This window comes from Corynebacterium sp. HMSC034H07, assembly GCF_001815175.1.
Lineage (GTDB): Bacteria > Actinomycetota > Actinomycetes > Mycobacteriales > Mycobacteriaceae > Corynebacterium > Corynebacterium hiratae.
In genome coordinates, this window is record NZ_KV819524.1 from 1 (window position 1) to 56033 (window position 56033).

General features: G+C 61.1%; 53 protein-coding genes and 1 tRNA gene (1 of these 54 running past the window's edge). 24 read left to right on the forward strand and 30 right to left on the reverse strand.

What is annotated here, in order from left to right; genetic code table 11:
- The 5 genes from HMPREF3009_RS05740 to HMPREF3009_RS05760 all read left to right on the forward strand — a co-directional run.
- Nucleotides 1-949: FecCD family ABC transporter permease (locus HMPREF3009_RS05740; RefSeq protein WP_070680625.1), on the forward strand; the 949-nt coding region annotated here is incomplete at its 5' end.
- Between the two features lie 6 nt (nt 950-955).
- A complete protein-coding gene (locus HMPREF3009_RS05745; RefSeq protein WP_070680628.1) occupies nt 956-1867 on the forward strand; it encodes an ABC transporter substrate-binding protein in 912 nt (303 codons plus the stop codon).
- Complete coding sequence (locus HMPREF3009_RS05750; RefSeq protein WP_010189119.1) at nt 1867-2649, forward strand: ABC transporter ATP-binding protein; 783 nt, start codon at nt 1867-1869, stop codon at nt 2647-2649. The genes HMPREF3009_RS05745 and HMPREF3009_RS05750 overlap by 1 nt, the downstream gene beginning before the upstream one ends.
- Before the next feature lie 196 nt (nt 2650-2845).
- Entirely contained in the window at nt 2846-3286 is a 441-nt protein-coding gene (locus tag HMPREF3009_RS05755; protein WP_070680631.1) for a hypothetical protein, read from the forward strand.
- Nucleotides 3287-3387: 101 nt separating this feature from the next.
- Nucleotides 3388-4566: a hypothetical protein gene (locus HMPREF3009_RS05760; RefSeq protein ID WP_070680634.1), complete on the forward strand. Its 1179-nt coding sequence runs from the start codon at nt 3388-3390 to the stop codon at nt 4564-4566.
- On the opposite strand, the gene HMPREF3009_RS05765 is transcribed toward HMPREF3009_RS05760, so the two are convergent.
- The 3 genes from HMPREF3009_RS05765 to HMPREF3009_RS05775 form a co-directional block, all read right to left on the reverse strand.
- Nucleotides 4563-4949 carry a hypothetical protein gene (locus HMPREF3009_RS05765; RefSeq protein WP_070680637.1) on the reverse strand — a complete coding sequence of 129 codons (387 nt, stop codon included), beginning with the start codon at nt 4947-4949 and terminating at the stop codon, nt 4563-4565. The two genes, HMPREF3009_RS05760 and HMPREF3009_RS05765, sit on opposite strands and share 4 nt — an antisense overlap.
- Before the next feature lie 363 nt (nt 4950-5312).
- Nucleotides 5313-7409 carry a siderophore-interacting protein gene (locus HMPREF3009_RS05770; protein WP_070680639.1) on the reverse strand — a complete coding sequence of 699 codons (2097 nt, stop codon included), beginning with the start codon at nt 7407-7409 and terminating at the stop codon, nt 5313-5315.
- A 399-nt stretch (nt 7410-7808) separates the two neighbouring features.
- Complete coding sequence (locus HMPREF3009_RS05775; protein WP_070680641.1) at nt 7809-8816, reverse strand: ABC transporter substrate-binding protein; 1008 nt, start codon at nt 8814-8816, stop codon at nt 7809-7811.
- 312 nt (nt 8817-9128) lie between these two features.
- Between HMPREF3009_RS05775 and HMPREF3009_RS05780 the strand changes: the two genes are divergently transcribed.
- Nucleotides 9129-9437: a hypothetical protein gene (locus HMPREF3009_RS05780; protein ID WP_046647481.1), complete on the forward strand. Its 309-nt coding sequence runs from the start codon at nt 9129-9131 to the stop codon at nt 9435-9437.
- Nucleotides 9438-9444: 7 nt separating this feature from the next.
- Here HMPREF3009_RS05780 and HMPREF3009_RS05785 read toward each other — a convergent pair whose 3' ends face one another.
- A complete protein-coding gene (locus HMPREF3009_RS05785; protein WP_232760993.1) occupies nt 9445-10581 on the reverse strand; it encodes a DUF418 domain-containing protein in 1137 nt (378 codons plus the stop codon).
- Between the two features lie 128 nt (nt 10582-10709).
- On the opposite strand from HMPREF3009_RS05785, the gene HMPREF3009_RS05790 reads away from it, so the two are divergent.
- The gene (locus HMPREF3009_RS05790; RefSeq protein WP_046647479.1) at nt 10710-11159 is read left to right on the forward strand and encodes a DUF1990 family protein; all 450 of its coding nucleotides are present in this window, start codon (nt 10710-10712) and stop codon (nt 11157-11159) included.
- A gap of 14 nt (nt 11160-11173) precedes the next feature.
- Here the strand turns inward: HMPREF3009_RS05790 and HMPREF3009_RS05795 are convergent, their stop codons facing one another.
- Complete coding sequence (locus HMPREF3009_RS05795) at nt 11174-12136, reverse strand: YwqG family protein (RefSeq protein ID WP_070680644.1); 963 nt, start codon at nt 12134-12136, stop codon at nt 11174-11176.
- Between the two features lie 252 nt (nt 12137-12388).
- Between HMPREF3009_RS05795 and HMPREF3009_RS05800 the strand changes: the two genes are divergently transcribed.
- Nucleotides 12389-14215, forward strand: coding sequence for a vWA domain-containing protein (locus HMPREF3009_RS05800; protein WP_232760995.1), 1827 nt, complete (start codon nt 12389-12391; stop codon nt 14213-14215).
- A 117-nt stretch (nt 14216-14332) separates the two neighbouring features.
- On the opposite strand, the gene HMPREF3009_RS05805 is transcribed toward HMPREF3009_RS05800, so the two are convergent.
- Nucleotides 14333-15163, reverse strand: coding sequence for an aspartate dehydrogenase domain-containing protein (locus tag HMPREF3009_RS05805; protein ID WP_070547127.1), 831 nt, complete (start codon nt 15161-15163; stop codon nt 14333-14335).
- Between the two features lie 336 nt (nt 15164-15499).
- The gene (locus HMPREF3009_RS13720) at nt 15500-16399 is read right to left on the reverse strand and encodes a site-specific integrase (RefSeq protein WP_232760996.1); all 900 of its coding nucleotides are present in this window, start codon (nt 16397-16399) and stop codon (nt 15500-15502) included.
- Nucleotides 16400-16899: 500 nt separating this feature from the next.
- Here HMPREF3009_RS13720 and HMPREF3009_RS05815 point away from each other — a divergent pair, with 500 nt between their 5' ends.
- From HMPREF3009_RS05815 to HMPREF3009_RS05820, 3 genes are read left to right on the forward strand one after another with little or no spacing between them, the layout of a single operon-like run.
- Nucleotides 16900-17262, forward strand: coding sequence for a MobC family plasmid mobilization relaxosome protein (locus HMPREF3009_RS05815; RefSeq protein ID WP_005293765.1), 363 nt, complete (start codon nt 16900-16902; stop codon nt 17260-17262).
- Nucleotides 17243-18853: a relaxase/mobilization nuclease domain-containing protein gene (locus HMPREF3009_RS13045; protein WP_005322338.1), complete on the forward strand. Its 1611-nt coding sequence runs from the start codon at nt 17243-17245 to the stop codon at nt 18851-18853. The genes HMPREF3009_RS05815 and HMPREF3009_RS13045 overlap by 20 nt, the downstream gene beginning before the upstream one ends.
- Nucleotides 18854-18890: 37 nt before the next feature.
- Nucleotides 18891-19367 carry a hypothetical protein gene (locus HMPREF3009_RS05820; RefSeq protein ID WP_012359769.1) on the forward strand — a complete coding sequence of 159 codons (477 nt, stop codon included), beginning with the start codon at nt 18891-18893 and terminating at the stop codon, nt 19365-19367.
- Nucleotides 19368-19536: 169 nt separating this feature from the next.
- Here HMPREF3009_RS05820 and HMPREF3009_RS05825 read toward each other — a convergent pair whose 3' ends face one another.
- The gene (locus HMPREF3009_RS05825; RefSeq protein WP_034664651.1) at nt 19537-21096 is read right to left on the reverse strand and encodes a SulP family inorganic anion transporter; all 1560 of its coding nucleotides are present in this window, start codon (nt 21094-21096) and stop codon (nt 19537-19539) included.
- Nucleotides 21097-21265: 169 nt separating this feature from the next.
- Between HMPREF3009_RS05825 and HMPREF3009_RS05830 the strand changes: the two genes are divergently transcribed.
- Nucleotides 21266-21670, forward strand: a complete 405-nt coding sequence (locus HMPREF3009_RS05830; protein WP_005293770.1) for a MerR family transcriptional regulator — start codon at nt 21266-21268, stop codon at nt 21668-21670.
- Between the two features lie 332 nt (nt 21671-22002).
- Here HMPREF3009_RS05830 and HMPREF3009_RS05835 read toward each other — a convergent pair.
- Nucleotides 22003-22079 (reverse strand) — tRNA-Met (locus HMPREF3009_RS05835).
- Between the two features lie 156 nt (nt 22080-22235).
- Entirely contained in the window at nt 22236-25217 is a 2982-nt protein-coding gene (locus HMPREF3009_RS05840; RefSeq protein WP_070680646.1) for a UPF0182 family protein, read from the reverse strand.
- Between the two features lie 123 nt (nt 25218-25340).
- Between HMPREF3009_RS05840 and HMPREF3009_RS05845 the strand changes: the two genes are divergently transcribed.
- Complete coding sequence (locus HMPREF3009_RS05845) at nt 25341-25931, forward strand: PPA1309 family protein (RefSeq protein ID WP_070680648.1); 591 nt, start codon at nt 25341-25343, stop codon at nt 25929-25931.
- A 77-nt stretch (nt 25932-26008) separates the two neighbouring features.
- A complete protein-coding gene (locus tag HMPREF3009_RS05850) occupies nt 26009-26689 on the forward strand; it encodes a hypothetical protein (protein WP_049156211.1) in 681 nt (226 codons plus the stop codon).
- 20 nt (nt 26690-26709) lie between these two features.
- Here the strand turns inward: HMPREF3009_RS05850 and HMPREF3009_RS05855 are convergent, their stop codons facing one another.
- The gene (locus tag HMPREF3009_RS05855) at nt 26710-27786 is read right to left on the reverse strand and encodes a YlbL family protein (RefSeq protein ID WP_070680651.1); all 1077 of its coding nucleotides are present in this window, start codon (nt 27784-27786) and stop codon (nt 26710-26712) included.
- A gap of 93 nt (nt 27787-27879) precedes the next feature.
- Between HMPREF3009_RS05855 and HMPREF3009_RS05860 the strand changes: the two genes are divergently transcribed.
- Entirely contained in the window at nt 27880-29295 is a 1416-nt protein-coding gene (locus HMPREF3009_RS05860; RefSeq protein ID WP_070545179.1) for a zinc-dependent metalloprotease, read from the forward strand.
- On the opposite strand, the gene HMPREF3009_RS05865 is transcribed toward HMPREF3009_RS05860, so the two are convergent.
- Entirely contained in the window at nt 29292-29789 is a 498-nt protein-coding gene (locus tag HMPREF3009_RS05865) for a M48 metallopeptidase family protein (protein ID WP_070680654.1), read from the reverse strand. The genes HMPREF3009_RS05860 and HMPREF3009_RS05865 overlap by 4 nt on opposite strands.
- Nucleotides 29790-29861: 72 nt before the next feature.
- Here HMPREF3009_RS05865 and HMPREF3009_RS05870 point away from each other — a divergent pair, with 72 nt between their 5' ends.
- Nucleotides 29862-30692: a hypothetical protein gene (locus HMPREF3009_RS05870; RefSeq protein WP_046647470.1), complete on the forward strand. Its 831-nt coding sequence runs from the start codon at nt 29862-29864 to the stop codon at nt 30690-30692.
- Here HMPREF3009_RS05870 and HMPREF3009_RS05875 read toward each other — a convergent pair.
- Genes HMPREF3009_RS05875 through HMPREF3009_RS05910 form a run of 8 tightly spaced genes read right to left on the reverse strand, consistent with a single transcriptional unit; the run spans nt 30689 to nt 42984 of the window.
- Entirely contained in the window at nt 30689-32740 is a 2052-nt protein-coding gene (locus tag HMPREF3009_RS05875; RefSeq protein WP_158397690.1) for an ATP-dependent DNA helicase UvrD2, read from the reverse strand. The two genes, HMPREF3009_RS05870 and HMPREF3009_RS05875, sit on opposite strands and share 4 nt — an antisense overlap.
- A complete protein-coding gene (locus HMPREF3009_RS05880; protein ID WP_070680655.1) occupies nt 32712-33446 on the reverse strand; it encodes an NAD(+) diphosphatase in 735 nt (244 codons plus the stop codon). The genes HMPREF3009_RS05875 and HMPREF3009_RS05880 overlap by 29 nt, the downstream gene beginning before the upstream one ends.
- Nucleotides 33446-34558: a potassium channel family protein gene (locus HMPREF3009_RS05885; RefSeq protein WP_049156104.1), complete on the reverse strand. Its 1113-nt coding sequence runs from the start codon at nt 34556-34558 to the stop codon at nt 33446-33448. Before HMPREF3009_RS05885 ends, HMPREF3009_RS05880 begins: the two co-directional genes overlap by 1 nt.
- Before the next feature lie 42 nt (nt 34559-34600).
- Nucleotides 34601-37813 (reverse strand): ATP-dependent helicase, encoded by a 3213-nt coding sequence (locus HMPREF3009_RS05890; protein ID WP_070680658.1) that lies wholly within the window; start codon nt 37811-37813, stop codon nt 34601-34603.
- Nucleotides 37806-40982, reverse strand: coding sequence for an ATP-dependent DNA helicase (locus HMPREF3009_RS05895; RefSeq protein WP_083312717.1), 3177 nt, complete (start codon nt 40980-40982; stop codon nt 37806-37808). Before HMPREF3009_RS05895 ends, HMPREF3009_RS05890 begins: the two co-directional genes overlap by 8 nt.
- A gap of 3 nt (nt 40983-40985) precedes the next feature.
- Entirely contained in the window at nt 40986-41759 is a 774-nt protein-coding gene (locus HMPREF3009_RS05900; RefSeq protein WP_070680661.1) for a hypothetical protein, read from the reverse strand.
- Between the two features lie 29 nt (nt 41760-41788).
- Complete coding sequence (locus HMPREF3009_RS05905; protein ID WP_070680665.1) at nt 41789-42730, reverse strand: DUF3152 domain-containing protein; 942 nt, start codon at nt 42728-42730, stop codon at nt 41789-41791.
- 32 nt (nt 42731-42762) lie between these two features.
- A complete protein-coding gene (locus tag HMPREF3009_RS05910) occupies nt 42763-42984 on the reverse strand; it encodes a DUF3107 domain-containing protein (RefSeq protein WP_046647465.1) in 222 nt (73 codons plus the stop codon).
- Between the two features lie 103 nt (nt 42985-43087).
- Between HMPREF3009_RS05910 and HMPREF3009_RS05915 the strand changes: the two genes are divergently transcribed.
- Nucleotides 43088-44482: a DEAD/DEAH box helicase gene (locus HMPREF3009_RS05915; RefSeq protein WP_070680667.1), complete on the forward strand. Its 1395-nt coding sequence runs from the start codon at nt 43088-43090 to the stop codon at nt 44480-44482.
- Nucleotides 44479-45765: an Rv3212 family protein gene (locus HMPREF3009_RS05920; protein ID WP_070517848.1), complete on the forward strand. Its 1287-nt coding sequence runs from the start codon at nt 44479-44481 to the stop codon at nt 45763-45765. The genes HMPREF3009_RS05915 and HMPREF3009_RS05920 overlap by 4 nt, the downstream gene beginning before the upstream one ends.
- Here HMPREF3009_RS05920 and HMPREF3009_RS05925 read toward each other — a convergent pair.
- Nucleotides 45762-46220, reverse strand: a complete 459-nt coding sequence (locus tag HMPREF3009_RS05925; protein ID WP_070680670.1) for a hypothetical protein — start codon at nt 46218-46220, stop codon at nt 45762-45764. The two genes, HMPREF3009_RS05920 and HMPREF3009_RS05925, sit on opposite strands and share 4 nt — an antisense overlap.
- 562 nt (nt 46221-46782) lie before the next feature.
- Between HMPREF3009_RS05925 and HMPREF3009_RS05930 the strand changes: the two genes are divergently transcribed.
- On the forward strand, nt 46783-47040 hold the full coding sequence (locus tag HMPREF3009_RS05930; RefSeq protein WP_042529827.1) for a WhiB family transcriptional regulator: 258 nt from the start codon (nt 46783-46785) through the stop codon (nt 47038-47040).
- Between the two features lie 95 nt (nt 47041-47135).
- On the forward strand, nt 47136-47210 hold the full coding sequence (locus HMPREF3009_RS13965) for a 50S ribosomal protein bL37 (protein ID WP_012714902.1): 75 nt from the start codon (nt 47136-47138) through the stop codon (nt 47208-47210).
- A 113-nt stretch (nt 47211-47323) separates the two neighbouring features.
- Here the strand turns inward: HMPREF3009_RS13965 and rsrA are convergent, their stop codons facing one another.
- Entirely contained in the window at nt 47324-47596 is a 273-nt protein-coding gene (gene rsrA, locus HMPREF3009_RS13050) for a mycothiol system anti-sigma-R factor (protein ID WP_080975102.1), read from the reverse strand.
- Entirely contained in the window at nt 47596-48201 is a 606-nt protein-coding gene (locus HMPREF3009_RS05935; RefSeq protein WP_046647460.1) for a sigma-70 family RNA polymerase sigma factor, read from the reverse strand. The genes rsrA and HMPREF3009_RS05935 overlap by 1 nt, the downstream gene beginning before the upstream one ends.
- Nucleotides 48202-48238: 37 nt before the next feature.
- On the opposite strand from HMPREF3009_RS05935, the gene ybaK reads away from it, so the two are divergent.
- The gene (ybaK, locus tag HMPREF3009_RS05940) at nt 48239-48742 is read left to right on the forward strand and encodes a Cys-tRNA(Pro) deacylase (RefSeq protein WP_070545190.1); all 504 of its coding nucleotides are present in this window, start codon (nt 48239-48241) and stop codon (nt 48740-48742) included.
- Nucleotides 48743-48752: 10 nt separating this feature from the next.
- On the opposite strand, the gene HMPREF3009_RS05945 is transcribed toward ybaK, so the two are convergent.
- Nucleotides 48753-49415: an SOS response-associated peptidase gene (locus tag HMPREF3009_RS05945; protein WP_070680673.1), complete on the reverse strand. Its 663-nt coding sequence runs from the start codon at nt 49413-49415 to the stop codon at nt 48753-48755.
- Between HMPREF3009_RS05945 and aroA the strand changes: the two genes are divergently transcribed.
- Nucleotides 49414-50718 (forward strand): 3-phosphoshikimate 1-carboxyvinyltransferase, encoded by a 1305-nt coding sequence (aroA, locus tag HMPREF3009_RS05950; protein ID WP_070680675.1) that lies wholly within the window; start codon nt 49414-49416, stop codon nt 50716-50718. The genes HMPREF3009_RS05945 and aroA overlap by 2 nt on opposite strands.
- Nucleotides 50711-51733: a ribosome small subunit-dependent GTPase A gene (rsgA, locus tag HMPREF3009_RS05955; RefSeq protein WP_046647457.1), complete on the forward strand. Its 1023-nt coding sequence runs from the start codon at nt 50711-50713 to the stop codon at nt 51731-51733. The genes aroA and rsgA overlap by 8 nt, the downstream gene beginning before the upstream one ends.
- Before the next feature lie 49 nt (nt 51734-51782).
- Here the strand turns inward: rsgA and HMPREF3009_RS05960 are convergent, their stop codons facing one another.
- The 4 genes from HMPREF3009_RS05960 to HMPREF3009_RS05975 form a co-directional block, all read right to left on the reverse strand.
- Entirely contained in the window at nt 51783-52388 is a 606-nt protein-coding gene (locus tag HMPREF3009_RS05960; protein WP_046647456.1) for a hypothetical protein, read from the reverse strand.
- A gap of 53 nt (nt 52389-52441) precedes the next feature.
- The gene (locus tag HMPREF3009_RS05965; protein WP_070512189.1) at nt 52442-52783 is read right to left on the reverse strand and encodes a hypothetical protein; all 342 of its coding nucleotides are present in this window, start codon (nt 52781-52783) and stop codon (nt 52442-52444) included.
- A gap of 84 nt (nt 52784-52867) precedes the next feature.
- A complete protein-coding gene (locus HMPREF3009_RS05970; RefSeq protein ID WP_185963766.1) occupies nt 52868-53374 on the reverse strand; it encodes a DUF6912 family protein in 507 nt (168 codons plus the stop codon).
- Nucleotides 53375-53386: 12 nt separating this feature from the next.
- Nucleotides 53387-53797, reverse strand: coding sequence for an HAD-IA family hydrolase (locus HMPREF3009_RS05975; protein ID WP_010189184.1), 411 nt, complete (start codon nt 53795-53797; stop codon nt 53387-53389).
- A 217-nt stretch (nt 53798-54014) separates the two neighbouring features.
- Here HMPREF3009_RS05975 and HMPREF3009_RS05980 point away from each other — a divergent pair, with 217 nt between their 5' ends.
- Nucleotides 54015-54452 (forward strand): hypothetical protein, encoded by a 438-nt coding sequence (locus HMPREF3009_RS05980; RefSeq protein ID WP_070680678.1) that lies wholly within the window; start codon nt 54015-54017, stop codon nt 54450-54452.
- Nucleotides 54453-54494: 42 nt separating this feature from the next.
- Here HMPREF3009_RS05980 and HMPREF3009_RS05985 read toward each other — a convergent pair whose 3' ends face one another.
- Together HMPREF3009_RS05985 and secA are read right to left on the reverse strand one after the other, a co-directional pair.
- Nucleotides 54495-54854 (reverse strand): hypothetical protein, encoded by a 360-nt coding sequence (locus HMPREF3009_RS05985; RefSeq protein WP_070680680.1) that lies wholly within the window; start codon nt 54852-54854, stop codon nt 54495-54497.
- 162 nt (nt 54855-55016) lie between these two features.
- Nucleotides 55017-56033 carry the end of a preprotein translocase subunit SecA gene (gene secA, locus HMPREF3009_RS05990; protein ID WP_070680683.1) on the reverse strand. The gene runs 1548 nt beyond the window's last position, so the window shows 1017 of its 2565 coding nt (coding positions 1549-2565); its start codon lies off the right edge, out of view; the stop codon is at nt 55017-55019.

Here is a 56033-nt window from a genome sequence, read left to right on the forward strand (position 1 = left end):
CCCGCTACGCACTCTAAAACCGGAAGAGCCCCTTAACCCCGCCGAGGTCATCGGCGTGCTGGCGGGCGGCGGAAACAAGCTCGAGCGCACCGTCGTCATCGACTGGCGCCTGGCCCGCTCGCTCGTGGGTCTAGCCGTCGGCGCCGCGCTGGGGCTCTCCGGCGCCATCACGCAGCGCATCGCCCGCAACGGCCTGGCCAGCCCGGACATCCTGGGCATCAACCAGGGCGCCACCGTGGCGGCCGTGGCCATCATGGTCTTCGGAGGATCTGCCGGGGCCGGCGGGGCGTTCGGCGCCTACGTCGGCATCCCGCTCGCCGCCATGGCCGGCGGTCTCGCCACCGGCGCGGCCATCTGGATGCTGTCCCGGCGCGGCAGGGTGGATATGTTCCGCCTCGTCCTCGTGGGCATCGGCGGCAACGCCTTCCTCCACGCCCTGGTCACGTACATGTTGGCCGCCACAGATCTCAACACCGCGGCCGCGGCCAAGGTGTGGATGGTCGGCTCGCTCAACGGCTGCACCTTCGAGCACCTATGGCCCACCCTGGGCATGCTCGTGGTGTGTGGCCTAGTGCTAGCCCGCATCGCCATCGATCTGCCCGCGCTGGAGCTCGGCGAGGATTCCGCCCAAGCCCTCGGCGCCCCCTTGAAGAAGATCAACGCGGCACTGCTCATCGTCTCAGTTCTACTGGCCGCGGTGACCGTCTCCGCCGTGGGCCCGGTGGGCTTCGTGGCCTTCGTCGCCCCGCAGATCTCCGCGCGCCTGGCGCGGGTCGGGGCGCCGCCCCTGGGGACATCGGCGGCCATGGGCGCAATCATCGTGTGCGTGTCCGACCTCATCGCCCGCTGTGCCTTCGGCTGGGAGATCCCGGTGGGCATCATCACCTCGGTCATCGGCGGACCTTTCCTCATCTGGCTGCTCTGGCAGCAAACTCGAACACGAAAGTAGACGACCATGCAACGACGTAACTTCCTCAAGATCACCGCTGGCCTCGGCGTCGCCGCCTTCGCTGCGGCCTGCTCCAAACAGGAGACTGCGCCGAGCGAGCAGGCGGCCACCTCCGCGGCATCGTCCAGCGCCGCCGAGCAGCACCAGCGCGTGATCGCGCTCAACACCGGCCAGCTGGACAACCTCCTCATGCTGCGCATTCTCCCGGTGGGCGCGGCCAAGGCCAAGAACCTGGGCGTCGTCCCGGACTACATCCGCAACCGCTTCGGCTCCGACTTCGATCTGGACTCCATCGCGGACTGCGGCCTACGCGCCAACCCGGATCTGGAGACCATCGCCTCCCTGAAGCCCACCCTCATCTGCGCTAACTCGCGTACGGACGAGGCCATCCTGGAGCAGCTCAAGGCCATCGCGCCCGTCGTCACCGGTAAGGGCGGCGGCGAGAACTGGAAGCAGGACCTCCTCACCATCGCCGAGGCCGTGGGCAAGAAGGACTCCGCCGAGACCCTCCTGGCCGAGTACGAGTCCAACGCCAAAGCCTGGGGCGAGGGCCTATCCTCCAAGCCCACCGTCTCCTTCCTGCGTTCCAAGGAAGACCAGTTCCAGCTCTACGGGGTCAACTCCATGGCGGGCTCCGTGGCCGCCGATGCCGGCCTGCCCCGCCCCGCCAACCAAAAGCAGATTGAGAAGGCTGGCCAGGACATCTCCGCCGAGCAGCTCTCCGAGGCCGACGCCGACTGGATCTTCTACGGCGTCAACGCCGGCGCCGCCGACCCCTCGCAGGCCGCCACATGGCACTCTCTCAAGGCAGTGCAGGCCAACCAGGCCGTGTCCGTGGACTACGAGTCCTGGTACATGAACGCGTCCCTGCTCTCGGCCACCATCATCCTCCAGGGTCTGAAGGACAACATCAGGTAATGAACGCTCGACTTTCCGCGCACTCCGTCTCCGTCGGTTATGGCGATACCGTCATCAGCCGCGACGTCACACTCGACATCCCCGACGGCCAGGTCACCACGCTCATCGGCGCCAACGGCTGCGGCAAGTCGACCCTCCTGCGCGGCCTGTCCCACTTGCTCCCACTGTCGGCGGGCTCCGTCACCCTCGACGGGAAGAAGCTGGGTGACTACTCCTCCCGGGAGCTAGCCACGCGCTTGTCGATGCTCCCCCAGTCCCCCATCACCCCTGCCGGCGTCACCGTCGCAGACCTCGTGGCCCGCGGCAGGCACCCGCACCAGTCCTGGCTGCAGCAGTGGTCCGCCTCCCACTCCGCCGCCGTGGACGAGGCCATGGCGCTCACCAACGTCTTTCAGCTGCGCGACCGCCCCGTGGACTCCCTGTCCGGCGGCCAGCGCCAGCGCGTGTGGATAGCCATGGTCCTGGCTCAGGACACCGACATCGTCTTCCTCGACGAGCCCACCACCTACCTGGACCTGGCGCACTCCATCGACGTCCTCGAGCTCGTCTCCACGCTCAATAAGGAACAGGGCAAGACCATCGTCATGGTGCTCCACGATCTCAACCTAGCCGCCCGCTACTCGGACAACCTCGTCCTCATGAAGGACGGCTCCGTCACGGCCCTGGGCTCGCCCGAGTCCACCATCACGCCGCAGGCCCTGCGCGACGTCTTCGGCCTGGACTCCCGCGTCATCGAGGACCCCGTCACCGGCGGGCCGCTCATCGTGCCGGAGCGCCCATAAGCCCCGTCGTTCCCTGCGTTTTTCGATCATGGGAAAGGCGGCGGGAGTTCATCATGTTCACACTTTCAGTCACAGGACGGCTACTGCACACTGTGTGACACATTCTGCGAATCGTTGCTCATTGCTAGCAAAGACTTAACAGACTCGTGACCAGTAATCTCTAGTCCCCGTCGTGCTGTGAAACTACCCTGTGGGTATGAAGAATCTGCGCGCACTCCTGTCCCTCAGCCTGCTGCTGCCACTCGCCGCGTGTTCCGCCGGCGAGGAGGACTCTGCGGCACCGTCGGCAGTCACGACCACCGTCGTTCACTCGGCCAACGCCCCTGCGGGTGACGATGCCGCCGACGACGTTGCTTCCGGGGCCGCTCCCGGCGCGTCCGGCACCGCACCAGCCCCAGCATCCTCCACTATCCCGCCCTTGCCCGAGGGCGCCTGCGCCACCTCCCAGCTCTCCGCCGAGATCGCCAACGTGGGATTGCTCGACGCGGCGGCCTGCCAACCGCAGGACGCCGATGGCCTGCGGATCTATCCGCCCGAAAACACCGACAGCCTCTATGTCGCAGTACCGGGCCTGCAGGGCTGCGCGGGCGAGGTCGACATCTTGTCTGTCCAGCCCATTACTGAGCTCTCCCCGTAAATCATTTCGATCTCTAACAATTTCCAGCCGGTGATAGAACTCGGCTTCGCGCTTCGTTAGTCTCGGCCACGAGTTCGCCCCTCGGACGAAGGACATACACCATGACCACTCTCCCTGCCCTCCTGCCCCAACGCACCGCGCGTGCCGCAGTAGCGGCGGCATCAGCAGCCGCGCTCGTTGCGTCCTGCTCCCTCCCCGACACCCGGCGCGAGGCAGCCCCGTCGGAATCCGCAGTGGCACCTGACTCGAGCACGGCGACCGAGTCTGCCTCCAACCCAACAGCGACCTCGAGCACTTCCTCACGCGCGACTCGCAGCAGAACCAGCCCAGCTACGTCGAGCAGGGCGGCATCGACACGCAACTGGCCCGTATCCTTGGCCGAAGAAAGCTGCGACTCGAACGCCGGAGTCGCCGACACCGGAGCCGGCGAATTCGTTGGCAAAGGCGAAGCACCAACGGCCATCGTTCATTTCCTGTCGACGGAGGAGCCTGAACGCGGAGCACCTCTCAAAGACTTCAAGGTCACCCAAGATTCTTTCGATTCGTGCGAGCCCCTGAGCTACATCATCGCCTCCGGCAACTACGAGGGCGAACAAGTGGTCTTCCCCATCGTTTTCAACTGGGGCCACCCGCTCAATGACAGAAATGGGTACTTCTCCGGCGACGGCTTCGACTTCACCATTGGCAGCGACTCCGTAAGTTTCACTACGGGCGATACTCCCGCACATGAGGCAGGCAAGCCAGTGAGCGTGACATTTACCGCGATGGACTTCGGAGCACTCAAGACCGAGCTCAACGCAGAAGACAAACACCACATCGGAATCGACCTCACCCAGCTGAGCGACGCCGTCGATCCGGCCGACCTCGACGAGTTCTACGAATTCGACACCAATAGCGGCCCCGTCCGCTGCCGCTTCTCCATCAGCGAAAGTGAATGCGGCTTCATCGACGGCGATTTTTCCCCCGCGGAAGCCATGAACGGACCAAGCAACTACTTCCTCAAAACCCATGGCGAAACGGAAGTCGACCTCGCCACCTTCAGAGACGACTCCAAGGACTTCCTGTCCGACAAGAAATTTGAAAAGGTCGGCGACGGCACTTACGAGGCCGGCACCTTGGGTCACCCCATCCAGGCGGAGCTCAAAGACGGCACTCTGACCCTCTACTTCCCCGACGGCGCCTACGTCTTCGAGGACGGCGTCCTCGACTTCTTCAACGAGGATGACCTGGAGGCGGGTACCATGCGCTCGGCGGCAACGTCCTCTGCCCGCGCGGATTAGCCCTCGATGTCGCGCAAGTAACGGGTCAACACCCCGCCCGCAATAGTGCGCAGCGCGACGTCCTTGGTCACCACCGTGCCCGCGGCCACGACCGCATGCTCCCCTTTGTGGATGCCACCTTGATCCTGGAAACGCGCGCCCGAGTTGATGACAACGTTTTCCCGATGTGCGTGTTGCTGCCAAACAGGCTGGATACCTAGCGCGAGCAAGGTATCGCTGTCTCCTAGGCCAACTGCGGCAATGCGCTCGTTCCCATTGCCCTCAATATTTGACGCCGAGGAATCCTCGCCTCGGGAGCAACCGGAAAGGACGAGAGTGGATGCTGCTAAGACAGCGGCCGTCTTCATTGCCGCGCGACGGGTCAGCGAATTGTTTCGAAACATATAGAAGCCTAACGTGTAGGGAGCTCATTGGGGTGCGGTGAAGGCCATCGGACGCACGGGGTGTTGATCGATCCTCGAGCGCGCGTCAATCACGTCTACCGCGTCTACCCCACATGGGGCAGCCTAACTAGATAAAGGATAGGCTAAGTTAATTATTTTTGGGGGTGTGTGGCTGCCGATATGGAGGCAGCTCAGCCGCTAGGGGCCAGCCGACAGGCGCTCCCAGCCGAAGGGGTGAGACCCCAGCCGATAGGAAGGCTCCCAGCGGAAGGGGGCCCGGCCGACAGGGGGCACTTTAGAAACGGTTTAGCAAACCACCGAACGTCCGCTGCTCCTCCACACGCTTCGCCCGACCACCGGCAGTTACCTACCTCCCCTCCCCACCTCGAACAGCTGGGCACTCCACCCCACCGGCTGCTTCGAACGCACTACCGCACCCACGGCAGCCAGGTGCTTCGCAATCACACGGGCCGTGGGCAGCTGCGATCCATACAGAACGAGGCGTGATAAATCTTCCTGGTAGTCATGATCCTCGGCCCCACTTTCCTGCAACACTGGGGTCACCAGGAACAGCTGCGCCCCAGAACGTAGTACGGCAGCTACCAGCTGCTGCAACTCTATAGCTGGCCAACGTCGCCACGGATCAACCAGCACCACAGCATCTACCTGCTCGCACAAAGTAGTCACTGTGCCAGCCCAATCCGCCCGGCGCGCATCCCCACCGCTATGCCCAACCGTTGGAGCGTGCAGTGCACTATAGCGAGCACGATCCCGGCGGCGTGGAGCAATATCGCGCAGCATAACATCCTCTGCGCTGGCCCCAGGCTCCGTCATCGCTGCAGTTGTTGCGCCTACTGAGATCCTTGCGTCATCCTCTGCCTCCGAAAACGACCCCAACACCACGGCGTTTGCCTGCGGTATCTTACGTAGAATCTCATCCGCATACACCGCCGCGGCCGGACCCCCCACCGCGCACCGAAGCGAGCCAGCATCCTGTCGCGCTAGTAGCTTGCTGCTCAGAATCTCCGCTGCGGCCGGGGCCGACCACTGAGCACTGGAGGCCGCCTGTTCGTGTTCCTCCACGGCCAGTTGTGGCTGGGTTTGCACAATGTAGTCCCAGCGGTGCTCGCCGGTATCAGCCGGATTCTGCAGTGCCTGCCCTAGCCGGCCAAGTGCTGCGGTCTTGGCGGCTGCCGGCCCGGTAATCCAATCCCTTACTGGAGAATCCGGGTTTGCCAACTCGCTGCCCAGCGCAGTGAGGCCGATTCGAACCGCCCGTTGGTCCGCCACATCCTCCGCTGAGCTATCCAGTGCTACATCCGCCGACAACGTCACTAACCCCACTGCCTCCAGGTAACGCGCAATCCGGAGAGCCAGCTCCTGCTGCAGGCCAGTTGCTTCGGCCAGTTGATCCACTCGATCCGCGCCCTCATCAATCAGGCCAAAAATCCCCAAACCTACGGCTTGGCGCACCAGAATCGCCGACCCCATTTCGATGAGTTCATGCAGCTCAACCAGCGCATTACGGTGGCTCGTCACAGCCCCTGTCTCCGCCCCCTCACTGTCGCCCTGCGACGGAGTGCCCGTAACCTGCCCCGCACTCTCAGCCTGCGTAGCCGTCGCCCCTGCTTCCGATTGCACCGGTGCCATTGCGCGCCAGTACCCCGTAATCTCCACGTTTTCCCGCGGAATCCCCAGAGCTCGAACCCAGCGTCGGATCACCTTCAATCGCCCGGCCTCTCCCGCAGCCCATACATAGGGCATCGCAGCGGGCTCGGCCGCCCACTCTGGGTGTTCTCCGTACAACTCGGTAACTTTCGCCACGAAGTCCCCGCCCTCGTCTCGCACCTGCCAGTGAATGTCCACCTGTGCTTCGAACTCCAGTCGCTGGACATGTGCCCGCGTGGCTACCTCAATAATCGCCATTGCCCTATACCCGGCGGGCAAAGACTCTATACAGCGAGCAATCGCCGGCAGCGCCGTCTCGTCGCCCACCATCAGTAGCCACGGAGTGTGGGTGGGCAGCGCTGCGCAAGACTTCGGCCCTGCGATATACAGGGGATCTCCCGGTCGAGCTCGTGCGGACCAGTCCTCGGCCAGGCCTTGGCCATGCCGCGCGAAGTCTACGACGAGACGGCCCTGGGAGGCGTCGAATGAACGGACGGTATATGTCCGAAACAGATCTTTGACTTCCTCTTGCCATAGCACCGTCGCGTCCTCCCGTGTGATGGGGTGAGGGCGCTCCCCGGTGGCCGGGTCTGGGAAGATGATGCGGATATCGTCGTCGAAACCATCGCTGACTAGCGGGGGTGCGTCTACGCCGAACGCACTATGGGCGCGTAGTTGTTCGCCCGTCAGAGTAATGCGACGCATCCCTGGTGTGATGTCCTCGATGTCATCGACCTGCAGTTCGCGGATCGTAATGGGGTAGATTTCCCTGTCTCGGCTATTCCTCGCCATGGTCATTCCTTTCTCGTTTCTGGGTTGGCGGTGTGCGGTGGATCGGCATGCGGTGGGTCGGCATGCGCAGGGTCGATGCCTCTCGCCTCGGGTGCTGGCCGGTCAGCCGAACTCTTGTCCAGCACCGCGGTGCCCACTGCTGGAAAACGTTCTTCCAGCCATCGGCTTTCACCAGCTGCGCGTGCGTAAGTTCAAGTTCGCTCACCCGCACCGGATACGCCCCTGGACGGCGCCTCCACGCAGCAGCCGGATCCCACTGCGCAGAAGACAAGCAAAGTTCCTTGCGGGTCGGCGGGCGGCAGCGGGGAGGCGAGTGAGCGAACAAGAAAGGGCAAAAGAAAACACCCCACGCTGCCACACCGGGCGACACACTCGCGAGGGGTGCTGGAGAAAAAGAGACTAAGAGAGCTTTTTCAAGGTAGGCTTGACCTGCTCCAATACCCATGCACGGGACAGGGAGGTCGGCGTGTTCAGGCCGGCAACCACAGCCTCGTTACCCGCCAGGGTGGCGCCGGACTTGACCTGCGGCAGGTCTGAGTAGCCCGGGATCTTCTCCACCTCCGCGATGTCACCGGTGCGGTTATAGATCACCATGAAGTCCGCAGCCAGGGCGGAGACGTTTTCTGGCGACAGAGTCACGCGCCCCTGCTTTACCTCAATAGAGCCGTCGGTCAGATGTTCCGGGAATTTCATACCCAGGTCGTAGATGAAAGAGGCTCCTGGGTCCTTCGGGTCGGCCACAGCTCCAAAGGATCCCTGAGCGAACTGGGAGACCACACCGGTCTTACCCTCGATATTCGGCAGCTCGGACTTCGCATCGGTGAAGACCTTCTCATCCTGGTCGATGACTTCTTGAGCTTTATCTTCCTTGTTGAAGATCTTGCCGAGCTCCTTCAGCTGCGACTTCCAGCCGATCCCCTCACCCTCGGTGCCAATACCACCCAGAGTGGGCGCGATCTCGGAGAGCTGTGTGTAGTTATCCTCGGAGATCGTCCAGTAGTCCCCGACGATGAAATCCGGAGCAGCGGCAGCGATCTCTTCCTTCGGCAGAGTCTTGAAATCGGTCTGCTTGATAATCTCCACGCCGTCCAACTTGCCGTCGCGCCACGGGGCATTCATGTCCTTAGCAGACACCACCACGGCGGAGGGCTTGATGCCCATAGCCAGCAGGTTGTCGATGGCTGGACCAATGGCAACGACGCGCTCGGGGTTTACGGGGTATGTGTCTTCCCCCCTGGCGTGCTTGATGGTGACTTCGGAGGCATTATCACCGGAATTCGCTGCGGAGTTTGCGCCTGAGGAAGTATTTTCCGCCTTGCCATCTGTATCGGAGCTGCAGGCTCCCAACATCAGGGTAGTGGAGAGCACGGCGAGACTGAGCGCACGGACAACGATTGAGTTCTTCATCCTGAATGGGTTTCCATTTCACTAAACGAACAAGGTTAGGTAAGGCTACCATCACCCAGGGTAGGCTAACAAGGGTAATCCGAGACTTTTTAACTTAATTTGGATCGGGGAGGGCACGACGATCCAGCTTCCCATTACTGCTCAGCGGCAATGCCTGCAGAGCTGAAGCCATGTCCGACAACAACACGTCCAAACGGCCCCGGCTGAAACATCAACCCCGATTAAGACACCCGCGAGGTTGACAAAATATATCGGAACGCCTCCAAAAATGAAGCCTCGTATATTCCATTACACAGGCCTACAATCGCGGCCATGGAATCGAAGACGCTGACGTCACTGGTATTTGGAAATGTTGTGCTGGAATCGCAGATGACGAAGACGATTATCGTCGTCTACGCCGACGACATGCGGTCATGGTACTTTCGTCCGAGCCCGTATACGGAGCTCAAGGTGCCCCTCGATGAGCTGCAGGGGAAGCTGAGCAGAGAGCGCGCGGAACTCATCTCAGAGCGCATTTTTGATGGCGTCAAGCTGGAGCTCGAGGAAAGCTACTCCGGAGGCGTCGACCGCGCCCAAAAGGAGCTCTGCAGTTGGCTCCTGTGTGAGGAAGCAGCCGCTTAGACCAACGTCAAGCCGACCCGAGAGCCGACTTAGGCTCAATACGACCCGTTGGGCCATACGCCAACCGGCGATGCGCCCACTCGAACGGGCCAGGTTTGCCCCAAGCCTCAAGCAGAGCAGCGAGCAGCAGCGTCAGGACAAAGACCAGCAGACCGATACCAAGCTTGCCACTCACCGAAGCATCCGCACCTAGTCCGAAGCCAGCTGGGGTAACCAGAATGATGAAGAAGACCGACTGCGAAATGTAGCCCGACATCGAGCGCTTGCCTAGCGCTACGAAAGCATAGGCCCACCCGGGGACCCGGTTGTCGAGTCTCTCCGTGAGCAGTGCCAATATCGCCAGAATGCCAGGACCAGTAAGAAAGCCACAAGCCTGGTTCAGCATGAAGAACACTGGTTCCAGTTCAATTGGTAAAACGCCAGCGGCAGTAAGACCCCACGGAAGCCCCACAAAGACGATGACCGCGCCTGCGATGACAACCCAGGTGATGAGAGTGCGGCGGTGTGCAGAAACGTTGGCCAGCACGCCCTCCCGCGCCCAGATGTACCCGATGAGCAAGGCACCTACTAGCCCCACGAAGACGATGGGGACCTGCCCCAAGGCAGCAACCTCACCGCGCAGGTTGCGGGCGAAATAGTCGCCGAAGGTGACAAGGTCATCGGTCATCGGCCGCGAACTGGGCAGAGGATTGAAGTAACCAAAATAGGCTCCCAATGCGCCCGAACCGGCGAAAGCCGCATAGCCGCCAAAGAACCAGTAGGCAATGCGCCGCAGCGTGCGCGTCGAGAGCGTAAAGCACCGAGCCAACGCGATGCCCATGAGGCCATAGACCAGCATGATGTCCCCGTCGAAAAGCACGAAGCCATGTGCCAGACCAAAGACCGCCAGCAATCCGTAGCGGCGGATGAGCACACGCCGTGACTCTGTAGTGGTGTAGCCCTTGCGCTGCAGGCTCGCAGCAATGAGACCAATGCCGAAGCCCAACAGCATGCAGAACATCGGCAGGCCTCGCACACGTACAAACATGCCGGTGAACACCGCGGAGAAAATGTCTAAAGTGCTGCCGGGGCGCACACCGCCCACGGTGGAGCTGGGGCCTATCGACCACTCATTGACTACCCAGCTCTGCACAGCATTCGCCATGGCAATCCCCAAAAGCGCCGTGCCGCGCGCTAAGTCAGGAACGATAAGTCGTTGTCGTTTCTCCTGTATACACCCTATTTTACTCTTCTCAAGCATCTTCTAAGGGCAGTTTGACTAGGCTAAGCCCCATGCCTGAGCCACTCTCCTACTCCTCCGCCGAAGGGTTCCCGCAGCTGCACATGTCCCGTGTCATAGACGCCGATTTCGATATTGCCGCAGACAAACTGTTCCGCTGGGGCCCGCAGCGCAGCGGTCTTTTTCGGGTTCGCCCGAGCCACGCCACGGTGGAAGAAGGCGCGGAGGTCGGCCTCGGGTTGGGGCCGTGGGAGTTTCGCTGCCGAGTGGTGGATGTGTTCCACGAGGAGGGACGCTGCGGTTTTACCTACGGCACCCTCCCCGGCCACATTGAGCGCGGCGAGGAGACCTTCACCTTAGAACGCCTGCGGGATGGGCGCACGCTGCTGCTTGTCGACGCCTCCTCCCACCCCGCCCACCTAACCTTCCTGCGCCCGCTGCTCGATATACCCCGGCGCGCTCTGATCCGGTGGTTTTATCTGCGGGCGCTGGATGAGCGATAGGGATGGCAGCCGCTTTAGCCGCAGTCCCAGTCGAAGAGAACCTTGTCGAAGTTACGCGCGGCGAGGTCTTCGGGGTGGATGTAAAAGTTTCCGATTCCTCCATCACCCCATTCGAATGTGCCACCATTATCCGCCGTCGCGAGTGCGATGTGTTCATCGCTAATAGGAAGTTTGCTGGGGTTCCAGTAGGTAGCGTAGCCGCCGAGGCGAACCTCGCACTGCCCGTCCTCGAGGTTTACGCGCTCCTCTGATTCCTCAGCGGTGGGATCAACGCTGAACCCCTCGGCTTCAACGCTGGCCACAATCTCATCGAACAATTCCTTCTGGCCGTCCTTAGTATCGCCGGGGAGCTTCGTCGCCTCGATTGTGGTTTCCCCGTCGATAACGCGCCGCGTGATAATGCCCCAGCCGTATGTGTGAACATCCACCAGGTCCTCGCCGCGCCGCAGGAGAGCCCTAAGGTCGTTGTTCCAAAAGGCGGTGCGGCCGAACTCGTGCGCGTTTTCGGTAACGCTCAGCTCGCTCAGCTTCCCGTCGATAGTCGTAGCCTCCAGCGGTTCCTCCGCTGGGTGCTCTCCTGAATCCTCTACTTCCTCCGGCACCTCGCCTACGTGTGGGGCGGAGATGTCTTCAAGGTATCGAGCGAAGGGCGTGGAAGTGCGTTCACCTGTCGCCACATACTTGTTACAGAGTTCCATTCCCCATCCGTACTCACCGGGTACGAAAAGCTGAAGGAGGCCGGAGGTAGGGAAACCGGGAAGCGGTTCAAACTCAGCGAAGTTGAACTGGGCAATAAAGAACATGGGCTCGTCGTCGTACTCGGGGTACGGCGCGTGCTCTGGCAGGTACGGGGTTCCGCACAGCTTGGAGGTGGTAGGCGAATCTGGGCGGGCGCTTTCCGCAAAGTCGATGATCGGGCGCGTGGGGACACTGTCGAAGGAATACTTCAGGGCATAAAAGTCGTCTTCTGCTGTCATGGGGCGATTTTAAAGAAGAATCATGCAGGTAGCTCGGGGGATATTCCCCACCGCCTTTTCGAAGGCAAGCGGCACGCAGGCGTTCAATGTAGCTTGGCTCACATGGAAAACACGTCACGCTTCTCTCTAACGCCCCTGTTAACGGCGTTGATCGCTGTTCTTGGAACAACCGCTCTTGCCGTTGTATCAGGCCTCTTTCCAGTAGCCTCTGCTGAAGAAGAGACGAATGCCCCCAGTTCCTCTTCCAGCACCATGGCTCCGACCATGGTGGTCTTCGATTCCTCCGGTTCCATGATCACCAACGATGCCGGCGGGCAGACCCGCATTGATGCCGCCAAAGATGCCGCCCGCACCTTCATCACGGAGGCTGGTGACGACGCCCCTCTGGGGCTTGTCACCTACGGCGGCAACACCGGCGAGGCCCCTGAAGATGAGGCGGCCGGCTGCCAGGACATCACCGTGGTCACACCACCCGAGGCCGGCAATTCCGACAAGATGATCGCCCACATGGATGGCCTGCAACCGCGCGGCTTTACGCCCATCGGCGAGTCCCTGCGCAAGGCCGCCGCTGAGTTACCAAAGGAAGGCCAGCGCAGCATCATCTTGGTCTCGGATGGCGTTGCCACCTGTACCCCGCCACCAGTCTGCGATGTGGCGAAGGAGCTGAAGGAGCAGGGCATCGACCTAGTCATCAACACCGTCGGCTTCAACGTTGAGCCCGAGGCTCAGCAGGAACTGCAGTGCATTGCCGACGCCACCGGCGGCACCTACGCCAACGCCTCCGACGCCGATAGCTTGGCCAAGGAGCTGAACCGTGCGGCCCCGCGCACCTTCAACGCCTACGAGTCAGACTTAGAGGAGATCGAAGGCGGCGAAACCGAAGGTTCCCCGGCCAAGGTAGACCGTGACGTAGAGGCCTTCTCCACCACTCTTCTTCCGACGGAAGGTAAAGGGCACTCGGCTGAATCCACTACCTTCTTCACCACCCCCATTGCTGAAGGCGAGCGCGTTGTGATCAGCGCCAACTCAACGCAAACACCAAGCATCAACAACTTCCGAAAAGGTGGAACTCTGTACTTGGGAATTCACGCAGCCGAGCTATCTTGCGAGCTCGACACCGCTACCGCTGGTGATAACTCGGTAAACCAGTACCAAACAGCGACCTTGTATAGCACCCAGGGTGGTGAAGAGGGCTGCGACTCCGATGAACTTGCCTTCATTATCGAGCGACGAGGTGATTGGAAACAGGATGAGGAGCTCGGCGTAGAAGTGACCATCACCCGCTTTGGCGAGCCGGACATGGAGGGCCAACCAGATCTGGCCGAGGAAAAGACCGAACCCGGCCATGTCACGGCTTCCGGCGACGCCACTGAGGTTACTCCCGGAACGTGGTTTACCAACGCTGCTGAGCTCACCCCACAGCAGCCGGTACGCGCACAGATTGTGCCTGGTGAAACGCATTTTTATCGCATTTCTGCCGAACACGGGCAACAGGTTGCCGGCACGGTCTCCATGGTCGAAGAGGCCGATGACTTTGACAACAATGGGCCGGGTGACTCCCTCGTTCTTACCGGCTACAACGAAGCACGCGCAAAAATTGATCTGGAGGGTTCCCGCGCCGTCGTAATTAAAGACGGCACAATCGATTTCAGTTACCCAGCACCGATCCTCTTTGCCAACCGTTACGGCGGCTCGCACAACGATGGGTCTGGGATGTGGGAAACCGAAAGCGTGTGGCAGGGCGGCGAGCAATACATCGCTGTTAACTACGAGCAGCTCCTGACCGAGCAAGAAATCGACGAAAACACCCAGTTGCCGGTGCTTACTTATGACCTCGTGGCAGACGCCATGGGCGATCCCGTTCCGGAGCCGACCTTTGCGCCAGTCAAACTCGAGACCGAGAAGCCCTCTGCGCCAGCAGAAAAAGAAGATAAAGAAGACACGGAGAACCGCGCGCAAGACAGCGATGACTCATCGCTCTTCTCCGGATTCCCCTTCCTTTTGGTGGGGCTTGGATTGCTAGTCTTGTTCGGTCTCGTTATCGCTCTGGTTGTCGTAATTAGAAGCCTGAACCGCTAACCGCTCTCCCGAAGAACGTCATTCACGGTAAATAGTGCCCCGAATCTTCAAGATTTCGGGGCTTATTTACGGTGACTGTCGTGACGTAGTACTCCACCCTGCAGGGCACCACCTCCGCTACTGAAGCGGAGCCATCGCGTGTCTTAAAGTGTGCGCAACCGACAACGCCGTAATGGCTGAGGTTTTGGGATTTACGGGACTGGGAGCAGATTCGCTAACCAGAGAGAACTTACCGGCAGAGCCTGATACCTCGATGTCATGACGTGTTCTAATCAGATTCGGAGAAGCAATGAGCTCAACCGATACGCGCTCAAGTGAACGCGCAAGTAACTCGTCATCGCTGGGGCCTTTGCCGCGAGTCGCCCAGGCAAGGGCGACGGAAACATTGACGTTGCCAGGGAATTTTGCAATCGCGTCACTAGGGCTGCCACTGAAAAGTAGAAACGGTTCTGTTGCGTTTTCTAGTTGCGCGCGCTCGTCATCATTCATCCAGCCTTGAATGAGGGCTTCGGCTTTCTTGGTCGTTCGAATCTTTACGGTGTCCACGGCATTCGACTCTGCAAGCGCTGCCCACAAATCAAATCCGCCGATCGCACCAGAGGTGACATGCACTTTTCCAGGCCCAGACAACAGTGTTTGGCGCGCATCAGGATCGGCCAAAGCGCCTACTGAAGTCAACACCAGATCCTTGCTACGTGTAATCACCGCCGGTCCGTGTTCTTTCGCCGCCGCAACGCCTGCGCATTCAACCACGATATCGTGGGCATCGATGAGCCTGGGAAGGTTGTCATCGTAAAGGGATACTCCCAAGGCGCCGCGTTCTCGGTGCGGGGCAGCATCACGAACAAATGCACTGACTTCGAATTCCGATGGGTCAAAGAGTGACACCAATTGACGCCCGATTGCGCCAAACCCAAGGAGCAATACTCGTGGAGCCGAAGCAGACATGACAATCCTCCATTACCTTGCGATTTATACGTGACCCCACTCTATCCACTTAGCTCTTGCCACAGGATTCCTAGACGCAAACATCGTTCCGCAAATCGGGGTTCCGCCCCGCTACGAAATGTCCCTTAAGCCCGCTAGTCGAAAACGAAGAAGCCCCACCAGCCATGTTGACTGGTGGGGTTCTGGAAGTTGGTAGCGGGGGCCGGATTCGAACCGACGACCTCTGGGTTCTCACCCTCAAGTTCGAGCCACCTGCAGTTATTACCCTTTTACCTGCTGATTAGAGAGGTATAAGCATACTGGGCCTTACTGCGCCTTACCGCAGATTACCGACTCTTAAGTCCCGTTTTGAGTCCCACTTTCTTCACCGAGATTCAAGGCTCCCCGCATAGCGTCGACATCAGTCCAATCCGTGTAGTTGCGCGTGTTCACGTCGACGTCATGCCCGAAGTAGGCTGCACGCACCTGGGCGGGCACCCCTCGCGCGATGGCCCGGTTATTGAGCACCGTGCGCCAGTCATGGGATCTCATTAAAGCGATGTGGTCGTCCTGGAGCTGCGCGCCGACATCTTTAAACAGAGCCGCTGACGCTTTCACGGCGTTGTCGGTGCGCCAGTGCGCCTGCTTGTCTCCTGGCGAAGGGATCAGTGGGTCGGTCGTTCCTAGTCCGTCGAGCCGGTTTAACCAAAACTTTTCGACACGCTTGTCCAGGAACGGGATAGAACGGCCTCTGTGCGTTTTGGATTGATCAGATGTAATGCTGATCGCGATTTGCCCATTAGCGACTTTTACAGATTGTCTCGTCGCCGCCAGCGCCTCTGAGATGCGAAGTCCCGTCCCCGCTTGTAGTAGTGCCAGCGCAACCACGTTGCCATGTTTTGCGATGGAGCTTGCTCGTCTGTCCGTACCCGGTGGTAACGGTCTGGCCGTATCGCGTGCAATGAGATGGTCTACAACGGCGTCGTATTGTGCGTTCGTCAGGGCGTGACCGCCTTGCGGTTTATTGCCCTTCTTGACCTCGCCGAGGTCGATACTGATTCCGCGTAACGGGTTGTGGTCGATAACACCCTCGCGGATGAGTTGATCCAGAATATACTTGCTCACGACAGTACGGGCCTGCCGTGCGGATTCCGACCCGTTTGCGGTGGCGATGGCCTGCAATGCGCGTTCGAGAGTTCGGAATTTCACAGCCTCGCCAATGGCATGTTTTCCAAGCTGTGCTTCGGCCTGTTTCAATGCGAGCTCATACCGGGCGCGCGTGTTCGGCCGCAGCCGTGCCGCCTGGATGGCCGGCTTAGAAACGTCGGTAATGAACGCCGAGAAGTTCTTACTCTTATCCCAATTGGTCGACGTCGAGTTGAGCTTGCTGTCCCGCTTCTCGACGGCAATTCGCCGGAATTCCCCCTTTGTCCTTGCCCGGATTGTCGGGCGGTAAGTCGTTCCGCCCCATAGTCGGACGGTGATTTTCGCTTCGTATGGACCGCGCGGCGGTAAAGCATCAACGACGCGATCGATGGAATCTTCCCCAGGGCTTAGTTTCGTTCTGGCGGCACGTATTTGCTTGCCGCCTGTTTGTGAGGGCCGTCTTTGACGGTGGCGAGTACGCCTGAAGATGCGCAGCAGATTCAGGGGGCCGACACCGGAGAAGCGTGACCCTTACAAACAGACTGTGGCCCCGGCTGCATCAGCAGTCGGGGCCACCCTGCCACAGTAAGCACGATAAGTAGGAGGTGGATATGCGAGACAAGTTCTCGACATATTCGCGCACCACCGTGCGCCTCGATAAGGATTTAGACCGATTTGTCGAGGAGGTCGCACGGGTCGTAGGGGTGCAAAAGGCCGTCGTGTTCCGGGAAGCTCTCTATGTCCTCGCGGAGGAGGAGAGCGTGCTGACGCAAAAGCGTTTGGCCCCGGACACGCTGCGCCGCCTGGACGAGATGAACGACCAACTGCGGCGGATTGGCGTCAATCTAAACCAGTTGGCTCGCCGCGCGAATATCGACGGCGTGGCCCCCGTGTCTGAGGCTGTAGAAAGCATTGGCTCCGAGGTTTCTTCTCTTCGCAAAGAGGTGAAGGACTTTGTCCACAATCAAGATTAACTACAGCCAGAATATCCGCGCGGCAACGGTCTACGCCGTCTATGGAACGGCAGACAATGCCCGCAAGGGTGAGGTGCGAGCCGATGCTTTATGCACGGTTCAACCTAACGCTGAATCGTTTTCTCCGGAGGCTACGGCTGGCCGTTGGTCGGGTGTGGACTTCATGGAAGCCAGTGTGGAAGAAATGGAGCGATATGCTCCGGCTCAGCGCACTGACGAAGCAATTATTTATATCCAATCGTGGGCTAAAGACGAGCTGGATAAGGATAACCCGGCCGATGTAGCTCGGGCTAATGCGGCTGGCTCAGAGCTGGCGATGCGGCTGACGCAGGGCACGGGAGTTCCGTTTACCGTGGCTACGCACACCGACAGTAAAAGCGGCTGTGTCCACAACCATATCGTCTTTGCCAACCACGATACGCAGACAAAGAAGGCTGCACCTCGGGATATGCGCAACTGGTACAAGCTGCGCAATATCAACGACGAGCTGATGCGCGATTTGGGGATGCGTGTCCTGGAGCGAGAGCCGGAAATATCGCTGCTTCCTGCTGAGCGCAGGGCACGCAAGGAGGGCAAGTCCACAGACTCGACGGGCCTGGGCGTGGATGAGCTGACCGCAGCCACGTGGGCTGATTTTGCCCGCAAGCGCATGGATGAGCTGTGCGCGGATAAACAGGTGGCAGATGCTGACGACCCACTGGCGAAGGCAGTAGAGATTGCTGGCAAATACAACCTGTCTCTAAAAGTGCAGCCCAACTCAAAAACCGAGGGTGAGTCGCTAACCGTGGCCCTGGTCGACGACGACGGCGAGGATGCCTACTTCACGAACACCACGAAGGCCGGACGTACTCGAAAGCGTAAAGCAGCTAAAGCTGGCTCAAAATTGGGCCGCAGCTACTCGCTAGAGGGTGTGACCGAACGCGTTAACGAGGCCCAATCAGCCCTTCTTGCGCGGCAGCTTGCAGCACTTCAAGCCAATTCAACCGATGACGACCTGGAGGCGAAATACGGCTCCAGCCTTCTCGATGACGAGGAGGAAGAAAACTATAACAACCAGGAGGTATTCAATCATGGTGTCAGTGACCGAGATGACGAAGCTAGCCCAAGCAGCGGCGAAAGGCAAGATGGACAGCGTCTTGAAGGTTCTCAGCCCACGCCTGGACAAGGCGGAGAAGGCTATCAAGACGCTGCAGGAGAAACTGAAGAGTCTGCCGGAGAATACAGGGGACATTCTCAGTTCTCTGCCCAGCGACTTCTCGACGAGGTTGACGCAAGCGGAAAGCGAATTAAGGAACGTAAAAAGCAATCTCGCCGCAAACAAGAACTACGTGAGCAGCAGTCACTTCCAAGTAACGATGATGGAAGTGCAGCAGATGATCACCGGGCTGATAAGGAACATCGAGGATCTGCCCAACGGCCTGGAGGGGGTAAAAGGGTACCTAATCGAGATAAGCGAGCAGATGTCGCGTCTGACAAGGATGCAACAGCTGGTACTCAAAGCAGCCGAAAGCCCCATCCATCTCGACAAGGATTCCAGCCAAGCAGTAGCCCAGAGCCTGAACGCTCAGATGACTTCGAGCCTGACTTCTAGCCTGGAACCGCTGGTAGAAGTAGCTGTATCTGAGGCAATGTCGAAAGAGTCCGAAAGCCTGCACAAGGCAGCAGAAGCATCTAAGAAGGCTCGCAGCGCCCTGCTCCAGGAGAAGGAGTCCAACGAAAAGCTGCTGGAGAAGATACGTGCAGAGCGCAAAAAGTACAACGACGACATGGAAAAGTCGAACACGAACTTTATTAAGGCCTGCATGTCTGCCTCGTGGATTGCAGCCAGTGTTCTCTTCGTTGCTATCGCACTCGTTGCTGTCGGAGCCTTGGGGAACGGGCTGCTAAGTATGCTCGGCATACCCGACGGCGTGTCTGCCTTGTGGGGTCACGTCCAGGAGGCCAACGGCATCGGCCCAACACTGGGCTGGTTGGCGTTAACACTTATCGTCATAGGGGTTCTTATAGCGCTTATGACCTGGATGTTGTCCCAGGCTGCGCCGGGTATTGCTCACTTAGTCGAGGAATACCGTCGCAATCACCCGAGGAAAGAAACGAACCACTAACTAGAACACGTGCACCGTAAAAAGTAAAAATCCCCACAACACAGCGTAGCGGTTAACCGCTACGCTTCTTTTATGCTCTTCCTATGCCCCAACTTTGCAACAGCACCAATAAACTGGCGCCCCGGTTATAAGTTGGGGCGCCAAGTCGATGTGCTCGAGTCGGGGGATGTTAGTGGCCGGTGCCAAGCCGGCCAGACAGGCGGTTCAGCCGGTCCTGACTGGGACCGTCGAGCCCGATAATGGACACGGTTTTGCCTCTGTCCTGGAACTTCTGCGTAATCGCGTCAAAGGTCGCGACCGTGGAGGCATCCCAGATCTCCGCCTCAGTGAGATCAATAGTGATATGACGGGCAGAATCGGTGTAATCAAAGCGATAAACCAGGTCATTGCTTGATGCCCAAAACAACTGGCCATGCACCCGGTAGGTACGAGTATCAATCTCGCCATCGCCGTCGCCGTCGATCTCGGAGACCTTTTCAATGGAAGCGATATGTGCCATCCGACGGGCGAACATGATCATCGCGGTGACCACACCCAACACCACACCAATGGCCAGGTTGCTGGTGGCTAGGGTGGCAATAATCGTCACGGCCATAACAATGGTCTCAGAGACCGGCATGAGTTTAAGGGTGCGTGGATGCACCGAGTGCCAGTCGATGGTGCCGACCGAGACCATGATCATGATTGCCACCAGCGCAGCCATCGGGATCATGCCAACGATGTCGCCCAGTGCCAGGACCAGGACCAGCAGGAACACACCGGCTAACAGGGTGGATAGGCGGGTACGTGCCCCGGATTCGCGGACGTTGATCATGGTTTGACCGATCATCGCGCAGCCACCCATGCCGCCGAAGAAACCGGAGGCAATATTAGCCACCCCCTGTCCCCAGGATTCACGAGTTTTATCGGAATGAGTGTCGGTGATGTCATCGACGAGTTTGGCGGTCATCAACGATTCCATGAGACCGACCACGGCCATGGCCAGGGCATAAGGCGCGATGATCTGCAGGGTCTCCAACGTCCACGGCACGTTCGGAATAAACAGGGACGGTAAGGTCTCCGGCATCTTGCCCATGTCCGAGACCGTCGGGACAGTCAAACCGGCGGCAATGACCAAACCGGTGAGCACGATAATCGTGACCAGCGGGGCGGGGATCACACTGGTGAGCTTGGGGAAGAAAATCATGATCACCACACCCAAGCCGACGAGTGGGTAGACTATCCAAGGCACATCAATGAGGTGTTCGAGTTGGGCGGTGAAAATCATAATGCCCAGTGCATTGACGAAACCCAGCATCACCGATCGGGGGATAAAACGCTGAAGTTTCGCCACACCGAGGGCGCCGAGCACGATTTGTAGGACACCGCCCAACAGGACGGTGGCGATGAAATAATCCATCCCGTAACCACGCGCCACAGGAGCAATGACTAGGGCAATAGCCCCGGTGGCGCCGGTGATCATTGCCGGGCGGCCACCGGTAAAGGCGATCGCAATGGCCATGACTACCGAGGAAAACAGACCCATGGCTGGGTCAACACCGGCAAGGATGGAAAAGGCAATGGCCTCAGGGATCAGCGCCAGGGATACCGCCAGTCCGGCCAGAATCTCTATACGGATACGGGCGGGGGAAGAAAATGCGTAACGGAAGGATGCGATGATCCCGGTAGGGGCATCAGCGCCGTCTGGACTCAGGAGGGGGCGGGGGGCCGCCGTGCTAGTTTCAGTCATAGATGTCCAATCTTTGAGGGGATAGGTAACTGGGCGAACGCCCGAAAGGAATCCAACCCTCTAGTAACTTTAGGTTTGGTGATGGTGGTCATGGTAGCGGGAGTTTTACTCAACCGCCAACCCAGGCACAGGAACCCGTGGGCAACATCACCGTGAAGGAGAACAGGCAATGCAAAACAGTAATTTCAAGATCGGCGAGGTCGTTGACCAGACGGGGTTGTCGATTCCCACCTTGCGTTATTATGACAACGTCGGCCTGATTACCCCATCGGGGCGTAGCCCTGGTGGGTTCAGGCTTTATAGTGAGGCTGATGTACGTCGTGTTTTGCTGGTGCGACGGATGAAACCGCTGGGGTTTACTCTGGATCAGATGCGGGAATTCCTGGAAGCTGCGGAGATTCTTCATAGTTCAGATGGCGGGCAGGACAGTGATACCGCACAGCAGGCACGGAGTAATGCCAAGGCCACCCTTGCCGACATTCGTGAGGAGACGCGCACCCGCTACGAAAAGCTACGCAAGCAAATTGCCTACGCTGAGGAATTCCTCGATCTGGTCAACACCCTGGCACCCTAAACTGCCCCATCCTTCGCAGGGAGAAAAAGACCATCGTATTGAATGCGCTCTGTCGAATCGCGTTCCAGATGAAGTGGACGAACGCCCGCGGCCTCTCCGGAGTGGATGGCGATAGTACAGAGGACTTCTGAAATCCGTGCAGACGACTCCTCAAAACGACACAGTCATCCAAGGTCACAAAATCGAAAATTGTCACTTAACCCCATCACTTCCAAACCGGCTTAAGTGACAAAAAGCCATCGCTAAAGTCCCGATTTGAGTCCCAGGACGTGCGCCTTAAGAGAAATAACTAAAGCCCCTACCAGTGTTTCTCCTGGTAGGGGCTTGGAAGTTGGTAGCGGGGGCAGGATTCGAACCTACGACCTCTGGGTTATGAGCCCAGCGAGCTACCGAGCTGCTCCACCCCGCGTCGAGATGTACTTCCAAACATCAAGCGCTCTGCACACTGTCCCGTGTGCTGGCGACGGATGTAACTATACAGACACCTTGGCGCCTACCCAAATCCCCTGGGCAGGCGCCATTTCATAGGTGAGGCGCCGAGTTTTTCGCTGGCGCCTATCCGGACTTACTTAGACTGCAGCGAGCGGTAGTCCTCCACTGCCTTGTCCAGCTCGTCCAAAGCCTTGCCGTACTCCTCAAAGGAGCCGTCCTTGGCCTTGTCCACGCCATCGAGAGCCTTGTTGATGGCGTCGATAGCCTCGCCCTCGCTAGATGCCTTCGGAGCGGAGGCCGGTCCAGAAGCATCGGAGTCCTTAGCGTCCCCTGCATCCTTCTTCTCGCCATCGGTGGATTGCTCGTCCTTTTCCGTCTGCTTGCCGGAGTCACCCTCAATTTCGGTGATGTCCTGGGCGGCCTTCGGGTCAATACCGACTTGCTCTAGGGCCTCACCAATCGTCGGCGCGTAGCCCACGCGGCCCTTGTAGGAGACCAGCACGCGCAGCAGCTTCGGGAATGCAGATTCCTGGCCCTTGCGCTGCGAGTAAATCGGCTCCAAGTAGAGGATCTCTCCCCCACCCACCGGCAGGGCCAGCAGGTTACCGTTCTTCAGGTCATTCGAACCCTGCCACAGTGTGCGGTCACGAGCCACCTGATCAGAAGACATCATGGCGTCCTGCGCCTGCTTCGGACCTTGGGTCTGGGTATTCGTCGGCAGCACGCGCACGGTGATGTCACCGTAGGTATCCGGGTCGGAAGACACCGCCATGTGTGCAGAGAGGAACTGACGGTTCAAACCACGATAGGAGGTGATGAGCTGGAAGCTCGGCTTGCTGGTCTCTGGGTCGGAAGCCAGCACGTAGTACGGCGGCTGGTTCAGACCCTGGGACTCACCAGCGGTCGGATCCTCCGGCACGGACCAGAAGGCATCGTTGTTGAAGAAGACGCCCGGGTCATCCACGTGGTACTTGGCCAGCAGGTTGCGCTGTACCTTGAACATGTCCTCCGGGTAGCGCATGTGCTGACGCAGCTCGTCGGAGATCTCCGACTCGGGCTTGACGACGCCCGGGAAGACACCCTCCCAGGCCTTAAGCACGGGGTCTTCGGTGTCGAACTCATAGAGGTCGACGGTGCCATCGTAGGCGTCGACAGTCGCCTTCACCGAGTTACGGATATAGCCCACCTGATCGTTGACCAAGCGCTGCGTCGTGCCCGTGGGGTTCTGCGCATCCTGGGTGGTCTCCGTCAGAGAGGTGCGCTGCGAGTACGGCAAAGAATCCAAGGTGGTGTAGCCGTCGACGATCCACTTGATGCGGCCGTCGATGACCGCCGGGTAGGTGGAGGAATCCGTCGTTAGCCAGGGAGCAACCTTCTCCACGCGCTCGCGCGGGTCGCGGTCATAGAGCAGCTTGGACTCCGGCCCCACGCGGTCCGAGAGCAGGAAGTTGAGTTCCTGGTACTTCAGCGCAAAGGCAGTGCGGTCAACAATGTTGCCGATGTCGACGCCACCCTTACCGTCATAGGTGTAGGTAGAGGTATCGGTGTCATACTCGACGGCCTCATCACCGGTCTTGCCCACGATGGCGTAGTCCATTCCATCCTGGGCGCTAGCGATCACCGGGCCGAAATAGGTTCGCGGCTGGTCCACCTTGATACCGAGGGATTCTTCAGCATTCTGGGTTTCGCCCTCACCTTCGGCGTCCTTACCCGCCTGGGTCTGCAAGTCAGCCACCGTGAAGATGGGGAAACCACCACGGGCCGAACCGGCATCACGAGCTACCTCATCGACTGTGTTGGCCTGCGCCGCAATGAAGCCATTGCCGTGGGTATACACGGTGTGGCGGTTAATCCAGTTCTGCTGGTTCTCCTGCAGCTCGTTCGGATCCAGCTCGCGGGCTGCAACCACGAAGTCGCGGAGTTCGCCATCGATTTCATAGCGATCCATCGCCAGCGTCTCTGGGAAGCCGTAGAAGTTCTTCAGCTGCTGCATCTGGGTGAACGTCGGCGCCAAAATATCCGGGTCCAGCAGGCGCAGGTTGGAAATGGTGGAGTCATCGGAAGCAACCTTGTCATCGGCGACGTCCTCCGCGCCCCAGTTCTCCTCGTAAGTCACCTTCTCATCGGTGAGGCCGTAGGCAAAGCGAGTGGACTCGATGTTGCGGGAGATCGACTCCGCCTCTTTAGCCTGGCGGTTCGGGTTCACGGAGAAACGCTCCATGATGAGCGGCCAGCCCTGGCCGATGACCAATGAGGACAGAACCATGAGCACCACGGCCAGGCCAGGGATACGCAGGTCCTTAATGACCACCGCAGAGAAGATTGCCACGGCCACGAACACGCCGATGATCATGAGAATGATCTTTGCCGGCAGGTAGGCATTGATGTCCGTGTAGGAACCACCCGTAAACAGCGAATGCTGGTTGTACAGCAACTCGTAGCGCCCCAGCCAGTAGCCAGCCACCTGGAGCAGCATCCAAATGCCACCAGTCACGGCGAGCTGGGTGCGGGCCGCCTTCGACAACGAACCACGCACGCCAGCGGCGCGATTGCCCAAGCGAATGCCGCCCAAAATGTAGTGCCCCACAAGTGCGATGAGGAAGCACACGGCAACCAGCATGGAGGCGGCGCTAACCAGCATTGACCACACCGGCAAGCGGAAAGCGTAGAAGCCAAGGTCGTGATTGAACTGCGGATCCGTCACCCCAAAATCGTGGGAGTTGAGGAAGAGCATGACGGTCCGCCAGTTTGCTTGCCCCAACAGGCCTGAGACGACACCGACGAGTACCGGGATAACCTTCAAGAACACGTTCATCGTGCTCTCAATGGATTTGCGGTACTGGTAGACCGGGGAATTGAAATCCGCCATGTCCATCGAGTCCCCGCGCCCCCGCCAGACCACGAGGCCTGCCACGTAGGTGATGGCTGCCGCTACGAGGCCGAAGAGGAAGAAAAGCACGATGCGCGTCACCAGGGTCTTGGTGAAGACCCCGCGGTACTCAATCGCGCCGAACCACTTCCAATCTGTATAAAAGCCCACGAGCATGGGGCCAATGAACAAGAGGACCGCGATGATGGCGACAACCCACGAGAGAAATTTGGGTGGACGTTTCATCGGGGCGGTGGGTCGGTTGAGTCCGGAAGCCAACTCCAGCTCCAATCAAGTGTCGTGCGAATATAGAGGTATCAAGCTTCTAGTCTAGAGAAGCACTATGACCGTCAACGAACAAGGACGCTTATGAGTTCCCAACCTTCCTCCCAGCCCGCTGTACACCGCGCGCTCAACAAGGCCATGCGCGAAGCCGTGGACTTCATCCACGCCGAGGGCTGGGATGCGCCTCCTACCCTTTTTGCTCTCGTCCCCACTGAGCTGGTGGCCGCCCAGCTCGGCGACGTCGACGACTCCTCTCCCCTCACCCTCGTGGTGCAGGAGCTGCCGGAAGGCATCGAGCCGGGTTCCGAGCACCTCGCCGACTACGTCTCCCGCCTAGCTTGGCCACAGGAGATCGCCGGGGTCATCCTGGCACAGGAGATCACGTTTAAGGACACCTCGGACGCCGCGCTTGCCGACGCCCGCCCTGCCCGCCTCTTCTCCGGAGTGCTGCGGGCTACCGCCATGGACGGTAGCGCCACGGCCGACGCCGAGGATGTCGATGGCCACGGCCCCGAGCTCACCCTGCTGCAATTGCGTCCGACCGAGGAGGAACTCGCTGAGGCCGGCCCCTTCGCGGAAGATGATATTCAGCTGCGCGGTGGTCCGAATGTGGCACCGGGCGTCATCGCTGCCCTGCGCTACGGGTTGGAGCAGGATCCGGAAGAGATACTCTAATCGACTAAACTCAGAATGCAGTGGCCATTAGTGCTCAGCTCTCCGGGCTGGGCACGCAATTGATAGAGGAGTCTCTCGTGCGCTTGACATCCCGCTTCACCGCCGCAGCTTCGGCCGTGCTTGCCACCGGCTGCCTGCTCACCGCATGTGGGAAGGACGATGTGCCCTCCCCTGAGCCGGCACCTGCGAGCGAAGCAACCACCGCCGCGGAGAAGACCAGCGCGCCGGCCCCGGCCACCTCCGCCGAGGAATCCGAGACGACCACTCCCGCTGCGTCCGAGTCTGCAGACAGCTCGGAAGCGGAGGATGAATCCTCGACAGCAGGAAGCTCCGCTGCTCGGAAGGACAAAGACAAGGACGCCAGCGAGTCCGCTGAGCCCAGCGGCAAGTTCACCGACTCTGTGGAACAGGCTTATGAGATCTTTGGCGGCCTCGTCCCAGAGGAGATCTTCGCTCAATTCGACCGCTGCGATCCCAACGGCGTGACGGATTCCTTCAACTGCTCCGGCTCGGAGGTGGGCCAGTTCCAGTTCTTCAAGTCGAAGACCAAGGCTTCCCAGACCACCCAGGTGCTCACCGAGCTGCGCAGCTCCCGTGTCATCGAGGACAGCGGAAGCCGCGTCGTGGGCTGGTCCATGTTGGGTAACACGGCCATCCTCACCGTGGTGGATAACGATGAGGGCCTCATCATGCAGCAGATGATTTCCACGGACCAGGACGATCCGGAAGAGCGCCTCAAGGAGCTTGGCTTGGTCTAGGGCCGCAACTTCCTTAAGGTCTAGCCTTCGCAGGTCTCGACGGGGCTTCCCTCGGCGAAGTTGTGCATAGCCTCGATGGCATCATCCAGCGTGTGGACCTTGGCCACCACCATGTCGCCCGTTTTGCGGCTAACCGCCTCCGCGCAATTATCGGCTGGGGCGAGGAAAAGCTCGGCGCCCGCCTCCTGCGCTGCATTTACCTTATGGACGATGCCACCGATGGGGCCGACCTCTCCGTCCTCGCCGATAGTGCCGGTGCCGGCAACGAAGCGGCCGCCGGTGAGGTCCTCACTGGAAAGCTTGTCAATCACCGCCAGCGTAAACATCATGCCGGCCGAGGGCCCGCCAATGTCCTGCAGGTTATAGTCCACCGTGATTTCCTCGGTGGGCACCGAGGTCATAAGGATGCCTAGCAGGGCCACGTCCCCCTGCTCTGGGTGGGAGCCGAGGGTGACCCCGACAGTCTTTTCCTCGCCCTTGCGAACGATGCCTAGCTCCACCTCATCGCCAGGCTGAAGAGCACGAATCTTCTCTTGCACTTGGCCAGGCTCCGTGACCTTGTCACCGTTGACGGTGGTGATGATGTCGGCGTCGTCAAGCGCGCCTGCTGCGGGGCCGTCGTCGAGGACTTGTGCGACCTCAATCCGCACGGGCTTGTCCAGATAGTCCATGGCGGCGACCGTGGCCGCTGACTCGGACTGGGTAAAGGCCTGCTGATTGGCCTCCTGGACCTCCTTATCTGTCTTGCCCTGCGGGATAACATTCTCGATGGGGACGATGGTGTCATCCGTCAACAGCCACCGGCCCAGGGCCTGGGCTAGCGTCATGTTGGTGCGCACAGAGACCGTGGTCATGTTGAGATGCCCCTGCGGCTGAAACGTTTCCGGGGCTTCGACGTTAACGACAGGCTCCCCTTCCACCTCGCCCAAGGTATCCACGGTAGGCCCCGGTCCTTCGGCGGCATAAGGAACCGACAGGGTGATATCGGTGCCGGGGATGTGGTCGACGCTGAGCAGGGCTCCCGTCAACACCACCGGAATGGCTCCCCACGTGAGGGTGGACAGGCGGCGGGCTCGGGGGTTCTGCGGGGTTTTCACGGAGGATCAGCCTACAGCCTTAGGCTGCCTGTTCGCTCTCAGCGTTGCCGTGGTCCTAGAATCCGCGCTAGGAAACCTAGTAGATTAGGGCCCATGAGCAACGGATTCGGTTTTTCCTTCCCCAATAACGACGATGACGATGATAACGATCGTCGCGACCAGAACCCGTTCGGCGCCTTCGGCTTCAGCGCGGGCAACGGTGGCCTAGGAGACCTGTTGAATCAGTTCGGCCAGATGCTGTCCGGCATGGGTTCCTCCATGAACTCCCCGGAGGGTGCTGGCCCGGTCAACTATGACTTGGCCAAGCGCATCGCGCACCAGCAGATCTCCCGCGATAAAGAGGTCAGCGAGCAAGACCGCACCGCTGTGCAAGAAGCCGTGCGGCTGGCAGAACTGTGGCTGGATGATGCCACGATTCTGCCCACCGCGTCCGGCACCGTGACCGCGTGGAATTCCGCGCAGTGGCTGGATGAGACGCTGCCGATGTGGCAGCGCATGGTCACTCCGGTAGCCGAACACATGAATTCCGCGCAGTTGGAATCCCTGCCGGAGGAGGCCCGCGAGATGATGGGCCCGATGACCTCGATGATGAACTCGATGTCCGGCATGAACTTCGGCATGAAGCTGGGCCACGCCCTCGGTGATCTGGCTGCCCAGGCGCTGACCGGTTCTGACTTCGGTTTGCCGGTCTCCCCCGCAGGCACCACCGCACTCTTGCCGCACAATATTCAGGCCATCGCGCGCGATCTCAACGTTCCGGGCCAGGAAGTACTCGTCTACATCGGCGCCCGTGAAGCCGCCCGCCAGCGCCTGTTCAAGCATGTGCCGTGGTTGGTCGAGCGCCTCGTCTCCTCCGTCGAGGAATACGCCATGGGCTTGGTCATCGATACCTCCCATATCGAGGAAGCCACACGCGAGCTCAACCTGGAATCCGGTGACCCGCAGGCCATCCAGGACGCGATGAACAAGCTGCAGGGCATGGACCTGTCCCCGCGGATCACCTCGCGCAACGCGGGAGCGGCTTCCCGCTTGGAGACCCTCCTGGCACTCGTCGAGGGCTGGGTTGAGCACGTGGTGACCGAGGCCCTGGGAGAGCGCATCCCGTCTACGAAGGCAATGACTGAGGCGTGGGCGCACCGCCGCTCCACTGGCGGCTCCGCGGAGAAGGCCTTCTCCCAGGTCGTCGGCATCGAACTCAACGCCCCGAAGGTGGAGGCCGCCGCTGAGCTGTGGCGCCGCGCCACCGTCGCGGTGGGCGCCGATAAGCGCGATTCCGCCTGGGACCATCCGGATCTTCTGCCCACGGCCGAGCACTTGGAGAACCCGGCGTCCTTCATCGACGGGTTGCTCGATGACAATCCTGATGAGGGCTTTGAGGCAGAATTCTCCAAGTTGGAGGAGATGCTCCGCCAGCAGGATGCCGGGGACGATGCCAGCGATAGCGCTGGTGAGGGCGCAGACGCCGACGGCGACGAGGACAAAAAGGACGGGCCGGAGGAAGAGAACTAGCGGAAACGCTGGTAGGCCTCGAGGTACCCCTTCGCGCGTTCTGCTTTGGGGGCGCGGTCGGCCCACTCCCAAAATTCCGGGCCATGGCCCGGAATGAAGGTGTGTGTCAGCTCGTGGATGATGACCGCATCGAGCACATAGTCGGGGACGTCCTGCAGCCGGTCAGAAATCCGAATATCTCCCGTTGAGGTAGTGCAACTGCCCCAGCGGGATTTTTGGTTGCTGACCCACCGAATGGATCCCACCGTGGCGCGGTCTTCCAAATAGCGAGTGTTCAACGTGCGTGCGCGGGCGGTGAGAGAGGCATCGGAGCGCTGCGACGAGGTGTGCTTCTTACGCACCTTCGCCACGATCTCATCCACTGCTTTCTGTTCTTCTGCTGCCGACATCCAGGCAGGAATGCGCACCTCGAGAACGCCATCAACAACGCGGGCTTGGACGGTGCGACGGCGCCGGGCGGAGCGAATGACACGGACCTCGGGGTTGTTCGACATGACAGGGCATTCTACCTGTGGTGCAATGATGGCTAAGCACAGCTGGGGTGGGTCATCAACGGGGAGGAAACCATGTCTGCACAGACGTATATGCTGGCGCCGGAAACCACAATCCTGGAGCGCGAGCCCGGGATGCTCCAGTGTGGGATGGATGCCACGCGCGTCGGCGTGTTCGAGGCCCACCCACAACTGGCACGCCTGCTCAATCGGTTGCGCACCCCGCTGACCCGGCAGACCATTGAAAAATCCATAGAGAATACGGGCACGAGCCCGTCCGCTGCCCGCAGCCTGGTTGATGATCTGATCAGTTACCGGGTTCTATGGCCAGCGCCCCAGCCGCAGCGCGTGGCCGTGCTGGGTACGTCGGCCCTCGCCAATGAGCTGCGCGATGTCCTCCTTAACGATTCCTTCCAGCCCCGCTCCCCTCTCCACAGCGAAACACCCTCCGAGTACATCGCGAACGTGGCCGGGTACCTGCCGATCGTGGCCGTCGACATGTTGGACGGCGCCACGGAATGGGCACAAGCCCTGCACAAATCCTCGGCGACGTGGCTGCCGGTATCGATGTTGGATGCCCGCGGCATCATCGGTCCGGTCCGGGTGTCCGGCGCGGGGCCTTGCCCACTGTGCGCGCATCTGCACCGCATCGATGCGGACGAGCAGTGGCACGAGGTGGCGCGCCGCGCCGCCGCGGTAGAACCGCCGGGGGATCCAATCGTGCGCACCGCAATAGTGATGCATGCTGCGGTCACCATCCGCCGCCTTTTGGGAAGGCCCGCCCCGCCCGGGGCTCCCGGCGGCAAGCCGTTAGCCGGGGAGCTTAAGGAGATAGACCCCTACGGGATCGAGCAACACCGGCTGCTGATGGAGCACCCGCGCTGTACGTACTGCGCCGGTGCCTAACCCCGGGTCGAGGCGATGATCTGCAGCACCTCCGCGCCGTAGCGCTCCAGCTTGGAGGGGCCTACCCCGGAGATGTCGAGCAACTCGGCCTCGCTGGCGGGAAGCGCCTCCGAGATGGCTTGCAGGGTGGCATCGGAAAACACGACGTAGGCAGGAACCTGGGAGTCCTTAGCAACGGACGCGCGCCAGGCGCGCAGCGCGTTGAAGACATCCTCATCGCCCTCATATTCGCACCACTCGTGGCGGCCCAGAACCTTTTCGGCGGGACTGCTGAGCTGGCCCGAGCACACGCGGCAGCGGCGCGGGCGATAGCGACGGTTCGATGACTGGCTCTCCTCGATTCCCGGCACCACGCCGTCAAGGAAGCGAGTTCGCTCACGCGAGGCCCGCGAACCGGTGGTCTTGGCTAACGCCCACGACAAAGCCAGGTGCTCGCGCGCACGGGTAATGCCGACATAGAACAGCCGGCGCTCTTCTTCCACGTGCTCATCGCCGGCCTTGATGGCGTGGTTGATGGGCAAGAGTTTTTCGGTGAGCCCCACCAAGAACACCGCATCCCACTCCAGGCCCTTGGCAGCGTGGATGGTCGCTAGGGTCACGCCCTCCATCGTGGGGTTGTGCTTGTTTTCGGATCGGCGGTGCAGCTCCCCCAGCACGCCAGGCAGGTCGATCCCTTCGTGGTCCTCTACGATCTGCGCGATGAGATCCACCAACGCCGTGAGCGACTGCCAGCGCTCGCGGGCCTGCGCGCCTTGCGGTTCCGTGGCGGACAGCCCCAGCTCCACGAAGGCCGCACGTGCCACGGCCACAGGGTCATTCGGCAGATCATCACGGCGCGTGGCAGCGATGAGCACGCGGATGGCCTCCAAGATCTCGGGGCGGCGGAAGAATCCTTCGCCGCCGCGGACTTGGTAGACCACTCCGGCGTCGGCAAGCGCCTGCTCAAACTGCTCTGATTGCGCGTTGATGCGGTAGAGAATTGCGATTTCGGAAGCCTTCACGCCCTGGTTGAGCAAAGTCAGAACCTGGCCCGCGACCTCCTTGGCTTCGATCTCCTCAGACTCATAGGCCTTAAAAGTGGGCTCGGGGCCAGGCTCGCGCATACCTTGCAGCTCCAGGCGGGTTCCCGCCGCGCGGCCCGTGGCCTTCGAGATGACCTCGTTGGCCAAATCCGTCACCTGCGGAGTGGAGCGGTAATCTCGCTGCAGCTTTACCACCGTGGCCTGCGGATACGTGCGGGAAAAATTCAGCAGGTACTCCGGGGAAGCTCCGTTGAAGGAATAAATGGTCTGGTTAGCATCGCCCACGACCGTCAGGTCATCGCGCTCCCCCAGCCAGGCCTCCAGCACGCGCTGTTGCAGCGGCGTCACGTCTTGGTACTCATCGACGACAAAGGTGCGGTACTGCTCACGGAAGACCTCCGCCACCGCAGGTACGTTCTCGATGGCGCCCGCGATGTGCATGAGCAAATCATCGAAATCAAGGTACATGAGATCCGGGGTGGCCTTCATATCCTCGTAGCGGCGGAAGACCTCCGCCACCTTAGCCGGATCCCCCGGTGCTTCACGGTCCGTGGACTCGATGACGCCGGGATAGCCCTCGGGGCTGATCAACGAAGACTTCGCCCATTCGATTTCCCCCAGGAAGTCACGGATGGTGTCCTTGTTATTGTCCAGACCGAGCGAACGCACCGCACGTGCAACCAGACTGAACTTATTATCGATGAGCTGCCACGGCAGATCCCCGGCGACCTGCGGCCAGAAGTACTTCAGTTGGCGGCGCGCCGCGGCGTGGAAGGTTTGAGCCTGCACTCCCCCGACACCCATCTGGTTGAGACGCTCGCGCATTTCACTCGCGGCACGAGAGGTAAAAGTGACAGCCAGAACACGCTGCGGGTTGACGAAGCCCTGATCCACCATGTGGGCGATGCGATAGGTGATCGTGCGAGTTTTGCCCGTTCCGGCACCGGCCAGGATGCAGACCGGGCCGCGCGGCGCCGTGGCGGCGGCCCGTTGGTCCTCATCGAGCAGGGACAGATCCGGTCTCATCACCGTGGAACCACTCCATAATCATCGTGTGTGCAATTGAGCCCTGGCGGGCAATGGTCAATGTTGGAAGCTCGGCGCGGGACACCCACCGCACCTCAGCGAGCTCTTCGTCAGTATCGCACACGGGTTGGACATCCTCCGTGACCGCGGAAAAGCCCACCATCAACGAACCGCTCGGCGGCCACGGCTGTGAACCCCAGTACTTGACTGACTCCACGCGGCGGCCGGTCTCTTCCAGTGCCTCCCGGATCATCGCTTCTTCGAGGGTCTCACCGGGATCCACATAGCCGGCAATCAAGGAGAAGAAGTTAGGACGGTGGCGGTTACGCGCCAACAGGATCTGGTCCGACTCTGCGTGACGGATAATGCCGATGACTGCGGGATCAAGGCGTGGGAACACGAGGCGCTCGCCGTCGCGCCCCACCGCCCCGGGCGCGGGATAAGACAGCTCGCGGCCGCTGCGCGGATCAAAGCGCGCTTCCCGACGGTTACGGATCAGATGCAGGGCTTTGAGGATGTCGCGCTGACTGTTAAAGAAGGTGGCATCACGCAGCGCGCCGAGCCGCTCGGCGGCCTCGGTGCCCAGTAGGAAAGCATGGATGGCCCCGGCCGTGACCACGATGTCCCCCGCCGGCTCAGCCAGAAAGACCGGCTGGCCCTGTGGCGTAACCGGGACGCGGCCGGTCTCGGTGACAGGAAGGAACATTAGTTGCCTTCGTCCTCGTCTTCATCGGAATCTTCCGCGGCCTGCTGCATCTCGTGCTTGATATAGAGCAGGCGGTCACCGGGCTTGAGCGCGTACGCATCTGCCGTGTCGACGCGGTGTAGCTCGTTGTTGCGCAGGACCGCCAGAACAATGTCTGCGAGGTGTCGTGGATTAGAGCCCACTTCGAATTCGCGCACCGCGCGCTCCGCCACGGAGAAACCCTCATTTGGTGAGAGGAGATCCTCCATCATCTCCACCACGGTTGGCGTTACGGTAGCAAGGCCCAGCAGGCGGCCGGCCGTCTCCGCCGAGGTCACCACCGAATCAGCGCCGGATTGGAGGAGAAGGTGGCGGTTTTCAGATTCACGCACAGACGCGACCACCTTGGCCTTAGGGTTAAGCTCGCGCACGGACAACGTACACAGCACCGCGGTATCGTCCGTGGACGGAGTCACCACCACGGAGGAGGCGTGCTGCGCACCGGCGATGCGCAGGACGTCCTGCTTGGTTCCGGAGCCATAGATGGTGACGAGGCCGTGGTGCTCGGCACTGGCTAGGGCCGCACGGTTATTGTCTACGACCACGATTTGGGAGGCTGGGACGTCGTCGGCGATCAGCGCGGCGACCGCACCGGCGCCCTTGGTGCCATAGCCGATGACGACGGTGTGGTTACGCAATTGCTTTCTCCAATTCTGGATTTCAAACGTGCGACGGGCTCGATCCGTCAGAACCGACAAGGTAGCACCGACCAACAAAACAAGGAAGAGCAGGCGGGCCGGGGTGACGATAATAAGGTTAATGAAACGCGCGGTGGGGGTCACGGGGACAATATCGCCGTAGCCCACAGTGGTCAACGACACCGCTGAGTAATAAGCGGCATCCAAGAAAGACAAATCCTCGCTATACCCGTCACCGTCGAAAAAGACGATGATGGTGACAAAGACCATCAGCCCCATGGCCCATATCACGCGGCGCGCCAGTTGCTTCCACGGGCTGGTGCTTTGCGTGCGCGGAATCGTGATGACATCGAGCAACGCGTGGTCAGGCTGCGAGGTCAGCTCAACCTGCGATAAAAAACGCGACGTAATGCGTTTTCTTAAGTGCTTGGGCACGAAGCGCCAACCTCCCTAGATGATGCGGATTTCCTCGTGAGACTACCTTAGACTCAACCCTGGTGGCGTGGAAACTGCAGAGCTTAAAAGCTCAGCCAGCCGTGCTCCAGTGGGCAAGTCATCCGGCTCCAAAAGGTAGTTCTCCTGCACATAGAAGAACGCCGCGCGGACCGTCTCCACGCCATGGATGCGCCGCCAAGCTTCTGCGTAGACAGCCAGCTGAATCTGCGCCGAGTTCAGTGCAGCGCCCTGCGGGCGGCGGCCAGTCTTCCAGTCCACGATGAGCCAGGAACCATCCGGCTGCTGGAAAACCGCGTCCATGCGGCCGCGGACTACCGAGTCCCCAATGGTGATCTCAAAAGGCGCTTCCACATAGGCAGGCGTGCGCTGTGCCCACTCCGAGGCTAGGAAGGACTTCTTGAGGGACTCCAAGTCGTGGTCCGGTTCATCATGAGAACCGGGCAGCTCATCCTCCCCCAGCAAGGCGGGCGCCCCAAACCGATCCTCCAGCCAGGCGTGGAAGGCGGTGCCGCGCTTGGCATAGGAGTTAGGTTTGAAGGGAATGGGGCGGCGCTGGCGGCGGGCAAACTGAGTGGGATCCGCTGACATCGCCACCATGTCGGAGGCTGTCAACTCGCCAGGCAGCTCCACATCGACCACCGGGGCTTGGAGGGCTTTGTGTTCCTCGATGAGCGCGCTCGCCTCCTGCTCCCAGAGTCCAAAGACCTCGCCATCGCGCAGCGGTGGCAGGTTCTCCATTGCCGCGCGCACCGCGTCTGCGGCCTTGAGCGCTTCCGGTTGCGGGGTTAGTGCAGGGAAGGAGGCCTCCGTAACAGAACGCTCTTCGTCTTCCACGGGGTTCTCGGGGACCTCCCAGTGGACGACGAGCTCTGGGTGCTTATCCGCCAGCAGTTGCAGGTAGGAATACGGGCCCTTCTTGCTCTTGCCCTTCGCCTTATTGGTTCCGGAGCCAGTCACCGTCAGGGTGGACTCGGTGCGGGTCATTGCCACGTAGAACAGGCGGGCTGCTTCCTCTGCTTGGAACTCGCGGTTTTGTTCCTTGAAAGCCTCACACGCCTTGTCGAAGTCGGAGCGTGTCACCGCGTCCTCGGGGACATCGATGACATCCTCATCACCCGGTGCTTTTTCGATCTTGGTCAGGAAAGTCTCCGCCTGCGCCTTATAGCTTGTGGAATCCGCGTGTGCCACGCAGAGGTGTTCCCATTCCAAGCCCTTAGCCTTGTGCACCGTCATGATGTGGACGCGGTTGCGCACGAGCGGGACCTCTCCCAACTCAAGGCCGTCTTCCTTCTCCTTAGCCAGCTCAAGATAGTCCAGGAGCCCGGCTAGGCCCTCCCCGTGGAAACCAGCGACGACGTCGGCGAAGGCGTCGAGGTGTGTTGCCCCGCCTGGCTTCCCGGAGGCTAAGACCTCGGTACGCAGACCAAAGAGCAACTCAATATCGGCGACAATGTCGTTGAGCGACTTTCCCAGGGAATAGGTGCGGAGGTAGCGCAGCTTGGAGGAAACCTCTTCCATGCGCTCTAGGCCTTCGGCACTGTAGCGCTCGCGTTCGCCGAGGTCTGCGAGGGCGTCGGCAAGCCCCAGCACCTGGTCAGGCCCCTCTGCGGTGATGTCCTCGATTTGGGTAGCCAGGTGCTCCAGGGGATCACCGCCCTCCCAGCGTGTGCGCCCCTCCGCAGCACCGGCAAGGTTGCGCTGACGCGAATGCAGCGCCTGGATGTCGGCGATACCTAGGCCGCACATCGGCCCGGTCAGCACGCGCAGCGCCGCCGCGGTGTCCTGCGGACGCACCAGCAAGGTGGCCACCGCTACGAGGTCTTGGATCTCCGGCTGCCAGAGCAGCCCGCCGAGACCAAAGATTTCGTTGGGGACCCCGGCCTTGTCCAGGGCCGCGGCGATCAACGGCGACTGTTTATTGGTGCGCACGAGTACTGCGGCGCTGAGATCCTCACCCTCCGGCGTGGACTCATAGAGCTGACGCAGGTGCTCTGCGATGAAGTCTCGTTCCTCATCTTCGGAGGCGAAATAGCCCAGCTCCACCGTGCCTGCCGGCGCGGTGGGCTTCGGCGATAGCTCATCCACCGGCCGCTCACCCGGGCTTTCGGAGAAGAGCTTCGAGGCCACGTCATTGGCCATTCCCAGCACCGTCGAGGGGTTGCGCCAGGAGGTGGTCAGCTGGTCTTTGGGCGCCGGGGTGCCGTCAGCCTGCGGGAAGTCCGTGACGAAGGCCTCGAGGTTTTCCGCCGTCGCCCCGCGCCAGCCATAGATGGACTGCATGGGGTCACCGACCGCGGTAACCGAGAGCCCCTCGCGCTTACCACCGAAGAGGGAACGCAGCAGGATGCGCTGCGCGTGGGAAGTGTCCTGGTACTCATCCAGCATGACCACGCGATACCGCGCGCTTTGTTGCTCGCCCAAGAGGGGGAAGTTTTTGGCCAGGGTGGCAGCGATGGACATCTGCTCGCCGAAGGTGATGACGCCCCGCTCCGCCTGTTCCTTCTTCAGTGCTTCCACCAAGGGCAGGTACTCCAGGCGCAGGCGTTGGGTATCCAGGTATCCCTGCAGCTTTTGGCTGTACTCACTGCTGGTCCTCTTGCTCTTCTCTAGGTCCTCAGCGGTCTTGCGGAAGATGTCCTCGTGCTCATACAGATCATGGGGATCCTTGAGCTCCCCGTCCATGGTCTCTGCCAGTTTGAGCAAGGTGGCGGTGACCGTGGCCACGGCATTATCGGTGCTCAGCGAGCCCGTGTAGTTGCTGACGACCTCGTGGGCGATGGCATAGCGCTCCGCCTCAGTGATAATGCGGGCATTCGGCTCCACCGGCATGAGCAAGCCATACTCGCGGACCAGATCACCCGCGTAGGAGTCATAGGTGGAGACGTTAGGCGCGATATTCTCCACTGCCTCTGCCGCTGGGCTGCCCGGAGCAAGGATTCCTGAGGAGCGCAGGGTCAGCAACTGGCGGCGGATGCGCTGCTCCAGCTGCTGGGCTGCCTTGCGGGTAAAGGTCAGGCCCAGGACTTGCTCGGGCCGCACCAACCCGTTTGCGACCAGCGACACCACGCGCGAGGCCATCGTCTCCGTCTTACCAGCGCCCGCGCCGGCCACGACCAGTTTCGGCCCGAGTGGACCATCGATAACTGCGGCTTGCTCTGCGGTGGGAGGAAAAGGCTTCCCCAGCGCGCTGGCCAGCTCCTCAGGACTGAAGTGTTGGGTGGGGTTCTTAGGCATCGGTCACCAGAGCTCCTTCATTCATCACAGGGCAAATAGGGCGGATCGGGCACCGATCACAATCGGCGTTTTCACGCGCGGTCAGCCCCGGTCCGCGCAGCTCGGCTACGAGTGCAGGTAGCGCCTGCGCAAATTCCTCGAGTTCCTCTGGGGGCTTGGTGGCTTGTTCCCGGGTGGACACGGAAGCAGCGCTGGATCGCGGGTACACCAGCACGCCGCCGCCACGCGGCAGGCCGGCACCGGTCCGGATGGATACAGACTGAGGCTCGCCGTCAGAGTCTGCTGGTGCCGTGACGAGTTCACCGTGTGCCAGGGCCAGCTGGTACGTCATGAGCTGGGTATTATCCTGGGCGCTGGCCTTAGAGGGAACCGTTGTTCCGGTCTTGAGATCCACCACAACGTAGTCCTCACCGGCCTTCGCCAGCCGGTCGATGAACCCACGAATGGTGACATCGGGGCCGATGTCCACGGTGACGGGAACCTCAACGCCGACGGGTTCGAGTGACGTCGAGCTCGAGAGCACCCAGCTGTGGGTGCGGTCGATAAGGCGCTCAAAGTCCGCGCGCTCAGCCTCGCGGCGCCATGAGGGGCCATCAAGCAGCGCGGCGAAGGCATCAACCACGAGCTGCTTCGCAGGCTCAGCGGCAGCTCCCCGGCCCAGCGCCTCCAGGAAAGCATGCGCCAAATTTCCCCGCAGTAGGTTGATATCCGCTGAGTCATCCTCGACGAGCTGCCCGAGCACCGCGTTGAGCGGGCAGGTCAGCAGAGCATCCACCCGGGACGGCGACACGGTACTGGAACCATGCAGCGGCAGCTCCGAGGCCACGCCGCGGGCGGCCCACCACTGATCCGGGTGCGCCCCCGGAACCCCAGCCTCCGCCAGACGGGCCAACTGCCGCACCGCTTGGGAGCGCTCGGCCTCACCCGTCTCCGGATCGGTAGCGCAACGCCGCAGCTGCGCCACGAAGGCGGGAACCGAGAGCACGGAGACGTCAAGGGGATCGAGCTCTTCCTCCCCACTAGCCGCACTGGGCAACGTCACTGGATTCGGTTCCGGAACCTCGAGGCCCAGCTCGCGTGGCCAGGCCTGGCGCGCCAGCCGCTTACCCGCTTCCCGGCGCGCTTGTGCTCCTGGGACATCGACACCGCGGGCGGACAGGAACTCATCGATGAAGCGCGACGGCTCCTCAGCCACATCGCTCTCCGGCGAATCCACCGCGAGGACGAGCAGGCGGCATCGGTGACGCGTGGTGGCCACGTGGAAGAGCCGGCGCTCCTCCGCCAAGCGCCCCGACACGTGGCTGACTGGGGTGCCGGGTGTGATGCCGCGATCTAGGAGATCGATGAGGTCCTCTTGCCCGAAGAGAGAGCCGGTCTCCCCTACCGACGGCCACGTTCCTTCCTGAACGCCCGCCACGATGACGGTGTCCCACTCGCGGCCCACCGCGCCGTGCGCGGTGAGGATCTCTACCGCATCAGGCAGCGCCGAGCGACGATCCCGCACGCCGGTGGGCAATTCTTGCTCCGTGATGTGCAGGATGAAGGACTCTAGGGAGGCCGCCGGGCGGCGCTCGGCATAGTCACCGGCGGCATCGAATAGCGCCATCATGGCATCCAGGTCTCGGTCCGCCTGCGAACCCGCGGCACCGCCGCGCAAGGCTGCCGCCTGTAGGCGCGTGTCCAAACCAGTGGCCTGCCACACCTCCCAGAGAACCTCCTCGACTGCGGCGCCTGCGTGCAGGGCCGCGCGCCCGGCGGATAGCACCCCGCGAATACGGGCCAGGATCGCTTCTTCGCGCTCTGTCAGGAGGTTGTTGAAGTCCGGCAACTCACCATCCAGCAGCTCTCGCAGCGTGTCCATACCGCGCTGCTCCGGCTTCCAACGGCGCAGGCCGCGAATGAGCCTCCGCAGCGTGACTGGGTCCGCACCGCCGACAGGACCGGTAATCAGGTCCTCGAGCTCCACGGGCTCAAGCTCATTCTCCAAAGCACGTAGAGCCAGAAGCACCGCCTTGACCAAGCGCTGCTCAGCGAGCACCACGTCCGTGGGGTTGATGTGCACCGGCACGCCAGCAGACAGCAGCGTGCGCCGGGCAGGTCCAATATCCCCGGTAGAGCGCACGATCACTGCGATATCTCGCCAGTCCACGCCGTCTTCTAAGTGCCGGCGGCGAACCGTATTTGCCAGGACATCACGCAAGGTGCCGCGCGACTCCACGACGCTCACGCACGCCGGGGAGGGAGTGCGGTGCGTCGAGTCTAAGCGCAGCTCGTTCTCCGCCTCCCACGTGGTGAGGAATTCCGAATTAGCACCACGGAAAGCAAAGACCGCTTGGTCAGGGTCACCACCAATCACGGTGAGGCGGGCGGTCTTCGCCAACTCCGCGATCAGCTGGCCGGAGGTCGGGTCGAGCAACTGGGCGTCATCGACCACGATGGTGTGCCACGGGTGCTCGCGCAGCAGCTCTGGGCGCAAAAGCACCTGGCTGACCAGTTCTGCCGCGGAATAGGAATGCGAACCCGCCAGCGCCTGAGTCCGCTCATATTCGCGCAGGAACTCGCCGGCGGCAGTCCACATGGGCCGAGCATGACGCTCCCCGAGCTCCTCGAGCTCTGTCGGGCCCAGCCCCCGTTCGATGGCACGCAACAACAAGTCACGCAACTGGCGCGCAAAACCCACGTACTCCAGGGCCGGCCGCATCTCCTCCGGCCACGCACCCCTGCCATCCGCAGCATGGCCTTGGAGCAGCTCGCGGATGACCGCATCCTGCTCTGCGCCGGTAATCAGGCGCAGCTCTTCCTCGCTGCTCTGGCGCAGCAATGCAAAGGCCAAAGAGTGCACCGAGCGCACCATCGATGTTTGCGCCGCATAATCATCGAGGTTTTCTGCTAATTCCCTGCGCAGCAGCGAACCGGATTCCTTGGACGGGGCGACGACGAGGATGCCGGAGGCATCGGCCCCGGCGTTGAGCTGGCCCAAGACCACGTCGATCAGCAGGCTCGATACTCCGGACCCGGCCGCGCCGAGCACCCGCCACGTGCCCTCCGTGGGCACCGGTACATCCCATGTGCGCGACGTGGCCCGGCGGTTCCGGGGAACAAGGCGGACATCCGGCGAGGGAGGAAGCGTGACGCCGGAACGTGTGGGGGATTCGCTGCTGTACTTCACGCCCTACAGTCTGTCAGATGCCGCGGACACGAGGGCCTCTTCCACCCTTTCTATGTTCGAACGCACGGTCGCCTTGGAGCGCGGGTGCAGGATATTGACGTACCGGCGATACGCCACTGCACGCAGCAAGAGCTGCTGTATTCCGGGCACCGACGCAAAGCGGGTGCAAATATCACCATCGACCGCCCCCGCGATCAGACCATCCACCATGACTATCGCTGCAGTCCAGCCCGCCGGACGCGGAGCGGCAGAAGGCACGATGTCAATCAGCGCAGGCGGATTGGCCCCGGAAAAAATGGTGGTTCCCAGAAGATCCATGTGAGCGGTAACCAACGGGAGGTGCGCAAGCTCAGCATCAGAATAAGCCTCGCCGCTCTCCTCCCACGCGGCCCGCTCCGCCCGCGCAAACACGTCCTCGCGCCGGTCCATGGTGGGCAGCGGGGCCACATCGAGGGCGTCATCAAGGCGCAGCGCCAACTGCACGGTTTCATCGATGCGGCCTCGCAACTGACCTTCCACGAATTGCGTGGCCTTCCACCCAGCGGCTGTGTAGCGCCCATCGGCGGTCAGAACCGGGCGGGCGATACGCGCTCCCGGCACGCTGAGTTTCTCGCGTACCTTGGCGGACCAACCAGTCCACGGCCGCGCCTCGGCAAAGACTATATCCCCGACGCGAATCCCGTTATCCCAGGCAGACCCCACGAGCTCTCCCTGCGTTCGGCGCGGGTGAAACTCGGCGTTGAAGGCGGCAAGAACGGGCTCAGGTGGCAGTGGCATGGGGAAATAGTCCTTAAATTTCGAGCGGCTTACTCGGGCTTGGCGTGATCAGAATTTGCCGGATTCGGGTAGGGCCACGGGTTCGGCTCACAGGTGACGTCCTCGTCCGGATACACCTCGTTTGGTTCCTTCTCAAAGAGCTTCCCGTTGTTGAGACTCAGCGTCTGCTGCATCATGACGGGCGCGAGCTTACCCTCGCCACCACAGGGCTGGTGGGCCGCGTAACCAATGGCGTGGCCGAACTCATGGTTGATCAGGTACTGGCGGTAGTTGCCCAAATCCCCCTCAAACGGTGCAGCGCCCCGCACCCAGCGAGACTCGTTGAGGTTGACCGCGGATTCACCGGTAATCGTCGTGTGACACGAGGTTTCCGATTCCAACTGCGCACCGCACAACTTCGCCGTGGTCCCCAGTGAGGTCAGACGGATGTGCGTATCGGGGTTGTCATCGGCCTTGACGTGGATGAATTCGAAGTCTCCGTTGGCGGTCCACCCGCGGGGGTCGGACAGGGTGGCGTCGACCAGAGCGACCACCGCAGCATCCCCACCGTAGGCGGAGGTGTCCACGCCATTTTCGATCTCCACGGAAAAACGGATGGTCTGTTTTCCACCTTTGCCCGCGTGCATGGTGGAAGGGCCGGCATCGCGGTAGGTTTCATCACCTTGCTCCGTGAAGGCACCGCCGGCGGGCAAGCCATCCTTGGCGGCAGCGATCGCACTGGCGTTGGCAGGATCGGGCCCCTTGGGCAGGGACGGGGTTGCGGTGGCGCTGCTTGTCGACGTCTCCCCTGCCGCCGTCACTTCTGCCTCCTGGGCTGGGGAGCGGAAAACGTCAACGAGCACCCACACGGTGATGACGACCATGACAGGGATCGCCACCACGCGCCACCAGCCATACTCGCGAGCGAAACGCTCCACCGCTGAAAGGCGCTGTGGGTGCTGTCCAAGATCCGCGGGATTCTCCATGGCCATTTAGGCTACCCGCTGAGACGGCGCGCGCGTACTTAGCCCGCGAAACCGACGGTGTGGGCGCGTGCAGTGCCGATTTCTACGTAGACGACTCGCTCGGTGCGCACAATGTAGGAGCGGCCCTTGGTGTCCTTCAATTCGAGGGTGGAGTTCTCCGCCAAGGCATTGTTAATGGTCTGGGTCAGTTCTTCGCGCTCGCCTTCGGCGTGAATAACCAGTTCGCGGGCGGTATCGGCGAAACCAAACTTGATGTCCATGTGGTGTGTCTCCCTTAGATCGTTGTCATTAATCGGTGCCGTGAGGCCTGCGCCCCCGGCGCTCTAATGGCCCCACTATAGCCACGTCCTCTACTATCAAGGTGTGCTTGCCCCGAAATCTTCCCGCGATTCCCGCGAATCCCCTACCTTTGCCGAGCTCGGCGTCGCCGTAGAGATCTGCGATGCCCTCGCTGACAACGGGATTACGCACACCTTCGCCATCCAGGAGCTCACGCTCCCCATCGCGCTCAATGGCCAGGACCTCATTGGCCAAGCGCGCACCGGCATGGGAAAGACCTACGGCTTCGGTGTACCGCTTCTCGATCGCGTCTTCGATGATGCCGACATCCCGGAGCTTGACGGAACCCCCCGCGCGCTGGTCATTGCGCCAACGCGCGAGCTAGCCATCCAGGTCAGCGGGGACTTGCAGGTCGCTGCCGCGAATCTGCCGCTCAGCGTCATCACCTTGTGCGGCGGTCGCCCCTATGAGGAGCAGATCAAACAGATCAACGCAGGCGCGGACGTCGTCGTGGGCACCCCGGGCCGCCTCCTCGATCTCTGCCAGAAGAAGCACTTATCCTTCGATCAGGTCAGCGTTCTTGTATTGGATGAAGCCGACGAGATGCTGGACTTAGGCTTCCTTCCGGATATCGAGAAGATTCTCTCCCTGCTGCACGGCAACCCGCACCAGACCATGCTCTTTTCCGCGACCATGCCTGGCCCCATCGTGACGCTGGCTCGCACCTTCCTGGACCAGCCGGTGCATATCCGTGCCGAATCTGCCGACGCCCAGCAGACCCATGCCTCCACCCGCAAGGTCACCTTCCAAGCGCACCGCATGGACAAGATTGCGGTACTGGGAAAGGTCCTGCAGGCCCACGACCGCGGGCGCACCATCATTTTCACGCGCACGAAGCGCTCGGCGGCCGCCGTCGCGGAGGAGCTGGCGCAGCGCGGGTTCGCGGTGGGCGCGGTTCATGGCGACATGGATCAAAAAGCACGCGAGCGCTCGCTCGATGCCTTCCGTGACGGCACCGTGGAGATTCTCGTAGCCACGGATGTCGCCGCCCGCGGCATCGACATTGATGATGTCACCCACGTCATCAACTATCAGGTTCCGGACGATCCGATGACGTTTGTTCACCGCATCGGCCGTACTGGCCGCGCCGGCCATACGGGCACGGCGGTGACCCTCGTCGGTTATGACGAACTGGGAAAGTGGCAAGTCATCAACGACGAGCTCGACTTGGGCCAGCCGGAGCCGCCGCAGTGGTTCAGTACGTCCCCGGAGCTCGCGGAAGCACTTGATGTTCCGGAGGGGGTTGCCGATACGGTCGGCCCGCCCACCAAGGTGTTGGGTGGACCCCGGCGCACGGGCTCACCGCGTGGAGGCTCACCGCGTGGAGGCTCCCCGCGTGGTGAATCCACGCGCTCTGCTCGCGCTTCGCGCCGCACTCGTTCCCGTAAACGCAATCCCCGCCAAGGAGGACGCCGATGAGCACCGAGCACGCCCAAGAATCCCCGGTCAACGACGCCGCTGCAAAGAAGGCACCCATCTTGCGTTCCACGAAGGCGGACTGGATTGCCGTGGGCGCGATCAGCGCGGTATGCGCCATCGCCATCGGTGGTGCGGTTATCACCGCACCGATTCACAAGGCTGAGCTCACCCCGGCAGTCGACGCTGCGGCCAACGCCGAGCCAGCGCTCCTCACCGCCGTCCCGAACTCCCTCACCGAATCCTTCAGCCTCCCCAACGCCTTGGTGTCAGGCCAAGCCCGGGCTGTGTCGTCGAAGGGCCTGCTGGTGACCCATGACGGCGACACCCTGAGCGCCACGAATGCTGCCGGCGATGAGGTGTGGACCTATCAGCGCCGCGATGCCGACCTGTGTTCGCTCGGCACAGCATGGAACAAGATTGTGGCTTCCTATGATGCGGGCAACGGCTGCGGTGATGTGGTGGCGATCGATGCTGCTTCCGGCCAGTATTCCGATACCCGCAGCGCCCGCAATTCTGACGAGGTGGTCCCCATCGTCTCGAACGACCGCGTGGGAACTGTCTCCGCCGAGCGGGTAGAGCTGTGGCGCTCCGACCTCGTGCGCACGGTGGAGTACGGCGATGTCGATGCCAAGCAGGAACCCAACATGCAGCCCCACGAGGACTGCGCCATCACATCAGCGCTGACCCGTACCGAGACGATGGCGGTGACCGAATCCTGCCCGGATTCTCCGGATGCCACGTGGTTGCGTATCCAGACGGCCACACCGGAGGATTCCCGCTCCCCGGAGGTTTCCAAGGACATCGAGATCGAGGATCCGGGCGCGCGCCTCGTCGCCTACGGACAGGAGGCGGCCGCAGTCTTCTTGCCGGGCGATACGCCTCGCATCGTGTCCTATAATTTTGAGGGTGAAGCGCTGTCGTCCACGGACGTGGAACCTTCGACATCCATCACCGACTCCGCCTCCCCCTTTGCCCCTGCCGTAGCCGATCTGCCCCACCACATGACGTGGTTCGATGGCGAGCGCCTCTACCTCTTTACGCCAACTCAGCTCAAGGTTGACCACGTACTAGAGCAAGCGCTGGGCACCGGCATTGCCGTTGACGAACGCGTTCTCGTGCCCACTGAAGAAGGAATCGACGTGGTGGATTGGTCGTCCGGTAAGACTGAGCGCACCATCCCCGTCGACCGCGATGGCTATTCCGGCCCGATTTCGCTGACCTTGTCCGGTTCGGTCATCGTTGAGCAGCGCGGGGATACTGCCGTAGCGCTCAAGGCATCCTAGAAGTGGCTTTCAGCCCACTGCGCCGCCTCGGGCCGCGCCATAAGCAGGTATAGGACAAGCCCGGCGCTCGCTAGGGTTAGCGCACCGAGCAGGGCTGAGCCCCCACTGAACATCTGGAAGGCGATGGCACCCAGGATGAATTCCACCAGCACGATGGCTCCGCGGCCCCAGCGTTTGCCTTTCACGAAGGCCCAGGAGCCAACGATGACAAAGCCGAAGACGATAAAAATGAAGATAGCCGTGCCCAGGCCGACGAAGCCCGTCGCGCCTGAGTCCGAAACCATCGAGTCGTTTTCAGCGCCAGATACCTCACGGACGATGAGGAAAATGCCAAAGATGATAACGGCGATGGACTGAACCACCGCGATGCCCGCCGCCGCGATGACCGAAGGCGGCGCGCCATTCCCAACGGTCCGGGGAGACGTAGCCGAGGACTGTTTCTTCTTCTTGTTCACGGCCGCTTAGTCTACTTCTTACCCCGGCGGTTTAGGCCATCTCCACACCGCAGACTCCCCCGCCCTGCAGGTACCGTCCATGGTATTCAACTAGGCCTTCCCATACACAGAGTTTTCGGGGGCAGAGGCCTGAATATGGATTTGACGCGATCCAGGTCACCACACTCACAGTTTTACCCCTATCAGCGCTGGTAGGCGGATTATTGACAGTCTTCTTACAGCCTTCAATCCATTAGCAAACCCTAAAGCGACCACATTTCTTTAGTGACTTTGGACACTTTTTAGCCTTTACCCCTAGCGGACTTTGAGTAAACGTGTCATTATTCTCAGGTAGCAAAAACAACGAGCTGTTAAATCAGTTCATAACTCGGAGCAAACTTCGAGTTAACAGAAAGTGAACCACGGCGGCGTCGACGCTGGCCCCAACTCGAGACAGGGCCCCACTGACCGCAGACCAGTCCACTTCACCCCGTAGCACTCGGAACAGTTCACAGCTGTGAACTGCCCTAGGTGCGCCTACTTTCACCCACTGCTGTCAAAAATTTGTTAGGAGATTTCAATCATGGATTGGCGCCACGAAGCTGTTTGCCGCGACGAAGACCCGGAGCTCTTCTTCCCCGTCGGTAATTCCGGCCCTGCACTCACCCAGATCGCTAAGGCCAAGCTGGTCTGCAACCGCTGCCCAGTTGCCTCTTCCTGCCTCAAGTGGGCCCTGGAATCCGGCCAGGACGCCGGTGTCTGGGGCGGTCTCTCTGAGGAAGAGCGCCGCGCCATCAAGCGCCGCAACCGCAGCCGCGCCCGCGCCCGCGTTTCTGCCTAAAGAACCCTCAGAAGGCACACCCCCGATTAACACTCCGGCATACCCTGCCGCTACAGTTAAATAAGTTCATTTACCCTTAACAGAAGGAGTACGCGATGAGCAAGCGTGGCCGTAAGCGCAAGGATCGCCGTAAGAAGTCCGCTAACCATGGCAAGCGTCCTAACGCATAACGTCAGCATTCAGGGCTCGTTTCCTTCCTCATTCCGAGGACGGGAACGAGCCCTTTGCGTATGCGCCTACACCTAATTAACGTAGCCTAGGCGTTAACTTGGCCTCGGCGGCCCTAACCCCAGGTGATTTCAGTCCGCGTGATCTCCACGCAAATGCGCTGGCGCAGTGACTGCGGTGCAGCCTGTCCCCCGCAACATTTGCGCACAAGCGCTCGGACTACTTCTTCACTCTCGACGCGCTGCTGACAGGCATCGCACTGCGCGAGATGCTCGCGGATTTCCAGTGCTCGCGCATAGCTCGTTGATTCATCGAATAGCTCCCGAAAGAGCGCTTCAACCTCGGGAGAGTTACACGCACCGCAATTGCGTCCTGTTGCGCGTTCCATTACTTCTCCTCCATCTCTGGGTGGTTGCGACCAATGCCTTTTTCTCGTGCTACGTCCTTCAACGCCGCGCGGAGTAATTTTCTTCCGCGGTGGAGGCGGCTCATGACCGTCCCCAACGGGGTGCCCATCACTTCTGCGATTTCCTTATAGGCCAAACCCACTACATCCGAGTAGTACACCACCATGCGATAATCCTCCGGTAAGTCATTCATGGCCTCGGAAATCTCCGAGTCCGGCATCTGCTTGAGCGCTTCGACCTCCGCTGATTCCAGGCCCGTGGAGTCATGTCCGGACGTGGTATACAGCTGAAAGTCACTAAGCTCATCCGCTGAGGATTCCACTGGGCGGCGCTTGGCCTTCCGGTAGGAGTTGATGTAGGCATTCGTCATGATGCGGTACAGCCACGCCTTCAAGTTCGTGCCCTGTTTGAAGGAATCGAAGTTGCTAAAGGCCTTGAGGTAGGTCTCTTGGATCAAATCCTCCGCGTCTTGCGGGTTGCGCGTCAAACGCATCGCTCCGCCGTAAAGCTGGTCCAGCAAGGGCAAGGCTTGCTCCTCAAACAACCGCTGTTTCTGAAGCGTCTCGCTCGTCGTTTCTGTGGCCATACCGACCATCCTAGCGCTCCGGACTAGGGTGGTTTATATGTCCAAGAAGACCCCGCGTGCCGCTACCCCCGCTCTCAAACTCCTCGAAGAGGCAGGTATTGACCACCACGTCTCCACCTTTGATGGCGGTCGCGAAAACTTCGGCGAGGCAGCCGCTGTGGCCCTCGACGTTGCTCCTGAGCGTATCTTCAAAACCCTCGTCATTGATCTGAGCGCCGGCAAAGGCCCCAAACGCCAACTCGCCGTCTGCGTCCTTCCGGTTACCCATCAGCTCAGTCTCAAGAAGGCCGCCGCCGCTTTCGGTGCGTCCAAGGCCACAATGGCCGCGCCTGCCGACGCCTCCAAGTCCTCCGGCTACATCCCCGGCGGCATCTCCCCGTTAGGGCACAAGCATGTCCTGCCCACCGTTGTTGACGAGACGGCGCTACTCTTCGACACCATCTTTTTCTCCGGCGGCAAGCGTGGCCTCGACATCGAGATGAATCCGGAGGATCTCCCCCGCGTCCTGGAGCTCTCCTTTGCCGACGTGCTCGCCGACTAGTTTTCGCGCACTAGAACAAGGTGGTGGCCGGTGGTTCGTCGATAAGCTCTGCGTAGTCGTTGCGCACGTTGCCCACCGCGGGGTCTGCCGGGCGTGCCTGAAAGCCGCGCACAGAGCTCGGCTCCAGTAGCGCCTCCCCCGCCAGCCAAGGTGCGATCTCATCTGTAGTCAGAAACTTGGGTAGCCGGTGATGCAGCCACGCCATCTCCTCCGTGGCGTCCGTAGTCACCATCGTGGCCGAGAGCCTCTCCATCCCCGTGGCCCACAAACCAGCCGCCCACAGCAGGCCATCGGGTCCGGTCACATAGTAGGGCTGTTTCTTGGCCTTCTTATCTTCCCCGGCTTTCCACTCGTAGTAGCCATCCAGAGGGATGACGCAGCGCTGCGCCTTGAAGGCATCGCGAAAGGAAGGTTTCTGCGCCACAGTCTCCGCGCGGGCATTAAACAGGGGCGGGCCGTCGAGGTCTTTCTTCCAATGCGGGATAAGTCCCCAGCGCGCTGGCTCCACACGGGCGGTCTCCTCCGCAACCCGCACGATGGCGATGGGCTGGGTCGGAGCAATGTTATAGCGTGCTGGCGGCAGGCCTTCCGGCGCATGAACTTCCGTAATGGATTCCCACGCTCCGACTTCCTCCAGTAGGGACTCGGTGAACAGAACAAATCTTCCGCACATGCCCTTTATTATGGACTACATGTCTGCTTACTGGAGTGCTCCCCAACCCACCGGCCCGCTGTCCTGGACTCAAGAAGTCCCCGGATCGAAGTCGATGACCAACCGCGCCCTCATCCTCGCCGCGCTGGCTGACTCCCCCTCTATCATCTACAACCCACTGATCTCTCGCGATACTGACCTGATGAAAGAAGCCTTGAAGGCCATGGGCGTAGGTATCTCCGACTGGGGCCCGCACCTGCGCGTGACGCCGGGCCAGCTGCATGGGGCGACCGTCGATTGCGGCCTGGCCGGCACGATTATGCGCTTCTTGCCGCCGGTAGCCGCGTTGGCGGATGGCCCCGTCATCATCGATGGCGACCCGTATGCGCGCAAGCGCCCCATGTCCACCATGACGAAGGCCCTGCGTGAGCTGGGCGTTGACATCAAGGGCGATAGCCTGCCGCTGACCATCACGCCCCATGGTGTCCCAGAGGGCGCCGAGGTCACCATTGACGCTTCCGCCTCCTCCCAGTTCGTCTCTGGCCTGCTTTTGGCCGGTGCGCGCTACCGCTACGGGCTCAGCGTGCGCCACGAAGGCGGCACCGTACCTTCCCAGCCCCACATCCTGATGACCATCGGCATGCTGCGTGATGCCGGCGTGCATGTAGTCGCGGGCGAGGATAATTGGGTCGTGCGCCCTGGAAAGATTGAAGGCCGCGAGTGGTATATCGAACCGGATCTGTCCAACGCCACGCCCTTCCTGGCTGCAGCGGCCGTCGCCGGCGGCAGCGTGAGTATTCCGAACTGGCCGGAGGAAACGGACCAGCCGGGTGATGCTTTCCGCGGCATCCTGGAACAGATGGGGGCACAGGTTGAGTACGTCCCACAGACACCTCGCCAGGATCCCTACCTGAAGGTCACCGGCCCGGAGGAGGGCCTAGCAGGCCTGCGCGGTATCGATCTCGACATGGGAGATATCGGTGAACTCACCCCGACCGTGGCTGCGCTGTGCGCGCTGGCCTCCACGCCTTCGACGTTGACCGGCATCGCGCACCTGCGCGGTCACGAGACGGACCGTCTGGCGGCCCTCGCTACCGAGATCAACGGCTTGGGAGGCAACGTCACCGAGCTTGACGACGGCCTCCGCATCACCCCTGCCCCACTCCACGGAGGGCAGTGGCACTCCTACGCCGACCACCGAATGGCCACCGCCGGCGCCATCATCGGCTTAACAGTCGAAGGGGTCGAGGTCGAGGACATCGATACCACGTCCAAGACTCTGCCCGGCTTCGCCGGGATGTGGGAGGCCATGATCCGTGGCTAGGCGCGCAAGCAGCTATGACGAATCCGATGTCCGCATCCGGCCCGGCAAAGGCTCGCGCCCGCGCACGAAGGACCGCCCAAAGCACAAGGATGCCAAGTTCGGCATGGTCATCACCAAGGATCGCGGCCGTTGGGGAGTCGCTCTAGATAACGATGGCCCGGTCGTCACGGCCATGCGTGCCCGCGAGATGGGCCGCACGCCCGTCGAGGTCGGCGACCGCGTCGGCGTCGTGGGCGATACCTCCGGGCGCAAGGACACCTTGGCACGCATCGTCAAGCTGGAGGAACGCCGTTCCGTCCTCCGGCGCACCGCGGATGACACTGACCCTTATGAGCGCATCGTGGTGGCGAATGCGGACCGCCTGCTCATCGTCAGTGCCGTGGCGGATCCGCCCCCGCGCTCTGGATTCGTGGAGCGTGCCCTCATCGCGGCCTTCGCCGGCAATATCCAGCCGGTCCTGTGCCTGACAAAGACCGACCTCACCGACCCCACTCCGTTTGCCCAAGAGTTTGCGGACTTGGATGTCACGGTGGTGGAGGCCGGCGTCGACGATGGACTGGAGCAGGTCTGCGCCGCAATTGATGGACATGTCACGGCGCTCATCGGCCACTCCGGTGTGGGTAAATCAACCTTGGTCAACCGGCTTGTCCCAGACGCCAACCGCGAAACCGGTGAGGTGTCTGCGGTGGGCAAGGGCCGCCACACCTCGACGCAGTCGGTGGCATTGCGCCTGCCGGCGGAAGGAAGCACGCCGAATGGCGGGTGGATCATTGATACGCCCGGCATCCGCTCCTTTGGATTGGCCCACATTGATGCCGAGAACGTCATCGAGGTCTTCGATGATCTGGCCGAAGCCATCGAGGACTGCCCGCGCGGCTGCACGCATGCGGGGCCGCCCGCAGATCCTGAGTGTGGCTTGGACTTGAGCATCGAGGAAGGCACTGCTTCTGCGCGCCGTCGCGATGCAGTGCGGGGTCTTTTGGCCTCCCTGCGCACCAACGTCGATTGGGCTTAGGCCCCATTGGGGCCTAAGCGTCGGCTCTTTAGGCCTTAAGCCCTAAGGCTTAGGCCGGAAGCATGGCCGCCAGCTGCGGCGGCAGGACGGTCTTCAGGAAGGGGCTGGCTGCGCGAAGAGCCATAAAGAGCACCGTCAGGGCGCCGGATACTCCGAGGATGATGGCGCCACCCTTGTCGATGTTGGAGGAGGTGTTATCACCGCTCGGTGCCTTCTTGTTGAACTCTTCCTTCTTGGCACACGCATCGAGAGCCTTGACGTACTCCGGCGCGATGTCGCGGAAAGTCTCGGCTACCTTGATGTTGTTCTTAGCGCGCTTGACGGCGTCCTCGTCACCGAGCTCGACCTCTGCCTCATAGCCAGCCAGAGCACGGTAGAGCTCGTCCGATTGGTTCTCTACGTCGCGAGCACGCTTCTCCGCGTCCTTGGGCGAAATCTTAAGGCCATCCTTCAGCAGGCTGCTGTCGACGTCGTTGTCCTTGGACTCCGCGTTCTTGAGGTCGCTGGCTTCGTCCTCGCTCAACGTGATGGTGCACTTGTCATTCTTGATGGAGGTGGTCACCGCACCCGCAGTGGGGGCAGCGATTCCGCCAGCAACAAGTGCGACGGACAAGGTGGAGGTAGCAACTACGCGGCGAAGACGAGAGGAAGTCATGCTGAGGGGACCTTTCGATCGAGCTGAGTTTTACTCCAGCAGACTATCAGCATTTAGCCCAACTTGGGCAGGTAATCACCGAACTCCTTGTACACAGCGAAGCCGATGCTGATAATTCCGAAGAGAATGGCGACGATAACCCCCATCGGTCCTTGCGAGGAGCCCTCAACGATGCGCAGCCACGGAGTCTTAGGCATCACGGCCATGTTGGGGTCCGGATTGTTGGGGTCAGGTTCGCTGGGAGCCGCTTCCTGAGCAGAGCTCCCCTGCGCGGTCTGATTTGTCTGCGCTGCCGGCGCTACTGCTTCCTCTGCCCCGGCAATTGGTGCTGAAACGAGGGTTGTGACGCTCAGGGCTGCAGCGGTGATAAGGCTAGCAAGGCGAGTTGCCTTCATGATGGTGCTCCTTTTCTCAAGCAATGCCAATAAGGGCTTAGAGTAGCACCACCACTCGCGTTAGGGCTGTTAACGCTGGTGATCCTAGAGCAGTTCTACGAGGATGGGCAGCTCAGTGGGATCATAGAAGGCCATGAAGTTATCCAGGGCATCACCGACGGCAAGCTCGGCGTCTTCGTCGCCGAGGTCAGCATTGTCGATGGCGGCGATAGCCTTGGCGGTGGCAGCCTCGGATTCCTCGATGTCCACGTGGATGGCTTGCAGGTTGTCCTTCGTGATGGTGGCCGGGTTGAGCGCCACGACTGGTTCACCCATGTCCGGCTTCGGGGTCACTACTGAATCATCAACATCGACGGAGATCACCACTCGACGGTGCGGGAACTTCTCCTCATCGCCGATGGCCAAGAGCCGCAGGGAGGCCATGGAAGCTTCGAGGAAGGCAGAGTATTCGATCTCTTCTTCGTCGCCCTCAGTGTAGAACTCGCGCAGCGCTGGGGTTACTGTAAATCCCCAACCACTGCGGGCAGCAAGCTGGCCGGTTTCTTCCAGCTCTGTCAGCATGGCAAAAGTAGCTGGCAGGAAGACGCGCACATCCTTCGACACTTAGAACTCACCTTCAATGTCGAAGACTGCCTGGACTTCCACGCTGGTGCGGTCAAAGACCGTGTAGAGCATGCCCACCATGCCATTTTCCACCGCGGCGCGGACGTTGACGATGGAATCATCTACCATGACGCAGTCATTAATCGGCAGGTCGATAGCGTCCGCTGCAGCTTGGAAGGCAGCACGATCCGGCTTTTCCGCACCGACCTCACCGGAAAGCACGACGGCATCAACGATGCCCCGGTATTCCCACTCGCGAATATGCTCCGCGCCTGGGCCGCCCGGATCATTAGAGAGAATAGCGGTGGCGACTCCGTTAGATTTCGCGGCGGCGAACAGCTCCCGCCAGCGCTTGACGTCTTCTTCGGTGCCGTCAAGCACGCCTACAAAATCGACGATGAGTCCACGCATATTATCTACCCTTCGCATTGAGCTGTGTTTATCGTCCGAAAGTATAGCGAACATACCGCTCGCCTGCTCCCAAAGGCCAAGGCGCAGCGCCTTCTAGCCGCGGATGGCTCCAGCATGGCACAATGAACGTGCGTCCAGCTTCCTTCCCTCCGCTCGCCTTCGCCTGCCTGAGCGCCTTTCTCCGCGCTGCTTATCGCGGATAAGGACCGGATTCCGCATGTATACCCCCATCCCCGGCATGAGCCATCTGCAGCTCTATGTTGCTCCACAGCGTATCCGCTATGAGCGCGAGCCTACCGCTGGTGACCTCGCCACGCGTGACGAGATCCACGGGCTCGTCGTCATTGTTTTAGAAGTTGCCGCCGCTTTGCGTCCGATGAGCCATCTCAACAACCCGCGCTTTGCGCCAGAAATCATCACCCATGTACGCGCGTGGCGAAAGGCCCATGCAGCGTTAGAGCTCCGCGGGGGCATGGCGCTCACCAGCTTGCATGCGCGCGCAAACGGCGAGTTCTTTGGTTCGGTGCGAATAGGTTCGCACCAGCGTGCTTTCACCGGCTCCGCAGCCGGGCGGCACATACGTTCCTTCCGGTTACTCTCAGTCGGCCCCAGCCCCAGTATCGCTGGAGGCGGGCGGCAGGATATGGGAGGCTAAACAAAAAGCCAAGGGATAACCTTGGCTGGAAACTGTGGGAGATTAAAAAAGCGAACCGAGTTTGATCAAGATGGGCGTCCAATCGATTCCGGCGAACGCTGCGGACGCACTCACCAGGGCCAAGCTGATACCGCCAAACATGGTAGCTCCGACCACAGGCAGGTTCTTTGCAGCTTCCTCGGAGGTTTCCGGAGCGGACACAGCGCCGCACTGAGTGGCCATGGTGTCCTGGGAGCTGAGCACGGCGTCCTTGGAGGACACATCGTCCTGCGAGCTCAAGACGGAAGAGAGCTGGCACTGCTCCTCGGGAGCAAGCTCGATAGCTGACGCAGCTGCGCCGCCGCCCAACAGAGTGGCAGATGCGAACACGGAGAGACCTACTCGCAGAGACAAGCGGCGCATACTAACTCAACCTTCCGAAGCAGAACAATTAATAATTTGACAGTATATACCTAACTGCTTCCAACAAAAAGGCGCCGTGGGGAGTTCTTCCCTCACGGCGCCTCATCACTTTCCGCGCTTTCTAGCGTTCGCGCATCAGCGAAGTTTCATACCGCGGCAGATTTAAGCTTCCGCTTCCGCGTTTGCTTCACCCGCTGCGCTCGCCTCTTCCTGGGCCTTGAACTGCTTGCGCAACATGAACAGCTGGCGGACGGTTTCTTCCTTCACTGCGTCGTTCATGGCGTTAAACATGTCGCCGCCCTCCTTCTGGTATTCCACCAGGGGATCGCGCTGCGCCATAGCACGCAGGCCAATACCTTCCTTGAGGTAATCCATTTCATAGAGGTGCTCGCGCCACTTCTGGTCGATGATCGGCAGAATGATCATGCGCTCGGTATTGCGCATCTGGTTCTCTCCGCCGATGGCAGTCACAGCGTCTTCGAGCTTGTCGTACTCGGAGTTGGCATCAGCTAGGAGGGCATCGCGCAGCTGCTCCGCGGTCAGTTCGCCGGCAGCGCCGTATTCGGTGCCGTCAACGAGCTCCTCATGTGTCATGGTCGGCCCGTACAGGGAATCCAACGCATTCCACAGCTCATCGAGATTCCAGTCCTCCACGTAACCGGTGGCAGTAGCCCCCGCCACGTAGGCAGACACGGTGTCATTGATCATCGTCCGGATGTTGTCCTTGATGTCGTTGGCCTCAAGGATGTCGTGGCGGGTGGCGTACACCACCTTGCGCTGCTCGTTAAGAACTTCGTCGTACTTGAGCACGTTCTTACGCATCTCGAAGTTCTGGTTCTCCACCTGTGCCTGCGCACCCTTGATAGAGTTCGACACCATCTTGGCCTCAATCGGCACGTCATCCGGCACGTTGAGGCGGTTCATCATGTTCTCCATGGACTGGCCCACGAAGCGCACCATGAGCTCATCGCGCATGGACAGGTAGAAGCGGGTCTCGCCCGGGTCACCCTGACGTCCGGAACGGCCACGCAGCTGGTTATCAATACGGCGCGACTCGTGGCGCTCGGTGCCCAGCACGTACAGGCCGCCGGCCTCACGGACCTCATCGCCCATCTTCTTGGAGCGTTCCCTCTCCTGCTCGATCTCAGCGTCCCAGGCTTCCTGGTACTTCTCTTCGTC

Excerpts from the sequence above, each read along its gene's own strand:
- HMPREF3009_RS05825 (WP_034664651.1), bottom strand. The coding sequence starts at position 21,096 with ATGACTGAAACTAGCACGGCGGCCCCCCGCCCCCTCCTGAGTCCAGAC.
- HMPREF3009_RS05900 (WP_070680661.1), bottom strand. The coding sequence starts at position 41,759 with ATGCCACTGCCACCTGAGCCCGTTCTTGCCGCCTTCAACGCCGAGTTT.
- HMPREF3009_RS05985 (WP_070680680.1), bottom strand. The coding sequence starts at position 54,854 with ATGCGCCGCTTGTCTCTGCGAGTAGGTCTCTCCGTGTTCGCATCTGCC.
- HMPREF3009_RS05830 (WP_005293770.1), top strand. The coding sequence starts at position 21,266 with ATGCAAAACAGTAATTTCAAGATCGGCGAGGTCGTTGACCAGACGGGG.
- HMPREF3009_RS05960 (WP_046647456.1), bottom strand. The coding sequence starts at position 52,388 with ATGACTTCCTCTCGTCTTCGCCGCGTAGTTGCTACCTCCACCTTGTCC.
- HMPREF3009_RS05920 (WP_070517848.1), top strand. The coding sequence starts at position 44,479 with ATGAGCACCGAGCACGCCCAAGAATCCCCGGTCAACGACGCCGCTGCA.
- HMPREF3009_RS05910 (WP_046647465.1), bottom strand. The coding sequence starts at position 42,984 with ATGGACATCAAGTTTGGTTTCGCCGATACCGCCCGCGAACTGGTTATT.
- HMPREF3009_RS05875 (WP_158397690.1), bottom strand. The coding sequence starts at position 32,740 with ATGAGACCGGATCTGTCCCTGCTCGATGAGGACCAACGGGCCGCCGCC.
- HMPREF3009_RS05945 (WP_070680673.1), bottom strand. The coding sequence starts at position 49,415 with ATGTGCGGAAGATTTGTTCTGTTCACCGAGTCCCTACTGGAGGAAGTC.
- HMPREF3009_RS05870 (WP_046647470.1), top strand. The coding sequence starts at position 29,862 with ATGTCTGCACAGACGTATATGCTGGCGCCGGAAACCACAATCCTGGAG.
- HMPREF3009_RS05820 (WP_012359769.1), top strand. The coding sequence starts at position 18,891 with ATGTCGAAAGAGTCCGAAAGCCTGCACAAGGCAGCAGAAGCATCTAAG.
- HMPREF3009_RS05980 (WP_070680678.1), top strand. The coding sequence starts at position 54,015 with ATGTATACCCCCATCCCCGGCATGAGCCATCTGCAGCTCTATGTTGCT.
- HMPREF3009_RS05750 (WP_010189119.1), top strand. The coding sequence starts at position 1,867 with ATGAACGCTCGACTTTCCGCGCACTCCGTCTCCGTCGGTTATGGCGAT.
- HMPREF3009_RS05865 (WP_070680654.1), bottom strand. The coding sequence starts at position 29,789 with ATGTCGAACAACCCCGAGGTCCGTGTCATTCGCTCCGCCCGGCGCCGT.
- HMPREF3009_RS05775 (WP_070680641.1), bottom strand. The coding sequence starts at position 8,816 with ATGAAGAACTCAATCGTTGTCCGTGCGCTCAGTCTCGCCGTGCTCTCC.
- HMPREF3009_RS05795 (WP_070680644.1), bottom strand. The coding sequence starts at position 12,136 with ATGACAGCAGAAGACGACTTTTATGCCCTGAAGTATTCCTTCGACAGT.
- HMPREF3009_RS05790 (WP_046647479.1), top strand. The coding sequence starts at position 10,710 with ATGCCTGAGCCACTCTCCTACTCCTCCGCCGAAGGGTTCCCGCAGCTG.
- ybaK (WP_070545190.1), top strand. The coding sequence starts at position 48,239 with ATGTCCAAGAAGACCCCGCGTGCCGCTACCCCCGCTCTCAAACTCCTC.
- HMPREF3009_RS05765 (WP_070680637.1), bottom strand. The coding sequence starts at position 4,949 with ATGTTTCGAAACAATTCGCTGACCCGTCGCGCGGCAATGAAGACGGCC.
- HMPREF3009_RS05780 (WP_046647481.1), top strand. The coding sequence starts at position 9,129 with ATGGAATCGAAGACGCTGACGTCACTGGTATTTGGAAATGTTGTGCTG.
- HMPREF3009_RS05965 (WP_070512189.1), bottom strand. The coding sequence starts at position 52,783 with ATGAAGGCAACTCGCCTTGCTAGCCTTATCACCGCTGCAGCCCTGAGC.
- aroA (WP_070680675.1), top strand. The coding sequence starts at position 49,414 with ATGCCCTTTATTATGGACTACATGTCTGCTTACTGGAGTGCTCCCCAA.
- HMPREF3009_RS05840 (WP_070680646.1), bottom strand. The coding sequence starts at position 25,217 with ATGAAACGTCCACCCAAATTTCTCTCGTGGGTTGTCGCCATCATCGCG.
- HMPREF3009_RS05800 (WP_232760995.1), top strand. The coding sequence starts at position 12,389 with ATGGCTCCGACCATGGTGGTCTTCGATTCCTCCGGTTCCATGATCACC.
- HMPREF3009_RS05935 (WP_046647460.1), bottom strand. The coding sequence starts at position 48,201 with ATGGCCACAGAAACGACGAGCGAGACGCTTCAGAAACAGCGGTTGTTT.
- HMPREF3009_RS05930 (WP_042529827.1), top strand. The coding sequence starts at position 46,783 with ATGGATTGGCGCCACGAAGCTGTTTGCCGCGACGAAGACCCGGAGCTC.
- HMPREF3009_RS05905 (WP_070680665.1), bottom strand. The coding sequence starts at position 42,730 with ATGGCCATGGAGAATCCCGCGGATCTTGGACAGCACCCACAGCGCCTT.
- HMPREF3009_RS05785 (WP_232760993.1), bottom strand. The coding sequence starts at position 10,581 with ATGGCGAATGCTGTGCAGAGCTGGGTAGTCAATGAGTGGTCGATAGGC.
- HMPREF3009_RS05860 (WP_070545179.1), top strand. The coding sequence starts at position 27,880 with ATGAGCAACGGATTCGGTTTTTCCTTCCCCAATAACGACGATGACGAT.
- HMPREF3009_RS05845 (WP_070680648.1), top strand. The coding sequence starts at position 25,341 with ATGAGTTCCCAACCTTCCTCCCAGCCCGCTGTACACCGCGCGCTCAAC.
- HMPREF3009_RS05755 (WP_070680631.1), top strand. The coding sequence starts at position 2,846 with ATGAAGAATCTGCGCGCACTCCTGTCCCTCAGCCTGCTGCTGCCACTC.
- HMPREF3009_RS05890 (WP_070680658.1), bottom strand. The coding sequence starts at position 37,813 with ATGCCTAAGAACCCCACCCAACACTTCAGTCCTGAGGAGCTGGCCAGC.
- HMPREF3009_RS05880 (WP_070680655.1), bottom strand. The coding sequence starts at position 33,446 with ATGTTCCTTCCTGTCACCGAGACCGGCCGCGTCCCGGTTACGCCACAG.
- HMPREF3009_RS05975 (WP_010189184.1), bottom strand. The coding sequence starts at position 53,797 with ATGCGTGGACTCATCGTCGATTTTGTAGGCGTGCTTGACGGCACCGAA.
- HMPREF3009_RS05745 (WP_070680628.1), top strand. The coding sequence starts at position 956 with ATGCAACGACGTAACTTCCTCAAGATCACCGCTGGCCTCGGCGTCGCC.
- rsrA (WP_080975102.1), bottom strand. The coding sequence starts at position 47,596 with ATGGAACGCGCAACAGGACGCAATTGCGGTGCGTGTAACTCTCCCGAG.
- HMPREF3009_RS05760 (WP_070680634.1), top strand. The coding sequence starts at position 3,388 with ATGACCACTCTCCCTGCCCTCCTGCCCCAACGCACCGCGCGTGCCGCA.
- HMPREF3009_RS05815 (WP_005293765.1), top strand. The coding sequence starts at position 16,900 with ATGCGAGACAAGTTCTCGACATATTCGCGCACCACCGTGCGCCTCGAT.
- HMPREF3009_RS05805 (WP_070547127.1), bottom strand. The coding sequence starts at position 15,163 with ATGTCTGCTTCGGCTCCACGAGTATTGCTCCTTGGGTTTGGCGCAATC.
- HMPREF3009_RS05770 (WP_070680639.1), bottom strand. The coding sequence starts at position 7,409 with ATGGCGAGGAATAGCCGAGACAGGGAAATCTACCCCATTACGATCCGC.